General features: G+C 42.6%; 47 protein-coding genes and 1 tRNA gene (2 of these 48 cut by a window edge). 27 read left to right on the top strand and 21 right to left on the bottom strand.

Annotation, left to right across the window (positions count from 1 at the left end):
- On the bottom strand, window positions 1-369 hold the 5' portion of the coding sequence (locus tag FTU01_RS05015) for an adenine phosphoribosyltransferase (protein WP_004783009.1). Its footprint begins 174 nt before the window's first position; only the first 369 of its 543 coding nucleotides appear in the window; it begins with the start codon at window positions 367-369; its stop codon lies off the left edge, out of view.
- Between the two features lie 476 nt (window positions 370-845).
- Between FTU01_RS05015 and rubA the strand changes: the two genes are divergently transcribed.
- The 5 genes from rubA to FTU01_RS04990 all read left to right on the top strand — a co-directional run bounded on the left by rubA (window position 846) and on the right by FTU01_RS04990 (window position 5,022).
- Entirely contained in the window at window positions 846-1,010 is a 165-nt protein-coding gene (gene rubA, locus FTU01_RS05010) for a rubredoxin RubA (protein WP_004783011.1), read from the top strand.
- Between the two features lie 88 nt (window positions 1,011-1,098).
- A complete protein-coding gene (gene rubB, locus FTU01_RS05005; protein WP_180138397.1) occupies window positions 1,099-2,277 on the top strand; it encodes a rubredoxin reductase RubB in 1,179 nt (392 codons plus the stop codon).
- Window positions 2,278-2,334: 57 nt separating this feature from the next.
- Window positions 2,335-3,273, top strand: coding sequence for an esterase EstB (gene estB / locus FTU01_RS05000; protein WP_218945715.1), 939 nt, complete (start codon window positions 2,335-2,337; stop codon window positions 3,271-3,273).
- A gap of 13 nt (window positions 3,274-3,286) precedes the next feature.
- Window positions 3,287-4,195, top strand: a complete 909-nt coding sequence (gene oxyR / locus FTU01_RS04995; protein ID WP_005234587.1) for a LysR family transcriptional regulator OxyR — start codon at window positions 3,287-3,289, stop codon at window positions 4,193-4,195.
- Window positions 4,196-4,425: 230 nt separating this feature from the next.
- The gene (locus FTU01_RS04990) at window positions 4,426-5,022 is read left to right on the top strand and encodes a DNA-binding response regulator (protein ID WP_159122824.1); all 597 of its coding nucleotides are present in this window, start codon (window positions 4,426-4,428) and stop codon (window positions 5,020-5,022) included.
- Window positions 5,023-5,070: 48 nt separating this feature from the next.
- Here the strand turns inward: FTU01_RS04990 and ppk1 are convergent, their stop codons facing one another.
- Together ppk1 and mtgA are read right to left on the bottom strand one after the other, a co-directional pair.
- Window positions 5,071-7,152, bottom strand: a complete 2,082-nt coding sequence (gene ppk1 / locus FTU01_RS04985; RefSeq protein ID WP_034704182.1) for a polyphosphate kinase 1 — start codon at window positions 7,150-7,152, stop codon at window positions 5,071-5,073.
- Window positions 7,153-7,263: 111 nt separating this feature from the next.
- Window positions 7,264-7,938, bottom strand: coding sequence for a monofunctional biosynthetic peptidoglycan transglycosylase (gene mtgA, locus FTU01_RS04980; RefSeq protein ID WP_179992120.1), 675 nt, complete (start codon window positions 7,936-7,938; stop codon window positions 7,264-7,266).
- Window positions 7,939-8,015: 77 nt separating this feature from the next.
- Between mtgA and FTU01_RS04975 the strand changes: the two genes are divergently transcribed.
- The gene (locus FTU01_RS04975; protein ID WP_180010748.1) at window positions 8,016-8,846 is read left to right on the top strand and encodes a rhomboid family intramembrane serine protease; all 831 of its coding nucleotides are present in this window, start codon (window positions 8,016-8,018) and stop codon (window positions 8,844-8,846) included.
- Window positions 8,847-8,849: 3 nt separating this feature from the next.
- Here the strand turns inward: FTU01_RS04975 and FTU01_RS04970 are convergent, their stop codons facing one another.
- Together FTU01_RS04970 and FTU01_RS04965 are read right to left on the bottom strand one after the other, a co-directional pair.
- The gene (locus FTU01_RS04970) at window positions 8,850-11,345 is read right to left on the bottom strand and encodes an ABC transporter permease (protein WP_180138395.1); all 2,496 of its coding nucleotides are present in this window, start codon (window positions 11,343-11,345) and stop codon (window positions 8,850-8,852) included.
- Between the two features lies 1 nt (window position 11,346).
- Window positions 11,347-12,072, bottom strand: a complete 726-nt coding sequence (locus tag FTU01_RS04965; RefSeq protein ID WP_180138393.1) for an ABC transporter ATP-binding protein — start codon at window positions 12,070-12,072, stop codon at window positions 11,347-11,349.
- Between the two features lie 11 nt (window positions 12,073-12,083).
- On the opposite strand from FTU01_RS04965, the gene FTU01_RS04960 reads away from it, so the two are divergent.
- Window positions 12,084-12,713, top strand: a complete 630-nt coding sequence (locus FTU01_RS04960) for an arylesterase (RefSeq protein ID WP_175967046.1) — start codon at window positions 12,084-12,086, stop codon at window positions 12,711-12,713.
- A gap of 34 nt (window positions 12,714-12,747) precedes the next feature.
- Here FTU01_RS04960 and FTU01_RS04955 read toward each other — a convergent pair whose 3' ends face one another.
- Window positions 12,748-13,362 (bottom strand): carbonic anhydrase, encoded by a 615-nt coding sequence (locus FTU01_RS04955; protein WP_004783034.1) that lies wholly within the window; start codon window positions 13,360-13,362, stop codon window positions 12,748-12,750.
- Window positions 13,363-13,670: 308 nt separating this feature from the next.
- Here FTU01_RS04955 and FTU01_RS04950 point away from each other — a divergent pair, with 308 nt between their 5' ends.
- Both FTU01_RS04950 and FTU01_RS04945 read left to right on the top strand, forming a co-directional pair.
- A complete protein-coding gene (locus FTU01_RS04950) occupies window positions 13,671-14,708 on the top strand; it encodes an alpha/beta fold hydrolase (RefSeq protein WP_166137040.1) in 1,038 nt (345 codons plus the stop codon).
- 14 nt (window positions 14,709-14,722) lie between these two features.
- Window positions 14,723-15,730: a hypothetical protein gene (locus FTU01_RS04945; protein WP_180138391.1), complete on the top strand. Its 1,008-nt coding sequence runs from the start codon at window positions 14,723-14,725 to the stop codon at window positions 15,728-15,730.
- A gap of 38 nt (window positions 15,731-15,768) precedes the next feature.
- Here the strand turns inward: FTU01_RS04945 and FTU01_RS04940 are convergent, their stop codons facing one another.
- Both FTU01_RS04940 and nfuA read right to left on the bottom strand, forming a co-directional pair.
- Complete coding sequence (locus FTU01_RS04940) at window positions 15,769-17,838, bottom strand: TonB-dependent receptor domain-containing protein (RefSeq protein WP_034705131.1); 2,070 nt, start codon at window positions 17,836-17,838, stop codon at window positions 15,769-15,771.
- Between the two features lie 176 nt (window positions 17,839-18,014).
- Window positions 18,015-18,653: a Fe-S biogenesis protein NfuA gene (gene nfuA / locus FTU01_RS04935; protein ID WP_004783039.1), complete on the bottom strand. Its 639-nt coding sequence runs from the start codon at window positions 18,651-18,653 to the stop codon at window positions 18,015-18,017.
- Window positions 18,654-18,811: 158 nt separating this feature from the next.
- On the opposite strand from nfuA, the gene FTU01_RS04930 reads away from it, so the two are divergent.
- From FTU01_RS04930 to FTU01_RS04920, 3 genes are all read left to right on the top strand, one after another.
- Window positions 18,812-19,429, top strand: a complete 618-nt coding sequence (locus FTU01_RS04930) for a rhomboid family intramembrane serine protease (RefSeq protein ID WP_180138389.1) — start codon at window positions 18,812-18,814, stop codon at window positions 19,427-19,429.
- Window positions 19,430-19,542: 113 nt separating this feature from the next.
- Entirely contained in the window at window positions 19,543-20,487 is a 945-nt protein-coding gene (locus FTU01_RS04925; protein WP_180138387.1) for an ABC transporter substrate-binding protein, read from the top strand.
- Between the two features lie 167 nt (window positions 20,488-20,654).
- Entirely contained in the window at window positions 20,655-22,199 is a 1,545-nt protein-coding gene (locus FTU01_RS04920; protein WP_180138385.1) for a hypothetical protein, read from the top strand.
- 353 nt (window positions 22,200-22,552) lie between these two features.
- Here FTU01_RS04920 and FTU01_RS04915 read toward each other — a convergent pair whose 3' ends face one another.
- The gene (locus FTU01_RS04915) at window positions 22,553-24,172 is read right to left on the bottom strand and encodes an inorganic phosphate transporter (RefSeq protein WP_034589959.1); all 1,620 of its coding nucleotides are present in this window, start codon (window positions 24,170-24,172) and stop codon (window positions 22,553-22,555) included.
- 516 nt (window positions 24,173-24,688) lie between these two features.
- Between FTU01_RS04915 and metH the strand changes: the two genes are divergently transcribed.
- Entirely contained in the window at window positions 24,689-28,375 is a 3,687-nt protein-coding gene (metH, locus tag FTU01_RS04910) for a methionine synthase (protein ID WP_180138383.1), read from the top strand.
- 253 nt (window positions 28,376-28,628) lie between these two features.
- Window positions 28,629-29,459, top strand: a complete 831-nt coding sequence (locus tag FTU01_RS04905) for a TIGR02391 family protein (protein WP_166137052.1) — start codon at window positions 28,629-28,631, stop codon at window positions 29,457-29,459.
- A 93-nt stretch (window positions 29,460-29,552) separates the two neighbouring features.
- Here FTU01_RS04905 and FTU01_RS04900 read toward each other — a convergent pair whose 3' ends face one another.
- The gene (locus tag FTU01_RS04900) at window positions 29,553-29,927 is read right to left on the bottom strand and encodes an endonuclease domain-containing protein (protein ID WP_180138381.1); all 375 of its coding nucleotides are present in this window, start codon (window positions 29,925-29,927) and stop codon (window positions 29,553-29,555) included.
- A gap of 273 nt (window positions 29,928-30,200) precedes the next feature.
- Between FTU01_RS04900 and dhaK the strand changes: the two genes are divergently transcribed.
- On the top strand, window positions 30,201-31,931 hold the full coding sequence (dhaK, locus tag FTU01_RS04895; RefSeq protein WP_180138379.1) for a dihydroxyacetone kinase subunit DhaK: 1,731 nt from the start codon (window positions 30,201-30,203) through the stop codon (window positions 31,929-31,931).
- A 136-nt stretch (window positions 31,932-32,067) separates the two neighbouring features.
- Here dhaK and FTU01_RS04890 read toward each other — a convergent pair whose 3' ends face one another.
- From FTU01_RS04890 to FTU01_RS04880, 3 genes are all read right to left on the bottom strand, one after another.
- A complete protein-coding gene (locus FTU01_RS04890; protein WP_180053103.1) occupies window positions 32,068-33,342 on the bottom strand; it encodes a glutaminase in 1,275 nt (424 codons plus the stop codon).
- A 266-nt stretch (window positions 33,343-33,608) separates the two neighbouring features.
- Window positions 33,609-34,415, bottom strand: a complete 807-nt coding sequence (locus FTU01_RS04885) for an SDR family oxidoreductase (RefSeq protein WP_159122835.1) — start codon at window positions 34,413-34,415, stop codon at window positions 33,609-33,611.
- Window positions 34,415-35,110, bottom strand: a complete 696-nt coding sequence (locus tag FTU01_RS04880) for a hypothetical protein (RefSeq protein WP_159122836.1) — start codon at window positions 35,108-35,110, stop codon at window positions 34,415-34,417. The genes FTU01_RS04885 and FTU01_RS04880 overlap by 1 nt, the downstream gene beginning before the upstream one ends.
- 175 nt (window positions 35,111-35,285) lie before the next feature.
- On the opposite strand from FTU01_RS04880, the gene FTU01_RS04875 reads away from it, so the two are divergent.
- The 3 genes from FTU01_RS04875 (at window position 35,286) to FTU01_RS04865 (ending at window position 40,287) form a co-directional block, all read left to right on the top strand.
- The gene (locus tag FTU01_RS04875; protein ID WP_180138377.1) at window positions 35,286-38,180 is read left to right on the top strand and encodes a valine--tRNA ligase; all 2,895 of its coding nucleotides are present in this window, start codon (window positions 35,286-35,288) and stop codon (window positions 38,178-38,180) included.
- A 119-nt stretch (window positions 38,181-38,299) separates the two neighbouring features.
- Window positions 38,300-38,950 carry an SLATT domain-containing protein gene (locus FTU01_RS04870; RefSeq protein ID WP_180138367.1) on the top strand — a complete coding sequence of 217 codons (651 nt, stop codon included), beginning with the start codon at window positions 38,300-38,302 and terminating at the stop codon, window positions 38,948-38,950.
- A complete protein-coding gene (locus FTU01_RS04865) occupies window positions 38,947-40,287 on the top strand; it encodes a nucleotidyltransferase (RefSeq protein WP_180138365.1) in 1,341 nt (446 codons plus the stop codon). The genes FTU01_RS04870 and FTU01_RS04865 overlap by 4 nt, the downstream gene beginning before the upstream one ends.
- A gap of 100 nt (window positions 40,288-40,387) precedes the next feature.
- On the opposite strand, the gene FTU01_RS04860 is transcribed toward FTU01_RS04865, so the two are convergent.
- From FTU01_RS04860 to FTU01_RS04850, 3 genes are all read right to left on the bottom strand, one after another.
- A complete protein-coding gene (locus tag FTU01_RS04860; protein WP_180053680.1) occupies window positions 40,388-40,768 on the bottom strand; it encodes an endonuclease domain-containing protein in 381 nt (126 codons plus the stop codon).
- A 68-nt stretch (window positions 40,769-40,836) separates the two neighbouring features.
- On the bottom strand, window positions 40,837-41,880 hold the full coding sequence (locus FTU01_RS04855; RefSeq protein ID WP_180138407.1) for a molecular chaperone DnaJ: 1,044 nt from the start codon (window positions 41,878-41,880) through the stop codon (window positions 40,837-40,839).
- Window positions 41,881-42,023: 143 nt separating this feature from the next.
- Complete coding sequence (locus FTU01_RS04850; RefSeq protein WP_180138405.1) at window positions 42,024-42,710, bottom strand: carbonic anhydrase; 687 nt, start codon at window positions 42,708-42,710, stop codon at window positions 42,024-42,026.
- Between the two features lie 478 nt (window positions 42,711-43,188).
- On the opposite strand from FTU01_RS04850, the gene FTU01_RS04845 reads away from it, so the two are divergent.
- On the top strand, window positions 43,189-43,866 hold the full coding sequence (locus FTU01_RS04845) for a DUF421 domain-containing protein (protein ID WP_104426479.1): 678 nt from the start codon (window positions 43,189-43,191) through the stop codon (window positions 43,864-43,866).
- Here the strand turns inward: FTU01_RS04845 and FTU01_RS04840 are convergent.
- The 3 genes from FTU01_RS04840 to FTU01_RS04830 all read right to left on the bottom strand — a co-directional run bounded on the left by FTU01_RS04840 (window position 43,863) and on the right by FTU01_RS04830 (window position 47,703).
- On the bottom strand, window positions 43,863-44,564 hold the full coding sequence (locus FTU01_RS04840) for an HAD family hydrolase (protein WP_180138363.1): 702 nt from the start codon (window positions 44,562-44,564) through the stop codon (window positions 43,863-43,865). The two genes, FTU01_RS04845 and FTU01_RS04840, sit on opposite strands and share 4 nt — an antisense overlap.
- A 275-nt stretch (window positions 44,565-44,839) precedes the next feature.
- Window positions 44,840-46,102, bottom strand: a complete 1,263-nt coding sequence (locus FTU01_RS04835) for a DcaP family trimeric outer membrane transporter (RefSeq protein WP_180138361.1) — start codon at window positions 46,100-46,102, stop codon at window positions 44,840-44,842.
- Between the two features lie 359 nt (window positions 46,103-46,461).
- Complete coding sequence (locus tag FTU01_RS04830; RefSeq protein ID WP_180138359.1) at window positions 46,462-47,703, bottom strand: MFS transporter; 1,242 nt, start codon at window positions 47,701-47,703, stop codon at window positions 46,462-46,464.
- A gap of 133 nt (window positions 47,704-47,836) precedes the next feature.
- Here FTU01_RS04830 and FTU01_RS04825 point away from each other — a divergent pair, with 133 nt between their 5' ends.
- From FTU01_RS04825 to putP, 5 genes are all read left to right on the top strand, one after another.
- Window positions 47,837-48,466 (top strand): 1-acyl-sn-glycerol-3-phosphate acyltransferase, encoded by a 630-nt coding sequence (locus FTU01_RS04825; protein ID WP_159122843.1) that lies wholly within the window; start codon window positions 47,837-47,839, stop codon window positions 48,464-48,466.
- A gap of 65 nt (window positions 48,467-48,531) precedes the next feature.
- Entirely contained in the window at window positions 48,532-49,449 is a 918-nt protein-coding gene (locus FTU01_RS04820; protein WP_004783071.1) for a patatin-like phospholipase family protein, read from the top strand.
- Between the two features lie 101 nt (window positions 49,450-49,550).
- On the top strand, window positions 49,551-50,033 hold the full coding sequence (locus FTU01_RS04815; protein WP_004783073.1) for an NfeD family protein: 483 nt from the start codon (window positions 49,551-49,553) through the stop codon (window positions 50,031-50,033).
- Window positions 50,034-50,036: 3 nt separating this feature from the next.
- The gene (locus FTU01_RS04810; RefSeq protein ID WP_159122844.1) at window positions 50,037-50,888 is read left to right on the top strand and encodes an SPFH domain-containing protein; all 852 of its coding nucleotides are present in this window, start codon (window positions 50,037-50,039) and stop codon (window positions 50,886-50,888) included.
- 213 nt (window positions 50,889-51,101) lie between these two features.
- Window positions 51,102-52,613, top strand: coding sequence for a sodium/proline symporter PutP (gene putP, locus FTU01_RS04805; RefSeq protein ID WP_159122845.1), 1,512 nt, complete (start codon window positions 51,102-51,104; stop codon window positions 52,611-52,613).
- A gap of 83 nt (window positions 52,614-52,696) precedes the next feature.
- Here the strand turns inward: putP and FTU01_RS04800 are convergent, their stop codons facing one another.
- Entirely contained in the window at window positions 52,697-53,605 is a 909-nt protein-coding gene (locus FTU01_RS04800) for a polyprenyl synthetase family protein (protein ID WP_159122846.1), read from the bottom strand.
- Window positions 53,606-53,830: 225 nt separating this feature from the next.
- Window positions 53,831-55,021 carry a 2-methylaconitate cis-trans isomerase PrpF gene (prpF, locus tag FTU01_RS04795; protein WP_159122847.1) on the bottom strand — a complete coding sequence of 397 codons (1,191 nt, stop codon included), beginning with the start codon at window positions 55,019-55,021 and terminating at the stop codon, window positions 53,831-53,833.
- A 332-nt stretch (window positions 55,022-55,353) separates the two neighbouring features.
- Here prpF and FTU01_RS04790 point away from each other — a divergent pair, with 332 nt between their 5' ends.
- The 3 genes from FTU01_RS04790 to FTU01_RS04780 all read left to right on the top strand — a co-directional run.
- The gene (locus FTU01_RS04790) at window positions 55,354-56,706 is read left to right on the top strand and encodes an amino acid permease (protein WP_166139632.1); all 1,353 of its coding nucleotides are present in this window, start codon (window positions 55,354-55,356) and stop codon (window positions 56,704-56,706) included.
- An 89-nt stretch (window positions 56,707-56,795) separates the two neighbouring features.
- A tRNA-Arg gene (locus FTU01_RS04785) sits at window positions 56,796-56,871 on the top strand.
- Window positions 56,872-57,208: 337 nt separating this feature from the next.
- On the top strand, window positions 57,209-57,671 hold the beginning of the coding sequence (locus FTU01_RS04780; RefSeq protein ID WP_180053685.1) for an OmpP1/FadL family transporter. Its footprint extends 809 nt past the window's final position; 463 of the gene's 1,272 nt are visible here — the first part of the coding sequence; the start codon lies at window positions 57,209-57,211; its stop codon lies off the right edge, out of view.

Here is a 57,671-nt window from a genome sequence, read left to right as displayed (position 1 = left end):
ATCATCCACAATAATCACTTTTTGTCCCTGAACTTCTGCAGACATTTCCAGACGGTCCAGGCCATATTCAAGGCTATAACCTACACCTACCACTGGAGGCGGCAATTTACCTGCTTTACGAACCAGCAATAAGCCTTTGCCCGTACGCTGCGCCAACAGGCTTGCCAGCACAAAACCACGTGCTTCCACTGCCACAAAGCTGTCTACTTCAGCAAGCTTTTCTTCAGGAATGCTGGCAATCAGAGCATCAGTTAATGGACCCAGATTATTCATGAATAATGGAGTCAAATCGAAGAAACAAATGCCTGGTTTTGGGAAATTCTGGACAGTACGAATGTGAGACCACAGAGAAGTAGACAAATTGCTCATGGGAGATCTTTAAACAAGGAAAGGAATAGGTGAATTTTAAACTAAATTAACAATGTGTAACAACAACGACTGTGCAACATTAAAGCAGAAAATAATACTAACCAGCTGATTTAAATATATAAATTTATTTTAAAAAATATTTAATAAAGACTTTGCTGAGTCTAAGTTAACTGATTTTAATCATTTTTTCTGCCCGACTTTGGTCTACAGCTTAATCTAAGTCAGAAACGTGTTTTATGAAACTAAAAATACAACTCTTTGCCTAACCTTAAATATATTTCTAGTAGTGAAATATCTAGGGACTGACCTTTCTGCTGTTAATTTCACTGATTAAACTTTTATTCGCTTTACTTTATGAATAGAACTGCGTAAAAATTTAGCCAAATATGTTTACTATTAAAAGTCATATTCTTTAGGGTCTTGCCATTTGTGGATTTTAAGCTGACAGCTACAGTTGGTCAGTTTTGGAGAGTTATATGAAAAAATATCAATGCATCGTTTGTGGATGGATTTATGACGAGGCAGAAGGTTGGCCTCAGGACGGAATCGTTCCTGGAACCAAATGGGAAGATATTCCTGATGACTGGACTTGTCCGGATTGTGGTGTTTCTAAAGTCGATTTTGAAATGATTGAAATCTAATCATGTTCTTTTAAAGACCATATTGAATGGTCTTTTTTATGTCCTTTATACCTGAAAAAAACTAATTTAAAAAAGCATGGAGAATCGTATGCATCCTATCGTCATCATTGGTTCGGGCATGGCGGGTTATGCTGTTGCCCGTGAGTTTCGCAAACTCAACCCAGACCATGAACTTGTCATGATTTGTGCTGATGATGCGACTAATTATGCGAAACCTACGCTTTCAAATGCTTTAGCAGGAAACAAAGCGCCAGAACACATCCCTTTGGGTGATGCAGAAAAAATGTCAGCGCAGCTGAAAATGCGCATCGAAAAAAACACTTGGGTCAAAGCGATTCATCCTGAACAACATCAGCTGACTTTAGAAAAAGACGGTCAGGAAAGCACACAGGATTATTCTAAACTGGTACTGGCTGTAGGTGCCAATCCAGTACGCCTAGCCATTGCCGGTGATGCCAGCGATGACATTCATATGGTCAATAACCTGACCGACTATAAAGCTTTCCGTCATAATCTGGCAGCCCGTGAAGATAAACGCGTAGTAATTTTAGGTGCAGGCTTGATCGGTTGTGAATTTGCCAATGACTTGCAGCATACCAATCATCAGGTCACCGTGATTGATCTGGCACCCCAGCCTTTAGGTCGCTTATTACCAGCTCATGTCGCAGATGCTTTTCAGCAAAATCTTGAAGAGACGGGCATTCATTTTGTACTGGGGACAACAGTCGAAAAAGTCTCTAAAGTTGAAAATGGTGATTATCTGGTCACACTTGCCAATGGCCAGTCGGTAGTGGCTGATGTGGTGCTCTCTGCTGTGGGCTTACAACCGAATATTTCTGTCGCAAAAGAAGCCGATATTCATACCAGTCGCGGGATTCTGACCAATACAAAACTAGAAACCAATCAACCGGACATTTATGCAGTAGGCGACTGTGCGGAAGTAAATGGAATGCTTTTGCCATATGTCATGCCAATCATGCAGCAGGCCCGCGCCCTGTCTAAAACATTGAATGGCGAACATACTGCAGTCCATTATCCAGCAATGCCTGTTGCGGTAAAAACGCCAGCTGCGCCATTGACTGTCCTTCCTGCTCCGGTTGATGTCGAAGTAACTTGGGAAAATGAAGAGTTTGATGACGGTATGCTGGCCAAAGCCTTTGATGCCAGCGGTACTTTGCGTGGATTTGTCCTGCTTGGTGCCACTGCTGCCAAACAACGCCTGGCATTGACCAAGCAGGTTCCTGACTTGATTCCAGCTACAGTTTAGATGTTTAATACAAAGGACATTTTTTAAGCGAAATGTCCTTTAATCAGGAAATACATCATGCACAGTGCCCTGCAGTTCAATCATTCTCCGTATACAGCTTTCATGCGTGAAACCAAGGCCGATCTTGGCAATGGCATCGAATTGCACGTGGAAGTCGGAGGAAATCCTGAACACCCGACCATTCTGCTGATTATGGGACTTGGGGCACAGATGCTATACTGGCCCGATTTCTTCTGTAAATCACTCATTGATCAGGGCTATCATCTGGTGCGTTTTGACAACCGAGATATTGGTTTATCTTCCAAGATTCACCATAAAGGGCCTCGCTTAAACACCTTAAAAATGATGAGCCGTTTTGTACTGGGTTTAGGCAATCAGGGCGCGCCTTATACGCTGTACGATATGGCAGATGATGTACATCTTCTGATTGAAAAAATGGGACTGGGTCAGGTCTATGTGCTCGGTGCCTCTATGGGCGGCATGATTGCCCAGATTCTGGCCGCACGTTATCCTGACAAAGTTAAAAAAATGGGCTTACTGTTTACCAGTAATAACCAGCCACTGTTACCCCCGCCTTTTCCAAAGCAACTCTTTAGTTTAATTGACAAACCCGCTTCCACAGATGAAGATGGCATTGTCGATCATAGCTTGAAGCTGTTTAATATTATTGGCTCACCGGGTTATGTGAATCATCTGGAAGCGATTCAGACCGCCCGTAAGTTATATAAGCGAAGTTACCATCCAGCGGGTGTACTTCAACAGTTTTTAGCAATATTATGTACGGGTTCATTGCTGCAACTGGACAAGCAAATCCAACAAGAGACCCTGGTGGTTCATGGTGCTCGTGACAGATTGCTGCCTCCTAGTCATGGTAAGGCTGTTGCAAAAGCAATTTCAGGGGCTAAATTTGAATTAATTGATGGAATGGGGCATGATATCCCTCCGCATTTTATTCCATATCTTAGCGAATTATTTGCTGATCATTTTAAATCATAAACATTAGGACACTATGGCTGCATTACCATCCCTAAGACAGCTGTCATACCTCGTAACACTGTCTGAGACGCTGCATTTTACAGAAGCTGCTCGCCGCTCATTTGTTACCCAGTCAACTTTGTCTGGCGGTATTATGGAGCTGGAGCGTTTACTCGGTGGCGTTCTTGTTGAACGCGATCGCCAGAATGTACGTTTAACGCCGCTTGGTGAACAAGTGGTTGCACGTGCCCGTGTTCTACTGGCTGATGCTCAGGACTTAATGCGTTTAAGTCGTGAAATGAGTGAACCATTAACCGGTGATCTGCATCTTGGCGTTATTCCAACCATTGCCCCTTTCATCCTGTCGCAATTTCTGGATGAAGTGCATCAGCAGCTACCGAAAATTCAGCTACATTTACATGAAGCTCAAAGTGAGAAAATTGTAGAGAAACTGGAGCATGGTAATCTGGATATGGTGGTGCTAGCGCTGCCTTTCGATACCCGTAGCCTGAAAGTTGCTGAAATTGCCAAAGAGAATCTGTATCTGGTACATCACAAATCTGACCAGAATGCGGCTCAAGCCAAGTCTCTGGAAGATCTGGATCTGTCTCGCCTGATGCTGTTGGAAGAAGGCCATTGCTTGCGTGATCATGCATTGAGTGCCTGCCCGATTGGTGAGCGTAAAAATGATCATCGCCTGAAAGCAAGTTCATTACCGACGTTGATCGAAATGGTGTCTGCTGATCTTGGTTTTACCCTGTTGCCAGAAATTGCACTGCATACCAATATGATCAAAGCCAATCCGGATCTGCGCATCAATCCAATCAATGCTGCACCAAGCCGTACTCTGGCGCTGGTCACTCGTAAGAGCACACCGCTACAAAGCGAATTCGATGTGTTATTACAAATTTTGCAAAAAATTACTGCTCACGATGCAGCTTAATTAAGCCCTAATAAAAAAGGAGCACTTAGATTGCTCCTTTTTTATTGCCTACGTCTTCTGATAAATTTAATTTTTATAAATTCAGTCAATTAAAATGATTCAAAACCAATTTTTAAACTTTAACTATTTATAATATATAAAAATTAAATCCCTATTTCTTGGGATTGGCATTGATAATAATTTAAGCCAAAATACATCTGTATATTAATTACTCTCAGGATAAGATTTCTTTGGCCTCATTTTTGCCTGCACCCGTATTATTGGTGCAACCTTATCCACCCCCGCTCTCTTCCAATCTTGATCTTGCATTGCTACAGCTCGGTTATCAACCGGATATGCTGTCCTATACCGATCATCTGTCTGCTCAATCCCATATTGAACAGTATCTTCCCAATCTCGTGTTATATGAGATTCATGAGAAAGCACAACTTAAGAATCTTAATATAATTCAAGCACGAATCCAGATTCCTCATCTGATTGCAGTTTTAGCTGATGATTCACCTGAAATGATTAATTTATTCTTGTCATCTGGCGTGGATCGATATCTGATTGCATCGCATCCTGTTTCAAAAATAGTAGCGAGCCTGAAAATTATCCTACGCGGTGGTTCCGATTTACATCCTGAATTAGCCCGTTATTTAGTGAGTCAGGAAACAAAAATACATTTTTTAAATCAGACTGAAGTACAGATTTTAAAGTATTTCAGCCAAGACCTGACTTTGGCCGAAATTCAAAACAGATTAAGTCTGCACGATTACCAGATTTATGCTGCTATTCGCAAAATCTATCAAAAACTCGCGAATCCATTTATCCATTCTCAAAATTAACAAAATATAAAAAAGGCTGAATTATCAGCCTTTTTAGTTTGCATAGAGTTATTTAAAGGTTTCTAACAAGGTACGCTGTGCATTATGCGGTTGTTCACCTTCTGCAACTTGGGCACGCACCCAGGTTCCATCTCCTTGTAACAACCAGGCCTGCTGATTGTCTTTCAGGTAATTTAATAAACCTTGCTGGTAAATGCGTTTCTTTAATGCTTCGTCTTCAATCGGGAAACAAGCTTCTACACGATTAAACAGGTTGCGGTCCATCCAGTCTGCGCTTGAGCAATAAATGCGGGAATTGCCATTATTGCTAAAATAAAACACGCGTGTATGTTCAAGGAAACGGCCGACGATTGAACGTACCCGAATATTCTCTGAAAGTCCCGGCAAGCCTGGACGTAGACAACAAATTGAACGGATAATCAGATCAATCTGTACACCTGCTTGAGAAGCTTCATAAAGTTTATTGATCAGTTGCAGCTCAGTTAAAGCATTGACCTTCACGATAATCTGGGCTTTCTTGCCCGCTTTGGCATTGGCAATTTCATTATCAATATAGTTGATGAGCTGGGCATGCAAGGTAAATGGTGCATGGAGCAGCTTTTTCAGCTTGGCCATTTTCCCCATTCCGGTCAATTCCTGGAAGATACGATGCACATCTTCACACAGATCTTTGTCCGTGGTTAACAAACCATAGTCGGTATAAATCCGTGCATTGCCCGCATGATAGTTCCCGGTACCCAGATGTACATAACGCACCAACTTGTTATTTTCTCGGCGTACAACGAGAATCATTTTGGCATGGGTTTTATAGCCAACAATGCCATAGACCACGACAGCACCCGCTTCTTGCAGCACATTGGCAACTGCAATATTAGATTCTTCATCAAAACGTGCACGCAGCTCGATGACTGCAGTCACTTCCTTACCGTTACGGGCCGCTTCTGCCAGCACCTGCACGATCTCGGAATCTGGACCACTACGATACAATGTCTGCTTGATTGCCAGTACCTGAGGGTCACGTGCCGCTTCACGTAACAGCGTAATCACTGGTGCAAAAGATTCAAATGGATGATGTAGCAAAATATCCTGCTTCTGCATGGCACTGAAAACATTTTCAGATTTCTTCAGTACTTTAGGCAGAATTGGCGTATGTGAATCATAACGTAGATGTGGACGTTTGAAGTTGGACAGTAACCGCGCCAGATTAACCGGTCCTGCCACTTTATAGAGCTGTTCTTCATCCAGATCAAATTCTTCCAGCAGATATTCATAAATATGCTGCGGACAATTTTCAGTCACTTCCAGACGGACTGCACGACCAAAACGGCGCGAACTTAGCTCGCCTTTTAAGGCTTTGGCTAGGTCTTCAACATCTTCATTTAAGGCCAGATCGGCATTCCGGGTAACACGGAACTGATAGCAGCCAGTCGCGGTCATGCCCGGGAACAGGTCAGACACATGTTCATGAATGATGGCGGATAACATCACATGATGTTCTTTACCATCAGTCAGTTCATCCGGTAAACGCACAACACGTGGCAATGAACGTGGCGCAGGAACAACCGCAAGATCAATCTGACGGCCAAAGGCATCTTTCCCTTCGAGCGTCACAATAAAATTCAGGGATTTATTCACCAGACGTGGGAATGGATGTGCCGGATCAAGGCTAATAGGCGTAAGAACTGGAGCAACCTGTTCCTGAAAATATTTTTTCACCCAGGCCGATTGTGCCGGTGTTAGCTCTCCACGGCGCAAGAAGCAGATATCTTCCTCACGCAGTTTAGGCAAAATCTCTTCATTTAAAATACGGTACTGACGTTCAATGGCGGCATGTGCAGTTTCGGCAATCTGCTCTAATACTTGTTTTGGCGTCAAACCATCTGGACTGCGGCTTTCATTGCCCAAATCCAGTTGTTCCATGACGCCAGCCACACGAATTTCAAAAAACTCATCCAGATTACGTGAAAAGATCAGTAGAAAATTCATGCGTTCCAGCAAAGGATGCAGAGGATCAACCGCCTGTTCCAGCACTCGCAAATGGAAATCCAGAATAGACAGTTCACGATTAATGTAACGATCATTATAAGTATATTCGGTTGGTGCCGAAGTCGTACTGGCTGCCGTATTCATATCAAACCTACGCTATTTTCAAGTCTTGCTTATTGCTTTTAGTATGCTTCAAATTAATGACATTTTCATAAAAAAAGCCCAAATATTTGGGCTTTATCTTGATATTTTTATTTAAGGGATTTCAGCATAGCGCATATAACGCTGAATCATACGTTTACGTGCTTTTAGGGCTGATGCATTACGATGATCTTCAAAATATTTTGGATTGGTGAGAATCGCTGCCAGGAAGATGGCCTGATCACGAGTCAGGCTCTCTGCAGTCTTACCAAAATAATGTTTGGCTGCCGCTTCTGCTCCATAGATATTGTCTCCAAACTCAATCGAATTTAAATACACTTCCAGAATACGCTCTTTAGACCACATGCGTTCCATCATCCAGGTCGCGACAGCTTCCTGACCTTTACGCAGGAATGAACGCTTGTTGACGAGGAACAGGTTTTTAGCCAGCTGCTGGGAAATGGTTGACCCTCCTGCCACAACACGGCCTTCATTCTTGTTACGGCTGAGTGCAGTCTGAATACCATCCCAGTCAAAGCCATGATGGTGCATGAATTTTCCATCTTCTGCCGTCACTACCGCCTGCTTGAGATTGGTACTGATTTCATCATAAGGGCGCCACTGATGTTGAATGGGCTTGGAGGGTTCAGTCCAATAATCGATCCGCATCATCATGGTGGTATTCACTGGATTGGTTCGCCACCAGGCTAAACTTGCAAAAATCCACAGTTGAACAAGTAGAATCACACTGACAATCACGAGAAGGGTGCGGGTCAGAAAGGCTTTCATGTCAGTGCGTTACTCCTGAAAATTCAATTTTTCGTGTTAAGCTTATTCGAAATATACAATCACAGCAAAAAAATAGCATGCCTGAATATTCTCCCCCAACAACACATCGCAAACTGGAAATGCAGCTCTGGTGGATGACCGCACTCCTGATCTGTATCAATGTCGGCCTGTTTGGCTGGCAGGTTCTGAATGGAATGGACATCACACAGCCAAGTTCTCCAGATGCCATTCGCTGGGGAGCAGATTATGCACCTTTAACGTATTTAGCGGAACCCATACGCCTGTTTAGTAGCATGTTTTTTCATTTTGGCTTAATTCACCTGATGTTGAATATGTGGGCACTGTATATTTTTGGTAGTGTCGCTGAACAAATTTTTGGCCGGGTCTATTTTACAGGTCTTTATATTTGTGCCGGCCTGATGGGCAGTTTACTCAGTGGCTATATGAGTATCCAGGACAGTTATGCCTTAATCGAAGGCGGTGTAGCCAATCCTGGCTTATTGCCGGGTGTTAGTGCGGGTGCTTCGGGTGCAGTCATGGGTCTCGGTGCCTCCCTGACTGTTCTATCTTTACTGCCAATGTTGCCCCGTCAGCCTTTTATTCTGGATAAAAAGACACTGGTAATGATCATGGGTCTTAACCTGGCGATGGGCTTTATGATCAGCGGAATTAACAATGCCGCACATATTGGCGGCATGATCATGGGGGCCGGACTAACAGCGCTCTGGTATCTTGGTCAGAAAATGCAGCGTGGCCGTTTGGTCAGTCTGGTTGCCTTACTGCTCGGCGTCGCTGCCTGTATCGTGCTGTATCAATATAATCTGGCTTTGCTTGAACCGATCCGCCCACTCTGGCAAGAGATTTTACAAATGCTACAACAGCAGTTGGCCGATCAACCTGCGAAATGAATCTTATTGATTCATCTCACGCAGGCTTTGTAAAGGTGGAATCTCGGAAAGATAACTCAGACGATAACGCCCGATCAGGGTACATAATACAGTCATAAACACAGGCAGGATAATCCAGATTTCCCAATGAGGCTGGATGATCAGATCCATTTTGTAGCTGGCAATGGCGCTGATCACTTCCGCAAACAGACATGAAACAATCCCTGCGAATAGTCCGATAAAACCAATTTCCAGACTCATCATGGTTTTCAGCTTCTGTTTGGAACTACCAAAAGACCGGAGCAAAGCCACTTCACGTTTACGTTCATCCATGAGCAGGTTTAGACAGGCCATCAGTACCAGAAAACCGGATACACTGACCAGCACAGCCAGAATGGTAATGATCTGTACCAGCACATTCACAATTCGTTTGATTTCTTCCAGAATCAGGCTGACATCAATAAATACCGTATTCGAAAAACGCTGAACCAGATTCACCAGTTTATCTTTGTCTGTTTCCGGTACATAGAAGCTGCCCAGATAACTGCCCGCATTGGCATCCATAGTATTCGGTGCAAAGATAAAGAAGAAGTTTGGACTAAAACTCTCCCACTCTACCGTTCTGAGATTCACCACTTTGGCTTCGAGTATGCCTTCAGGCAGGCTAAAGCTGAGCTTATCTCCCAGTTTGATGCCCAGCTCTTGTGCAGTATTGGCTTCGACCGAAACCTCACCCAGCTGTTTCAATCCTGCCTCCCCCTGAACAATCACATTATCCTGAGGATAGCGATCCGACTGGGTCAGATTCAGTTCACGTCTTAAGGTATTACTCTTTTTGACCAGTTCAGCAGCAAAAGGATGATCATTTTTCGCTACCAGGCGCCCGCGAATATTGGGATAAAGCGGCGTGCTTTTCCAGCCATTCTGTTCTAACTGAGCTTTTAAGTCAGGCATATCAAAAGGCGGCAGACCATAGACAAACTGGTTGGGTGTCCCTTCCGGCAACTGTTGCTGCCATCGATCAAGTAAATCTGTACGCAGTACAGCCAGCACACTAATCAAACTGAGTCCTAAAGCTAAGGCAGTAATCTGTAAAGCGGTCTGATACGGTGTCCGTACATAGGCAGACAGATTGAATTTCAGATTACGCAGCAGTTTTAAAATACTCCAGACCGTAAAATACAGAACAGCACAAAGCAGAATAATGGCCCCAATCACCCAAGCTGTCAGCACGATATTTTCCGTTAAAATCACACTGAAAATAATCAGACTTAAGGTTCCGGTCAGTAACATCCACAACATCGAATGGACGGATTTTTCCTGCTGACGAATGACCCGAATCGGAGGAGTATTTAAGAGTTGAAACAGACTCGGCATGACAAAGCCCAGTAACACCACTGCACTGGTCAGCATGGCAATTGGCAAGGGCCCCAGCAGCATCGCCGTAGCAGAGAACTCAAGCTGCAAGTTTGGAATAAGCTGTAGCATGAGCTGCAGCAAGCCATAACCCAATGCAACACCTATCACGCTACCAATCAACATGGCGATTAAAAGCACTAAACCCAGCAAAGCCAGATAAGCGGCTAGAATCTGATTTTTGGTCGCGCCAATACAACGCATGAGGGCGATATGATCCTGGTTCTGCTGTACATAACGTTGTGCGGTTAAAGCAATGGCAATCCCGCATAATAAAATGGTGAGAATATTCGCCAGTTGCAGAAAAGTATCCAGATTGGCAATTGGTTTCATTAAACGGGTATTGCCTTCGCTGGCATTACGCAAGCGTAGACTGCCCTGCTGTTCCAGTTCTTGTCCCTCAACCTCAGCATCTGCTTCATCTGAAGTCCCATTTTCAGATTTTATCTTCTGCTTGAACCAGGTTTCATATTGCCGGGTATCGGCTGGATTGCCTGCCATTAATAAACGGTAATCAATCCGGCTACCGACCTGAATCGCATTGGTGCGCGCCACTTCTGACTGAGCAATAATCACAGTCGGCGAAAAGCCAGAAAAACCCAGCTCCTGATTAGAATCCTGCTCAATTTTTGCAGTAACCTTAAATTTGGCATCGGCGATATTCAGTTCATCACCCAGTTTGACCTTGAGTAGATCCATGGCCCGTGAACTCAGCCAGATTTCCCCCGCTTGGATTTTGTCTGCTGCAGGTTGAACCTGTAGCTCTCCTCGTAAAGGAAAAGCCTGATCAATAGCCTTAACATTGACCATGACAAACTGATCATTGGTATAAGCCATCGTACTGAAAAATGTGACTTCAGACTGCTGTAAATCGAGCTGCCTGGCCTGATCACGCCATTCCTGAGCTAGCGGCTCATTATCAGAAAGCACCAGATCCCCCGCCAGCATTTCAGCTGCCTGTAAAGCAACCGCGTTCTGAATCTGCTCATTACTGAACTTGAGTGCCGTTGTGGCACTAATGGCTAAGGTCAATGCGATGATTAGCAGATAAATCCCTGTCGTATTAAAACTTTGTCTGAGTAAAGGACGAAACAGATGCTGCATATCAGCCTCCACTCGCATGTTCAATCAGCTGACCATTGACCAGTTCAAAATGACGCTGGCATTGTTGGGCTAGATCAGGATCATGGGTAACCAGAACCAGCGTGGTGCCTAATTCGCGATTTAACTGAAAGAGCAGCTGTTCAATTTCCTGAGCGGTTTCCCCATCCAGATTACCTGTCGGTTCATCAGCAAAAATGATTTTGGGCTCACTGACCAGTGCGCGGGCAATGGCGACACGTTGCTGCTCCCCACCCGACAGTACTTTCGGTGTTTGCTGAGCTTGACGGTCTAATCCGACCTTTTGTAGCAATGCCAGCGCCTTTTGTTCGGCATGGCTATATTTAAAATATGGCTGTAAACGCAAAGGCAGCATGACATTTTCAAGTGCCGTAAGATGAGGCAAAAGTTGGAAAGACTGAAACACAAAGCCAATATTTTTTAGCCGGACTAAAGCGCGCTGTTCTTCATTCAAGCTCGATACCAGCTCCCCACAGACCTTTAACTGCCCGGCACTGGCCTGATCCAAAGTGGCCAAAATGCCCAGTAAAGTCGACTTTCCTGAACCGGAACGTCCGGTAATGGCGACCTGTTCTCCAGTCAAAATTTCCAGCGAAAGATCTTCAAAAATAGTCAGTTGTTTTTGTGAAAGTTGTATCTTTTGTGTCAATTTCTGGGCAGAAATAATCGCTTGTGGCATGATGGTCGAATCGTTGCTGCTTTGAATCATACGTGTCCTATATGAAAGATCTAAATCAGAAAAATCGTGTATTGCCTTGCCTGGTATTCTTTGGACTGTGCCTGATTCCTTTTAGTCTGTCGGCAAAGACCATTATGATTGTGGGTGACAGTATAAGTGCTGGTTATGGCATGCAACCACAGCAAGGTTGGGTACATTTATTACAAAAGCGTTTGGACCAACACTATCCGAAACAGCATAAAGTGGTCAATGCAAGTGTGAGCGGTGAAACCACCAGTGGTGCCCTGGCGAGATTACCAAAACTATTGCAGACTCACCGTCCAGATGTTGTGGTGATTGAGCTTGGCGGGAATGATGGCCTGCGTGGGCAGCCACCCCAAATGATTCAAAAAAATTTAGCAGCTCTGGTACAGCAGAGCCAGAAAGCCAAGGCGAATGTCATTGTTTTTGGAATGAAAATGCCACCAAATTATGGTCAGGCATATAGCAAGGCTTTTGAAAATAACTATAAGGTGGTCAGTCAGCAGTATAAGGTCAAATTACTACCCTTCTTTATGCAAGGTGTCGCTGGCAATAAAGGCCTAATGCAACAGGATCAGATTCACCCCAATGCCAAAGCCCAAACTATTTTATTAAATAATGCTTATCCTTATATTAAAGGCGCCCTCTAAGGCGCCTTTAACTGGATCAAATCTTAAAATTTTCTTAGAAGTCAAAGAAAGTTACTTCACCGGTTTCAAGTGAATATTCTGCACCAATCACCTGTAACTTACCTTTAGCAATCAGGCTTTCCAGAACTGCAGAACCATGACGTAATTGATTTACTGAAGCAAATACATTGGAACGGACTGCATGTTTAGACAGTTTATTCAGGTCATCTTTCAGTTCAGTCTGCATTAGAATTTCAACTGATGGGCGTACACGGTTCACGATCGACATCAGATTTGCAGATGGCGGCGTTGCTGGATTGGTTAATGCTTCAATTGTTGAATGAATAGCGCCACAATGTGTATGACCCAAGACAATTACAATCGGACAGCCAAAACTTTCTGCTGCGAATTCGACACTGCCGACTTGAGACGGTGCAACAATATTACCTGCTACCCGAATGACAAACAGATCACCTAACCCTTGGTCAAAGACCATTTCTGCGGGTACACGTGAATCTGAACATCCTAAAACAATAGCAAATGGTTCCTGACTTTCTGCCATTTCAGCACGTTGCTGATGCGATAATAATTTTAAATGCTGCGTTTCACCATTGACAAAGCGCTGGTTACCCTTTTTAAGACGATCTATAGCTTCCTGAGCTGTGAGCATTCTTTTTTACCATCGATGTTTTTAGTGGGAATATCTTACTGCTAGATTTTTTGAATGTCACTTGCAAAAAAAATTAGCTGTAAAATTTTTAGCGCTTTGATGATTTCTTGTTCTGATAATTTTTCTGTGAAGTTCATCACGTTTTTTGGACAGTTTTTCTGCTTCAGCTAATAATTAACAGATGTACAATATTAAGGAATGCTTTAAAATAAGTGAAAGATTACGATTTGATTCATCTATAAATTGCAAATCGATAACACGGAAGTATTTTGAGCGTTTTTGCTCAGTTTTTTCAGGGGACAGTGCTAATGAAGAAAATAATAAAATTGCGCTCAAAAATTATCTATTCCACTTTAGTCGCTCTGGGTCTTAGTCTATCTAGCCTGAGCCATAGCCAATATCTGTTTACGCCGCCGAAAGCCAAGTCTGCCGAAGTTTTACAGCTGTATCTGAGCCAGCAACGCATCCAGGCGGGTCTACAATCCAAAACCTTAAAAATCGGTGATGTGACTTGGAGTTATAGCGAAGGCGGTGCAAAAAACAAACCCTCGATTATCCTCATTCATGGTCTGGCAGGCACACGCGACAACTGGAATCGTGTCGCCCAGTTTTTGACACCTTATTATCATGTCATCATTCCGGATTTGCCGAGCAATGGCGATACCCGGGTTCCAGCAGATTTTGATTTGTCTGTACCCAATGTCACTTCGCAATTACGTACTTTTGTCGAAACCTTGAAGATTGAAAAAAATCTGCATGTCGCTGGCCATTCTCTAGGCGGTTCAATTGCGACAGTTTATGCATCCCAATACCCTTTCGATACCCAAAGCCTGTTTCTAGTAAATAGTGCCGGCATCTATAAAATGGGCAATACGCCTTATACCAAAGACCCACATGCGCTCAAAGATCTGATTGTCAGTAAACCGGGCGATCTGGAAGATGTCTCCAAACAGCTGATGCAGAATCCGCCAGCATTGCCTTACCAGCTTAGACATGCACAAGAAAAATTGCTGATTGCCCGTTCTGAGCAAACTAGCAAATCGATTGATCAAGTAGTAATGCTTAACCGGCTGTATACTCCTGATACCTTTGCCCGTCTGACCCGTACAGTGGAAGCCCCGACTTTAATTTTATGGGGAAAACAGGACCGGATTATTAATGTCGAAGTGGTAAAAGAGCTTTATTCTCTGCTGAAACGTGCTGAAACTCCGGTGATTTTAAATAATGTTGGTCATATGCCGATTCTGGAAGCAGAAAAACAGGTTGCCCAACATTATTTGCCTTTCCTGGCCAAGACTCAGACCCTAAAAAATCCACTAGCTGATAAACTCATTCCTTTCAATTAAGTTTCAGAGAAGTTATGCAGAAACACCCGATGATTGAGCAGTTGATTGATGCTCAACTTGATTTTCTTAATCAGGTATTTTCTCAATCTGAAACCATTCAAAGCGAGTTTCATGAGTTTTATCTCTGGTTGCGCAAGCAGTCGCTTAAAGATCTGTGGAGCTGTGAACTGATCAATCAGCTACTACAAAAGCAGATTCTGGATACTGCTGCCAGTTCTTTTCTGATTGAGCAGATTGCCGAACATATCCGGTTCGCATTGGTTCATCCAGCCAATGATACAACCAAAATTGCAGATGTCATTCCGGTACTGACCATTGATAAAATTGCACAATATGTGGCCAGCAAAAGTGGTCATCGTCAGCGCCTAATCAAAGCGGTGGTGAATAACCCTGCTTTCTCGGCCATGATTACGCAACTGATCCAGCATTCGATTCAGGATTATCTGGATAATTCTGTGATTGCCAAGAGTGTGCCGGGTGTTTCCCGTTTTATGAAAATGGGCAAATCTGTTCTAAAAAATGTCACGGATTCCAGTCTGGACAACACGGTCTCCCGTTATCTGCAAAAAAATATTTTAAAACTCAGCCAGATGAGTGAGCATGTCCTGAACCAGCACTTTGATGATGACAAGCTGTACCATTTTCAGGCCAATCTTTGGCATAAGATCAAAGACATGCCGCTTTCCGTACTCAAGAACTATATTGAAACCCAGGATCTGAACCAGACGGTGAGTTTAGGGCACGAGATCTGGGATCATATGCGCCAGACAGAATATATGCAGCAGCAACTGCATGACGGGATTTATACCTGGTATGTACGCAATCAGGAACATACCTTTGACCAGTTATTGCGTGATCTAAATATTGATGAAGCATTGATTCAACATGAATTGAATGAATTGCTGACACCGATTATTCAGCAGATGATTCATCAGGGCTATTTGCGTGAACGTGCCCGTGCCTATCTGGAAAAATTCTATTATGCTGAAAATACCTTAAAAATTTTAAAGGTTGCAGAATAAAAAAAGCCGCTTTAAAGCGGCTTTTTCATATCTATGAATTAGAATTTGATATTCATACCCACGGTGTATCTACGACCATCAAGCACAATGTCATAATCGCCATTGGTAATTTCTTTATTTGCAATGTTATAAATACCAGCAGTCAAACTTAAGTTATCTGTCGCTTTAAAGACTGCACCGGCATCAAAAGTACCATATCCCGGTGTCCCATTATCCATAGAAGTACGGCTTAAATAATCACTGGTTTTGCCACGGTAATTATAGTCCATCCAGGTCGTCCAGGTATCTGAAACATCATAATCCAGACCGACATTCAGCATATGTTTTGGCATTTTATTCAAAGGCTGGCCTTTAAATTCGCCACTTTTTTGCTCAGTTTTTGTATAAGTATAACTTGTACTCGCGTGAAGATTATCCAGTACATCATAGTCTAATGTGAATTCAGCACCTTTCATTTCTGCATCGGAAACGTTTTTCATTTGGCTAACAAATCGATATGGCTTGCCATTTGCCGAACATTTCCATTCTTCTACAGGAGAACTATTTGTTGTTCCTGGCGTGTCACATAAACGATCTTCAACAATTTTATCTTTAAAATCAGATTTAAAGACCATTAAACTGCTTGTTAAACCAAGTTCAGGAGCCGAATAGTTAAATCCGAATTCATAGCTCGTGCTTTTTTCTGGAGACAAATCAGGGTTACCAATGATGACAGCACTGCCTTTTCCTGTTCTGCTACCAAAACCTTCTGAAATTTGGCTAATCGTTGGTTGTTTATAGCCTGTACTTACACCACCTTTCAAAGTTAAAGCATCAGTTAAATGATAAACACCATAGACACGCGGTGTAATTTCACCACCAAAGTATTCATCTTTATTGTATCGGGCGCCCACAGTTAAAGCGAAATCATCGGTAATGCTCCACTCATTTTCTGCATATAAAGCAAATAACCAACGGTCGAGTGAAGTGACCCCAGTAATATCGGCTAGACCATTTGTGGTATCAGTGATTTTTTCTTTTTGATATTGACCACCCACTGTTAATGCATGGTTACCCAAAAAGAATGAGCCTTGTGTATTAAAGACTTTTAATTCTTCATTTTTTTCGTCAGCAACGACACCACTATAAACTTTTTTAGTTGTTTCATCTTGATAGTATGAATCAAGGGTAAAATTATCGTAACGTGCTTTATGCGTTAAGGTATATAGATTTTTCTCATTTTCATTGATAGAGGCTTGAGTGGCAACATCCACACTTTTACCCAGTGTTGTAGTGTACTGCTGCCCTGTAAAATCATATCTCAAACCAATATCGTTATGTTCATCGACATTCCAAACCAGTTCAGTACCGAGCTTTCTCACTTTCTTCTCAGACTCACTTGAACCAGATTTTTGCCCTTCTCCACCGACAAAGTCACTTTCGTCATTCCCCTGGAAGTTACCATCTATACTTAAAGATAATTTATCTTGAATTAATGGGCCTGTGACATACATGCTGACGCCATAACTATCATTTGCATAATCATTATCAGACTTCGTATATTCAGGAGAAATACTTCCATACCAATTACTAGCAGACGCTTTTTTAGTAATAATATTAATTACACCACCCATAGCATCTGAACCATAAAGTGATGACATTGGACCACGTACGACTTCGATACGTTCAATCATGTTAATTGGTGGTAAATATGCACCAATTTTCCCACCGTCTGTACCATTACCATTCACTGCCCTACCGGCGCTAATTGGTCTGCCATCAACAAGGTATTTCGTATAGGTTGCACCCATACCTCGGATTGTAATCTCTTTATTATTGCCGCCACCTTGCACAGAGACGCCTGGCATATTTTTTACAGCATCAATTACATCTGTATATGATTTTTTTTGTAATTCTTCCGCGGTAATGACTGAAATAGAAGCGGGTGCATCTGCAATATTTTGTTCAAAACCGCCCGCTGTGGTTACCACAATGGTCTGCAATTTAGTAGTTTCAGTCTGTAATGTTGCTTTTTGTTCTTCAGTTACCTGGTCTTGTGCTTGTACTGAAACAGCTAATGCTGAAAGCACTGCAAAGGCCAAAGTCGATTTCATAAACGGCTTACTCATATTCGAAGGTGCCCCAAAAGTTGATTTATGAAGAAATATTGCTGGAATTGTGACGCATTGTATCAAATGTAACTATAAATACAATTAGTATTGATAATTATTATCATTATTAAATCTAGATAAAAAAATACCCCGAGCATTCGAGGTATTTCTTACAAGCTAATTTTATTAGAGACTTATTTGAAATAAGCACCTTCAGCTTGGGTATGGTCAGTTTGGTCAACCACACGTGCCAATTCAGGAATATGCTGTTTCAAGGTTGTTTCAACGCCTTGTTTTAAAGTCACATCAATTGCTGAACAGCCCTGGCAACCACCACCAAACTTAAGAACTGCAGTTAAGCCATGCTCAGGATCTTCAACCACTTCGACCAGTGCACAGTTACCACCATGACCTGCAAGACCCGGGTTAATTTCTGACTGAAGCACGTATGTAATACGCTCTTCTACAGAGGCATCAGGACCGACACGTGGCACTTTAGAGTTTGGTGCACGGAAAGTCAGCTGACCACCAAAACGGTCTTTATTGTAGTCAATAACTGCATCTAGCAAGTATGGAATTGACGGAGAGTCAATATAGGCCGGAAAATCTGGATATTCCTGCTTATAGTCTGTAGGTACAACCTCATCAGGTGCACTATAAGCCATGCAACATTCAGCGCGCGGTGTACCCGGATTTTCTACAAACACACGTACGCCAATACCTGGTGTATTCTGTTTGTCCAATAGATCCTTTAAATACTCTTGTGCTGTCGGTGTAATCAAAAGATTTGGAATTTCTTCTGCAACCGGAGTGTTGCTGTTCTCAGTCGACATAACAATAATTTCCTCAAGCTGAAGCTGCTATTTTAACTGAAGATGCGGGGTAATTATAAAAATTCAACCAAAATTGTCGGATTTATTATAAAAGTCGCACTTTAGATTTGTTTTAATGGCATGATCATTGTCAAATAGATAGAACCAGAATTACTTATATGCTTGATTTACCTTTTAATCATACCGTCACTATTATTCTGATCACCTGTATTGTTTCTTTTATTGCTTTTTCAAAAGAAACGGTAATGAATCGTCTGATTTTCTGGCCGCCTGCCATGCAACGTGGTCAATATGACCGTTTCATTACCCATGGTTTTATCCATGCAGATGGCACGCATTTACTATTCAATATGATCACGCTGTTCTTTTTCGGCAGCATTATTGAAAGTTTTTATCGCCAGTATTTATATGATCTGGGCTTTATCCTGTTTTATCTAGGTGGTCTGGTTGCAGCGATTCTGCCAAGTTATCTGAAACATAAAAATGATGCGCGCTGGGCCAGCTTGGGTGCTTCCGGTGCAGTATCCGCGGTTCTGTTCGCTTATATTCTGTTTGAACCATGGAAGCTGATTTTCGTATTCTTTATTCCCGTACCTGCGATTATTTTTGCTGTTTTATATGTGGCCTATAGCATTTGGTCGGGCAAACGTGGCAACAGCAATATTAATCACAGTGCCCATCTTTGGGGTGCAGCTTATGGTGTGATGATGACGATTATTCTGGAGCCACGACTTATTCCGCATTTCCTGAATAAATTGACTCAAATCCCCTTCTAAAGTTTTGAATGATTAAGGGATAGCAAATATCCCTTTTTTAATCATTCATATATGTAAATGATTTTCATTTCTACCAATTATGCTAATCTTGTCGCGAATTTAGAGGAATAAACATGAAATTTAAGACTTTAGCATTTGCCACAATATTAGGACTGACGTCTTCCTTTACAGTTTCTGCACAGGTCACTTTCGACTATAAAGACCAAAATATTCAACTCAAAAAAAACCCGAAAAAGATCGCAGTATATGACCTTTCGGCACTGGATATCTTGAATACACTAGGGCCTGAAGCTCAGCTGGTGCCTTCTGCAAGCTTTGCAGGCAACTTAAGCAAATACCAGCAGGACAAATTCACCAAAGCTGGTTCTCTGTTTGAACCGGATCTCAATGTACTAAAAGCTGCTAAACCCGACCTGATTATTGTCGGTGGCCGTTCGGCTTCTAAAGCCGAGGCTGTTAAAGGCATTGCTCCGACTTTAGACCTTTCTCCAGATACTAGCCAATATATTGTCGATCTGACGGAACGTACCCATGTCTTGGCTCGTGCATTTGGTAAAGAGAAAATTGCTACTGAAAAGCTCGGTAAAATCGCAACGCTGCAGCAACAGCTTAAAAAGCAGACTGAAGGCAAAACTGCACTGATGCTGTTTGCGGTCGGTGAAAATTTTATGCCACATGCAGAAAATGACCGTTTTGGCTTTGTCTATGAATTAGCAGGTTTTAAACCGGTATTGGATCCCTCTGAACAGTCGGATGTACCCCGTCCAGAAGCCGGCTCTCCGGAAGCATTGAAAGCAACGGAGAAAAATGTTCAGCGTATTACAGCAGCCGTTGAGAAGAATCCGGATTACATCATTATCCTGGATCGTGGTGCAGTGAATACCCAGAAATATACCGCTCAGGATAATATTCAGAAACACCTTGCCCTAAAAAATGCCAAAGCCTTGGCAGAGAAAAAAGTGATCTATGTGAATGCTGATGCCTGGTACATCACTGGTGCAGGTTTGGACAATACCGCTTTCATGCTGGAAGAACTCATTAAAGGCACAGCGAATTAATTTTTAACCCATTACTAAAAAGGAAGCTTCAAGCTTCCTTTTTATTTGAAACATCTAGTAATAAATTAAGACCCAAGACTGGAATTTAATGCCAACTCAGGAAGCAACTTAGCAGCGATAATGTATACATCTGTATATTAATTGCTGTAAATCGCGAGATATTTTGCATGTCCACTTCCCTAGACGGTCTTCAATTTCCCATTTCTGCTTCACAACAAAAACCAAGCACATCGAAAATCGGCCGTAATATTATTTCTGAAGCCTTAGGCGCAGTCGATCCTGTACATGCTACCGCAGCACAGCAGGAAAAGAACTGGCGTAAGCAATATCCGCTGCACTTTAAACATCTGGTTGAAGATGGATTACGCTCTGCGGGTGCAGCACTGAGTATTGCCAAGCAAGGTCTGGAAACTGCACATGCCAGCTTTGAATTTTATCGTGATGGTCAGAAGCATCTACTAAAAGATGTGATGTCTCTGCCTGCGCAGAACCTGAATACTTTCCAGCTGAAAGGCCAGTCTGAAAAAGCCCCAGAATGGTATGTGCCCTATCATGGCAAAAAACTGCAAGGACAAGCATTACTGGATCAGATCCAGTCTTGGGAAGAGCATGGTATCGTCGAACCGAGTCATGCCAATGCACTGCGTGAATGTATTGCCCATCCGGAATGGTTTGACCTATCCGATCGTACCACTGTTCTATTTGGAGCCGCTTCTGAAGCAGGTCCACTAACCTGGTTGTCGAAATGGAAAGCCAATATTGTCGCGATTGACCTGCCGAATACTCGTGTCTGGGGCAAAATTCTGGATACAGTAAGTCAAGGCAACGCCACTTTATATGCACCATCAGTTGAAGCGCTTCCTGCTGATACTTCACTGGACATTTTAAAAGAAAAACTGGGGGCTAACCTGCTCACTCAGATTCCTGAAATTGCCCAATGGCTGATTCAGTTCAAACAGGATCTGGATCTCGCGGCGATTGCTTATCTGGACGGTGAAAAGCACGTACGTGTTTCCATGGCGATGGATGCCATTATGAAATATGTTAGCAAGCAGAAAGCCAATACCAGCCTGATGTATATGTGCACCCCGACGGATGTATATGCAGTTCCAGAAGAAGTCGTTCAGGCTTCACAAAGCAAATATCAGCAATTATCTAAGCTAGAAAGCACTTTAACCAAAGGCATTTCACTGATTTCACGCAAGCATTTTTTCCAGAAAAATAAGCAGGATCTGTTTAAGGTTGGCGATAAGTCTTATGGTGTTTGTGACTGTCTGGTCATTGAGCAAGGTCCGAACTATGCACTGGCTAAACGCATCCAGCAATGGCGTGCAACATTGGCACGTGCTAACGGGCAGCAAGTGAGCATCAATATCGCTCCTTCAACAACGACTTATTCTGTGACCAAGAATCCACTGCTGAAAGCTGCATTTAACGGTGCCAGCCTATTTGATGTAGAAGCATTCGCTCCTGAAACCACCAATGCGATTATGGCGGCATTGTGGATTCACGACCTACGTAATCCTGAATCTGTGGCCAATCCTGATATACAACTCAACCATCCACTTGAGTTGATGATGTCAGGCGCAAATCATGGCGGTTTATGGCGTGTGGCTTATCTGGCACGTACTGCTCTGCCTTTTGCTGCGCTGTATGGTTTTGCAACGGATAAATTACCAAAGGGATTATTGGGTAAGAAGTTGAAGAAGTAATTCTTCTTAAATAGATAGATCTCTCTCCAGAGCAAGTTTTAAGGTAATACTCAAATATGGGTTAGTGAAAAAGTATTTTTACTTTACCCTCACCCCCTTGCGTAGCAATGTTACTCATCCCATAGGGAGAGGGTGTTTTCTTTGTGAAATTAATACTTCTTTTGGATCTTCAAGAAGATTCCCTCTCCTGAGCAAGCTTTAAAGCGCAGCGCAAGTGAGGGTTAGGGAGGGTCATCTTTTATTTAAATCCCTCATCTCTTGCAGAAGAGGAGTACTCCTATCTTCCACAAGGAAATATAAAAATCACCCATAAAAAAACGCTGCCTAAGCAGCGTTTTTTACATCGAATCTTCTTAGAAAACTTTCAGAAGAATCCAGTACAAACCACCTGATAAACAGATCGTTGCTGGCAGTGTAAATACCCAGGCAGACAGAATTGATTTGACCATTTTAAAGTTTAGGCCCGACTTGTTCGCCACCATGGTACCTGCAACTGCAGAGTTCAGGACATGAGTGGTAGATACTGGCATACCAAAGCCATCAGCAGCAGCGATCGTAGACATGGCTACCAGTTCGGCAGACATCCCCTGACCATAAGTCATGTGCTCTTTACCGATCCGCTCACCGACAGTTACGACAATTCGTTTCCAACCCACCATGGTACCTAAACCCAATGCCAAGGCTGTTGCCACTTTCACCCAGGTCGGAATGTATTGCAGGAATGAATCCAAGTTGTCTCGATACTCATCAACGGTTTTTTCCTGAGCCTCGCTCATTGCCGGTAAAGCTTCTGCTTTGTCCAGACGTTTAAATGCTGTGGTGCTCAGGTACATGTCGTTACGGAATTCTGAAACTTGTGTTTCTGGGACATCTTTAATATTGCTGTAGCTACCGACTTTATCACCCAAATGATCTGTCAGGCTTGCCAGTGCAGGAACAACCTCAGCATTCAATTCTTTGGTTTGAATGTAGGTCGTGATGATGGCACGTGCTTTTTCGTCCGGAATATCTTCATGCTGCGGATAAATCGCATCAGCCGTTTGCGCAGACAACTGACCAAAAGACTGGATATGTGCTGCATCCAGATTTTTGTTTAATGAATATGCCAAAGGTACACAACCGATCAGGATCAGCATGATCAGACCCATACCTTTTTGACCGTCATTTGAACCATGCGCGAAGCTCACACCTGTACAGGTAAAGATCAGAATGGCACGAATCAGCGGTGGTGGTGGCTTATTGCCTTCAGGTGGCTTAAACAGTTCAAGTTGCTTTCTGAAGATCTTCTTCACCAACAGGAATAGTACCCCAGCAAAAGCAAAACCGATCAGAGGTGAAAACAGCAATGCTTTACCAACTTTCAGCACCTGTTCCATATCCACACCAGAAGCACCACCACCTGAATTCAACAGGTAGTTCATGATACCTACCCCCAGAATCGAACCGATCAGGGTATGTGAACTGGAAGCGGGAATGCCAAGGAACCAGGTACCCAAATTCCAGAGAATCGCGGCAATCAGCATGGCAAAAACCATAGCGAAACCGGCACCTGTGCCGACATTCATAATCAGCTCGACAGGCAATAATGCAATGATCCCATATGCAACAGCACCACTGGCCACCATTACCCCAAGGAAATTACAAAAACCTGCCCACATGACTGCAACCGGTGCAGACAATGCATTGGTATAAATCACGGTCGCAACCGCATTGGCCGTGTCGTGGAAACCGTTGACGAATTCGAAGCCCAGCGCAATGAATAACGCCGTGCCTAAAAGAAGCATTGAATACAGACCGATCGGTGGGACATGAGCTAAATCTGAAGTCAATTGGAAGCCGATATAGATCAGCGTGGAGATAATTAGAGTCAGAAACACCGGCATAAAAAATTTCGGTGTGGGCACATGAACATTGGCCGGCTTATCAGAAGGCGACTGTTGTGCTGAACCTAAGGGAGTTTGATTAGAATTCATGCAAGCAGGAATAGAGGATTCAAGAATCCCCATATTGTTCAGTTAAATTGTGACAATTATATGACAAAGTGCTGTCATATAAACCAGTTTTTTAGACTTTCTCGTTGCCGTTTATCCTGTAACCACATGCTCTAAATTTTAAAAATATACAAATATAATCAATTATTTATTAAAAATAAAACGCTTGAATCGCCCAGCTTTATTCATGTTTTGCAATATATCTGATCATTCCTACCCGGCTGTCATATTTCCGAGCCTGTCATATTTGGCTAAAGATTAGCTTTGTAATATGACACTCTGATGAAAGCTGCTTACATTTTATTTTCCAGTCGTACCCTTTTATCAAAAACTTTAATTTCCAGATTTCCATCTGTTTTCAGCTTTCTATACCGGCTTGAGTTTCTTTATCAAATTTTCATATCAAGCATATCCAGCATTCTGTATAAGCGTTACAGAAAACTGCGCACTAATCTGTTAAGATTATTGCCGTTTTTGATGCTTACTGAGAAAGTTTGAATGTCCACACTTGCCACCCTAAAAGAACTTCTTGCCAAGAGAATTTTAATTATCGATGGTGCGATGGGTACCATGATCCAACGCCATAAATTGGAAGAAGCCGATTATCGTGGTGAGCGTTTTGCTGATTGGGCATACGACCTTAAAGGCAATAACGACTTACTTGTGCTGACTCAGCCACAGATTATTCAAGGCATTCACGAAGCGTATCTTGAAGCCGGTGCCGATATTATTGAAACCAATACCTTTAACGGCACCCGTGTTTCAATGTCTGACTATCACATGGAAGATCTGGTTCCTGAGATCAACCGTGAAGCGGCGCGTCTTGCCAAAGAAGCCTGTGCAAAATACTCAACGCCTGAAAAACCACGTTTTGTGGCAGGTGTGATTGGGCCGACATCACGTACTACGTCGATTTCACCAAATGTAAATGACCCTGCTTTCCGTAATATCACTTTTGACGAATTGAAAGTGAATTACATCGAATCAACCAAGGCCTTGATTGAAGGTGGTGTTGATATCATCCTGATCGAAACCGTATTCGATACTTTAAACGCCAAAGCTGCCATCTTTGCAGTGAAAGAAGTGTTTAAAGAACTGGGCACTGAATTGCCAATCATGATCTCAGGTACGATTACTGATGCGTCTGGCCGTACCTTGACTGGTCAAACTGCGGAAGCGTTCTGGAACTCAATGCGTCATGCAGAACCGATCTCGATTGGTTTCAACTGTGCACTGGGTGCAGATGCCATGCGTCCACACGTAAAAACTGTGTCTGATGTGGCGGATACTTTTGTGTCTGCGCATCCTAATGCCGGCTTGCCAAATGCCTTCGGTGGTTATGATGAAACTCCAGAAGAAACTGCAGCTTTCATTAAAGAATTTGCTGAAAGTGGTCTAATCAACATCACCGGTGGTTGTTGTGGTACCACTCCCGATCACATCCGCGCGATTGCTCAAGCAGTTGAGGGTATTGCTCCGCGTCAGGTCCCTGAAATTGAACCAGCATGTCGCCTTAGTGGTTTAGAGCCATTTAACATCACCAAAGATTCATTGTTCGTGAACGTCGGTGAACGTACCAACGTCACCGGTTCGAAAAAATTCCTGCGTCTGATCAAAGAAGAAAACTTCGCTGAAGCACTAGATGTTGCCCGTCAACAGGTTGAAGCCGGTGCACAGATCATCGACATCAACATGGATGAAGGCATGCTCGATTCAGAAGGTGCGATGGTGCATTTCCTGAATCTGGTCGCATCTGAACCTGATATTTCACGTGTGCCAATCATGATTGACTCATCAAAATGGGAAATTATTGAAGCCGGTCTGAAATGCGTCCAAGGTAAAGCGGTTGTTAACTCGATTTCTTTGAAAGAAGGTTATGACGAGTTTGTAGAACGTGCCCGCCTCTGCCGTCAGTACGGTGCAGCTGTGATCGTCATGGCATTTGATGAAAATGGTCAGGCAGATACAGCTGAACGTAAAAAACAAATCTGTAAGCGTTCTTATGACGTGCTGGTGAATGAAGTTGGCTTCCCGTCTGAAGACATTATCTTTGACCCGAACGTATTCGCTGTTGCAACCGGTATCGAAGAACACAACAACTATGCAGTAGATTTCATCGAAGCGACTGGCTGGATTAAACAGAACCTGCCAAATGCGATGATCTCTGGTGGTATCTCGAATGTATCTTTCTCATTCCGTGGTAATGAGCCGGTACGTGAAGCGATCCATGCAGTATTCCTGTACTACGGTATCCAGCAAGGTCTGACTATGGGTATCGTAAATGCCGGTCAGTTGGCGATTTACGATGACATCGACAAAGACCTGAAAGATGCAGTTGAAGATGTGATCCTGAATCGTAACCAAGGTGAAAGCGGCAATGAAGCCACTGAAAAACTGCTTGAAATTGCTGAAAAATACCGTGGTCAAGGTGGCGCTCAAAAAGCGGAAGAAAACCTTGAATGGCGTAATGAACCCGTTGAAAAGCGTCTTGAATATGCGCTGGTCAAAGGTATCACTACCTACATCGATCAGGATACTGAAGAAGCTCGCCTGAAAGCTGTTCGTCCACTCGACGTAATCGAAGGCCCATTAATGGCCGGTATGAACGTAGTCGGTGACCTGTTCGGTGCCGGTAAGATGTTCCTGCCACAGGTAGTGAAATCTGCACGTGTCATGAAACAGGCCGTAGCTTGGTTGAACCCGTACATCGAAGCAGAAAAAACCCAAGGCGAAGCCAAAGGTAAAATCCTGATGGCGACCGTAAAAGGCGACGTACATGACATCGGTAAGAATATCGTAGGCGTAGTACTGGGCTGTAACGGTTATGACGTGGTCGATCTTGGTGTCATGGTGCCATGTGAAAAGATTCTGCAAACTGCGATTGACGAAAAAGTTGATATCATCGGTTTATCTGGTCTGATCACACCGTCTCTAGATGAAATGGTTTTCGTTGCCAAAGAAATGCAGCGTAAAGGCTTTAATATTCCATTGATGATTGGTGGTGCGACGACTTCTAAAGCGCATACTGCTGTGAAGATTGCCCCTCAATACCAGAATGATGGCGTGTATTACACAGCTGATGCGTCTCGTGCCGTCGGTGTAGCGACTCAATTGCTTTCTGCCGAGATGAAGCCAAAACTGGCAGCAGACTATGCAGCGGATTATGAAAAAATTCGTATCCGTCTTGCCAACAAGCAGCCGAAAGCAGCGAAACTGTCTTATGCTGAATCGGTTGAAAATGGTTTTAAAATCGACTTCGATAAGAATGCACCATTTAAACCAAACTTCATCGGTTCACAAACTTTCACCAACTATCCTTTAGAAACCTTGGTGGAATACTTTGACTGGACACCGTTCTTTATTTCTTGGAGTCTTGCGGGCAAATTCCCGAAAATCCTTGAAGATGAAGTCGTGGGTGAAGCCGCACGTGACCTGTATGCACAAGCGCAAGCGATGTTGAAAGACATCATCGAAAATAAACGTTTCGATGCGCGTGCAACGTTCAGCATCTACCCTGCGAATCGTACCGGTTCAGATACGGTTGCGGTGACTGATGAAGCTGGCAATATCACACATACATTCGAGCACTTGCGTCAGCAGTCTGACAAAGTAACCGGTAAGGCTAACTACTCATTGGCTGACTTTATTGCGCCTAAAGATGTGGCTCAGGATTACTTGGGTGGCTTTACCGTTTCGATCTTCGGTGCGGAAGAGTTGTCTCAGGAATATAAAGCCAAAGGTGATGACTATAATGCAATTATGGTTCAGGCCTTGGGTGACCGTTTTGCGGAAGCGTTCGCAGAGCATCTGCACCAGCGGATCCGTAAAGAGTTCTGGGGCTATCAGGCAGACGAAACGCTGGACAATGATGAATTGATTAAAGAGAAGTATGTCGGCATCCGCCCTGCACCGGGCTACCCTGCTTGTCCTGAACATTCTGAAAAAGCGCCATTGTTTGACTGGTTAGGTACGACTGAGAAGATGGGTACTTACCTGACTTCTAGCTTTGCAATGTGGCCACCTTCATCAGTAAGCGGTTTCTACTATGCGAACCCTGAAACTGAATACTTTAACGTGGGCAAAATCTCTGGCGATCAGCTGGAAGATTATGCGAAACGTAAAGGCTGGACACTGGATGAAGCGAAACGCTGGTTAGCGCCAAATCTGGATGATTCAGTGGTTTAATCCCCCTCGATCCCCCTTTGATAAAGGGGGAAGAATCCATTCTTATCGAATATAAAAAATCCCCTCGAGTGAGGGGATTTTTTTGTTTTTAATCTCCCCTAACCCCTCTTTTTTCAAAGAGGGGAATTTCACGTATTAATTTAATTACATAACAGCTCCTCCCTTTTTAAAGGGAGATTGGAAGAGATTAAATTGCTATAAATAAAATGAATATTTAGAATGCTTAAATCCATGAAAAATTTAAGATTGACAAATGGCAATAATAAAAAGTTTAGATCTTGGAAGCTTAGAGAGCATCTGTAAAACTTTAGGTGAAACTAATAATGGGCTTTCAGGAACAGAAATTACCAAGTATCTGGCTGAATGTAATATCAAAGATCTTCAATTAAATTCAACAAAATGGAAACGCTTATATGATGCTCTATACTCAAAACAAACTGAAGATCGCTGTTCCAATAATGTCTTAGCTTTTATTAAGTATGTTATGCGTCCTTCACGACATATCCATAGAAAAGAATGGTTTGAAAATATACGAACTGAATTGAATTATGTATTGTCATTTGAAGGTTTTGAACTCAATGAAAGTGGCGAACTCAAGCAAGCAGACAAAGTTCAAACTTTTGATGAAGCTGAAGCACGAGCACAAAATTTAAGAAAAACTTTATTAGATAGAAAAATACATCCTGATGTTTTAGCCTTCTGTAGAGCAGAACTACTTGTAGATAATTATTTTCATGCGGTTTTTGAAGCCACTAAAAGTATTGCTGAGAAAATTAGAATCAAAACAAAACTAACAAGTGATGGTTCTGAATTAGTAGATCAAGCTTTTGCATATAAAAATAAAGTTCCTTATTTAGCCTTAAATAGTTTAGCTACACCAAGTCATCAGAGTGAACAAAACGGTTTTATGCATTTACTTAAAGGGATATTTGGAACATTTAGAAATACTACAGCTCATGCCCCTAAAATCACATGGAATATAGATGAACAAGATGCTTTAGATATTTTATCAACTGTGTCCTTAATTCATAGAAAATTAGACAAAGTAGTTGAAGCTAAAAAAATGTATGAAGGTAAAATGTAATCCCTCTTAACCTCCCTTTGAAAAAGGGAGGAACTACATGATTTCATAACCGCCATCAAATTCGTTTGAAGTCCCCCTTTGCAAAAGGGGGATTTAGGGGGATTCTTTAGAAAGCTCATTCAAACAATATTTATAAATTACATTTGCTACATCATCAATCCGCCCCATCACCTGCCCATTATCAAACCTCAATACTTTCAACCCAAATTGAGCCAAAGCTTCATCTCGAATTCGATCTGCTTCCAATCCTTCATCCGTAAAGTGCTGGCTGCCATCACACTCAATAATCAAATTAGCAGCGGGACAGTAAAAATCCACAATGTAATTTAAAATTGGCTTCTGTCTATAAAACTGCGAACCTAAAATTTGCTTATTCCGAAGTCGTGACCATAATAACTTTTCAGCATCGGTCAAGTTGTTACGTAAGTCACGTGAGGCTTGTTTTAAGTTTTTATTATAGGGTTTCATTTTTATTCTCTATTTTTAATCTCCCCTAACCCTGAGCCATATATGGCGCAAGAACAAAGAGGGGGACTCCACATATCAGATGAATTGCGTGACATCCCCTCCCTTTATTAAAGGGAGGTTGGGAGGGATTTAATTTATCAAATATGCGCCCCTTTTCTAACCCATCAATCCCAAACTATTCATTTTTACACTTTTAAGTCTGCAAGAATCATCACTTTCATGAATAATAGGCCAATAAATTTATCTCCCAAATCAATGACTCTTGGTATTCCAATGAAAAAACTCATGAACGGTGCTGAAAACATCGTTATCGAAATGTGCAAAGGCTTTGTCCTGGCACATCCAGAACTGGCATTTAATGAAGCTTATAAAATTATTTCCAGAAAAGAAAAACACCAAAATGTCGCCCTGATCAGTGGGGGTGGTAGCGGTCATGAACCTGCTCATGCGGGCTTTGTCGGCCAAGGCATGCTGGACGCTGCCGTATGTGGTGACGTGTTTGCCTCACCTTCACAGATTCAGGTTTATAAAGCCTTGCAGCAAGTGGCGACTGACAAAGGCGTGTTGATGATCATCAAAAACTATTCTGGCGATATGATGAATTTTCAAAATGCCGCTGTATTAGCCACTGAAGATGGCATCAAGGTTGATTACGTAAAAGTCGCAGATGACATCGCAGTAAAAGACAGTCTATATACAGTTGGCCGTCGTGGCGTTGCCGGTACGGTCTTCGTCCATAAGATTGCCGGTGCTGCCGCATCAAAAGGTTATGAACTTGCACGTGTGAAAGAGCTTGCGCAAAAAGCAGCTGACAATGTGACTAGCCTTGGTTTTGCCTATACCTCTTGTACCGTCCCCGCCAAAGGCACACCAACCTTCACTTTAGCTGATGATGAAATGGAATACGGCGTAGGCATCCACGGTGAACCGGGCATCCGTCGTGAAAAGATTCTGCCGTCTAAAGAACTGGCACAACGTATTGTTGATGACTTGTTTCTGGATCGTCCAAACCTGACTGAAGTGGCTGTTCTAGTAAATGGCTTTGGCACAACGCCACTGCAAGAGTTGTATGTGTTTAATAATGATGTATGTGAACATCTGGCAAGCAAAGGCATCAAGATTTACCGTACCTTTGTCGGCAACTACATGACCAGTATCGACATGGCAGGTGCATCTGTTTCCTTGTTGGCGGTGGATGATGAATTGAAAACTTATTTGGATGCAGAAGCCAATACTCCTGCATTTAAAATAGATGGTTCAACTGCACTGCCATTTGAGTTTGCGGCCAAAGACGAAGCTGCTGTACGCACAGTAAATACAGATGTTGAAACGCATCCTGAACATGCTGTGATTGCCAATGAACAATTCACCATTGAAAACATGCGCTATGTGGTCGATGTGATGAGTGCCTGCATCATTAAAAATGAAGTACCTTTCTGTGAGTTAGATGCTCATGCTGGTGATGGCGACTTCGGAATGAGTGTGGCCAAAGGTTTTAAACAACTTAAACGCCAATGGCATGAACTGGTTCAAGCTGAACAGATGGATGATTTTCTGCTGAACTGTTCAATGATCATCATGGAACATTGTGGCGGTGCATCTGGTCCAATCTGGGGTTCTGCTTTCCGTGCAGCCAGCAAATCCATTAAAGGTAAAACCACATTAACTGTGGCGGATTTTGCAGAGATGCTACAAGCTGCGGTAAAAGGTATTCAAACGACTGGTGAACGTTCATTTGGCCGTGGTGCCGTTGTAGGTGACAAAACCCTGATTGATGCTTTGGTGCCGTGCGCAGATTCGTGGTCTGCCAATATCGACAAGACCTTCAAAGAGAACTTTGTTCTAGGCGCTCAAGCAGCAGTTCAAGGTGCGGAATCCACTAAAGAGATCGTCGCACGTATGGGTCGTGCCGGGACTGTAGGTGATCGAAGTCTGGGATATCCAGATGCTGGTGCGCATGGTTTAGGTGTGATCTTTACTGATATTGCTGAGCATATTAAGTAATTTTTTGACTTATCCCTCATCCCATCCCTCTCCCACAGGGAGAGGGTGTCTCATTTAATTAAATAGAGGGTTAGATTTCACAGTGAAATTCCCTCTCCTTTTAGGAGATGAGCAGCACTGCTGCGCAAGGGAGAGGTTATTTATACTTTTCCAAAAACTTCTCCAACTCCTCCGTCACCACCACCCTTTTTCTACCCTTCAACTGGTCCTTATCCAGCAAACCTTCTGAATCTACGACTAGTACTTTATGTCCATCCTGTTTTAAACGATCTACACCTTCAAACAGCATTCGGGCACCGACATCATGCATCAAAGTGAGATTAGTCAAATCGAGAATAATAGTGCTTTTACCTTCAGGTTCATCCTGCAAAATGCGTAGCAGCATTTCAGACTCAGTAAATTGCAGCACTCCACGCAGTTCATAAACCACGACGTTATTCTTTTTACCCACCGTATAACGGCTTTGCAGAATGGTCTGTGCTGACGGCGTACCTTCCATAAGGTGCAGCCCCATATCGTGCGACAGATTTTCAAAGATTCTGACACCACGCACACTGTTACCATGCTCATCAATTTTTGGAGAAAATACCGCAATCCCAACTTGCCCTGGCAGCACTCCAATAATGCCACCTGCCACGCCGCTCTTGGCAGGAATACCCACTGTGGTCAGCCAGTCCCCAGCAGCATCGTACATACCGCAGGTCAGCATGACACTGAGCAATTGCCGGACTAAGGCCCGATCCAGCATGCGCTTACCCGTCTTGGGATGCACACCACCATTGGCCAATATACTAGTGATCACCGCTAGGTCTTTGACTGTGACCTTAATTGCGCACTGCTTGATATAGCCATGCACGATTTCTTTAGGATCTTCATCCAGCACACCGACGGTACGTAGCATGTAGCCAATCGACATATTCCGAAAAGCCGTTTTAATCTCAGAGTTATACACCTGCTCATCAAAGGACAATTCACGTCCAGCCAGTCCACTTAAAAAACGGCGTAACTGTTCAGCACGTGATACCGTTTTCTTGGCAGGAATCAGAGAATGCGTGGTAATCGCACCAGAATTAATCATCGGGTTTTTTGGAATATTGCGTTCTTTTTCCAACGAAATCTGGTTAAAGGCCTCTCCCGAAGGTTCTACACCCACTTTTTCCAGTACCTGTTTTAGCCCTAGTTCCTTGATTGCTAGCGCATAGGCAAAAGGCTTGGAAAGAGACTGCATGGTAAATTCAACGTCATCATCCCCGGCAGAATAGATGGTTCCATCTACTGTCGATAGTGCAAGTCCGAGCTTGTCAGGATCAACCGCAGCAAGTTCAGGAATGTAATCTGCCAGCGCGCCTTTTTTATTATCATGGCAAGCAGAAAGCACATGATTCAAGTAATCCGGTACCGGCGTTTTCATGGCAAATGCTCCCATCTCAATCTTTTATATCATTTTTATTAAAACTGAATACTGAAGACGGTTTTGCTACTTTTATGCAGTTTTATGTTGTGAAAATGGGATATGGACAAAAGAGATAGAGGAAATAAATGAATTCATTGGACAAGATCAGGAAGCTTAAAATAGATAAATTATAAAGATGAGCATACTATTTTCAGATTACAGGTCTATTTCTATCGAGCAATAAACCTGTAACCGATGACAACCAGCTTGATCTTGCAAACAGATTATTTCACCTTAGTTTTGCGAATCATCTTATACAATACTTTTGGCGATAGACGTGACACTAGAACACCCAGTTTTTCTTTAGAGCCCCCCACCACGATATATTCTTCACCACGTTTCAACGCTTCTACAGTCTGACGGGCAAAATCAGCCGGTTCCAGGCCATTTTCAATCGCTTCATCCTGCTTGGCCTGAGGTTTGCCTTCCCCATTTAAGGCATTAAAAGACACATTAGTTTTAATAAAGCCCGGAAAAATCACGGATACCTGAATACCCTGATCTGCCATTTCAGCGCGCAGGCTATTCGCCCACATATGAATCGCGCCTTTGGCTGCTGAATAAGACGCCCGATATTGAGTTCCAAGCAGGCCGGCCACACTGGAAATAAAAGCAATCCGGCCAGATTTCTGTTTTAAAAATGTCGGTAAAACTGTTTTGGTGAAAAACACCTGAGAGAAATAATCGACTTCCATAATGGCGCGTTCAGTCTGCATGGTGGTTTCCTGAATCAGGGCACGCTGGCTGAGTCCGGCATTATTGATTAGCCAATCAATGCGGCCTTTCTCACTCAGCACCTGTTCATAAGCCGTGCGTACCTGACTTTCATCAGTAATATCGGCCACGACTGAGATGTGTTGATCAGGATTCACCAGTCCTGAACGGACTTTTTCCAGTTCTTCCAAACGTCGTGCAGTCAATACTATCTGTGCACCTTGGGCAGCACATTCTTCAGCCAGTGCCTTACCAATTCCTGAAGATGCTCCGGTAATCCAGACTACTTTTCCCTGTAAATTTTCTAGTTTTGCCATTAAATCCTGTCACCCTCTTTATATGAATGTGTTCCTGGCGGCATTTCATCTTCCAGAAATGCCAGCAACTGCTCAAAATAATAACTCATGGTATCCGCATCATAGAGGCTACCGAGTTTATCAAAACGTTTATAACCCAGTTGTGTGGTCAGGTGAATCACACCATTCAATGTTTTATCCACCACCACATTAAATTTCAGCATCTTTTTTGGTTCACGCACCAGATGCGTCACACCCTGATCCACCACCTGAATAAAAGCTTTCAATGCCGGTGAGACATACTGGTTATTGCCACTTTTCATCTGCTCCACGCAGCCCAGCAGTTCCATGATCAGCATGCGCTCTACCGGATAGCGAACAAAGTATCCATCTTCATTTTCATGGGTCATCTTGTACAGATAGTTCACCATAGGAATCAGCCGATCATTACCAAAGAAAGAAACCGACCATGGCATATATTTGCGAGTCGTTTCTAAAATCTGTTGAATGACTTTTTCGGATTCCTGATCTGGGGAGCTAGAGAGCTGCACCACACGACCAAAAATCTGGTCAATAATTTCACAGGCAATATCGGCCAGATTTTCACCGAGCAGTTTGGCCAGGCTTTCCTGCTCACCGGCATTAAATCGGGAATGCAGGTCTTTAAAGCGTTGATGGGTATCGGGGTGAATCTTGAGAGAAATGCTATAGCTCATCTTGTTATCCTTTTTTTAATCGTCTGCGATGAGTCGCGTTTTTATCAATCTATCATACGTTGAGTTCAGGCAACTGCCAATTGGCGAAAGTTTGCTTTTGGTTAAGCTGCCGCATGCCTTGATTTTTTTGCTACAATAGATGCAATTTTTTATCCACTTTTGATCTGTTTAGACTATGACTGATTCAGCGCAAAATATTGCTACGACCTACGATCCGACCGAGATCGAGAAAAAATGGTACCAAACCTGGGAAGAGCGCGGTTACTTCAAGCCGTCTCAAAAAGGTGAATCATTCTGTATCATGATTCCGCCGCCAAACGTCACTGGTAGCTTGCACATGGGTCATGGTTTTAACAATGCCATCATGGATGCCTTGACTCGTTATAACCGTATGTCAGGCAAAAATACCTTATGGCAGCCAGGTACTGACCATGCGGGGATCGCAACTCAGATGGTTGTTGAGCGTCAGTTAGGTGCTCAAGGCGTAAGTCGTCATGATCTGGGCCGTGAAAAGTTCATCGAAAAAGTCTGGGAATGGAAAGAACAGTCTGGCGGTAACATTACCCGTCAAATCCGTCGTTTGGGTTCTTCAGTAGACTGGTCACGTGAACGCTTCACCATGGATGAAGGTTTATCCAACGCGGTTAAAGAAGTATTCGTGAAACTGCATGAAGAAGGCCTGATTTACCGCGGCAAACGTCTGGTGAACTGGGACCCTAAACTGCAAACCGCCCTGTCTGACCTTGAAGTAGAATCTGATAAAGAAGAACAAAGCTCATTGTGGCACTTCAAATATTTCTTTGAAGATAAATCGCTTCGCACTCAAGATGGCAAAGACCATATTGTCGTTGCAACCACTCGTCCAGAAACATTACTCGGTGATACTGCGGTTGCGGTCAACCCTGAAGATGAGCGTTATGCACATCTTGTCGGTAAAAATATCGTATTGCCTATTACTGGCCGTACCGTTGCCATTGTTGCTGACGAATATGTTGAAAAAGAATTCGGTACAGGCTGTGTAAAAATTACACCTGCACACGACTTCAATGACTATGAAGTGGGTAAACGCTGTGGTCTGGCACTGATCAATATCTTCAACAAAAATGCCGAAGTTCTGGCTGAGTTTGAATACATCGCGAAAGCGGGCGAACAGATTTCTAAAACCATCCCTGCGCCTGCAGACTACATTGGTTTAGAGCGTTTTGAAGCACGTAAAAAACTGGTTGAGCAAGCAGAAGCTGAAGGCTGGTTAGACCAAATCCAACCTTACACACTAAAACCACCTCGCGGTGACCGCTCAGGTGTGATCGTTGAGCCATTACTGACAGACCAATGGTATGTAAAAATTGCGCCACTGGCTGAACCTGCAATTGAAGCGGTTCAAGATGGCCGTATCAAGTTCGTTCCTGAGCAGTACAGCAACATGTACATGTCATGGATGAATAACATTCAAGACTGGTGTATTTCACGTCAATTATGGTGGGGTCACCGTATTCCGGCCTGGTACGATGCTGAAGGCAATGTATTTGTCGGTCGTAACGAAGAAGAAGTTCGTGCGAAACACGGTATTGCACCTGAAGTTGAATTGAAACAGGACGAAGATGTACTGGATACCTGGTTCTCTTCTGGTTTGTGGACATTCTCAACTTTAGGCTGGACTGGCGACGAAGCGAAAGATAAAGAAAACTATTTCTTGAATACTTTCCACCCGACTGATGTTCTTGTCACTGGTTTCGACATCATTTTCTTCTGGGTTGCCCGTATGATCATGATGACCATGCACTTCATGAAAAATGAAGATGGCACACCACAAGTACCATTCAAAACTGTGTATGTACATGGTCTAGTACGTGATGGCGAAGGTCAGAAGATGTCTAAATCTAAGGGTAACGTGCTTGACCCATTAGACCTGATTGACGGTGTTGATCTGGAAACCTTGGTACAAAAACGTACTTTCGGCCTGATGAACCCTAAACAGGCTGCGAAGATTGAAAAATCTACCCGTAAAGAATTCCCAGAAGGTATTCAGGCTTACGGTACGGATGCAGTTCGTTTCACATTCTGTGCGCTTGCCAATACTGGCCGTGACATCAAATTCGACATGAAACGTGTGGAAGGTTACCGTAACTTCGCCAACAAAATCTGGAACGGTACCCGTTTCGTGATGATGAACGTCGAAGCTCAAACCGTTGGTCAAACTGCTCGTCCTGATCTTTGGGAATTGCCTGAACAATGGATCGTAAGCCGTCTGCAAAAAGCGGAACAAGCAGTTCAGCAAGCATTCGCGACTTACCGTTTAGACTTGGCTGCACAAGCGATCTACGAGTTCATCTGGAATGAATACTGTGACTGGTATGTCGAGCTGACTAAACCGGTTCTGAATGATGAAAACGTGTCTGAAGAGCGTAAAGCCGAAGTGCGTCGTGTGTTACTGGCTGTGATGGAAGCATCTTTACGTCTTGCGCATCCAATCATGCCGTATCTGACTGAAGAAATCTGGCAAACGCTTGCGCCTAAACTGGGGATCTCTGGCGAGACCATCATGCTGGCTCAGTACCCTGTTGCTGACGAAGCGAAGATCAACGAACAAGCTGAAGCAGATATGCAATGGCTGCAAGGTTTGATTGGTGCGGTGCGTAACATCCGTGGTGAAATGGGCTTGGGTAATGCTCGCTTGTTACCAGTTCTTCTTCAGAACACGACTGAAGCTGAAAAAGCACAGATCACACGTATTGAAGCCTTGTTTAAGGCATTGGCGAAAGTTGAAAGCATCACTTTCCTTGCTGATGGCGAACAACCACCATTGTCTTCTTCATCTGTTGTTGGTCATGTGTCTGTATTCGTTCCAATGAAAGGTCTGATTGATCCTAAAGCTGAATTGGGTCGTCTGCAAAAAGACCTAGATAAAGTTCAAAAACAGCATGACCAAATTGCCAACAAACTTTCGAATGAAGGTTTCGTTGCGAAAGCACCTGCTGCTGTGGTTGAAGGCGAGAAAGTAAAACTTGCTGAATTTGCTGACCAGTTAGCGAAGATTAAAGCAAATATGGAGCAGATTGCGGCGCTTTAATGTGTTGTTAGTTTGATTCACAAAAAAACCCTCTTTGTGAGGGTTTTTTGTAATAATTAGTATTGAAATTGTAGAATTAATCACCATAAAACGTGTAACACAATAAATACCTGAATTACATGACAAAAGACGAGCTATTACACGAAATTGCAACCTATGCTTATGCTACAAGTTATGGCAAAGATAAATGCTTTTCTACCTACGACATTGCTACTAAAACAAGTACAAGACTGACTGTGGGTGGTGTTATTTTGGGCATCTTATTATTAGCATACCAAAACCTTAATGCTATTACCGCGCTCGTAGTGACTGGAATAATAGCAGGTGTAATTTGTGTATATATTTCAAAATATGACGATAAAAATTACTTAGATGGAGCTTTAGCTCTTCAAGAAGTTGAAAAAAAATTTAAAAGTCTTTATTTTGCAGTAAAAGCATCTAATAACAATCAGTTAGATTCCTATATAGATCAAATGCATCAGCTTAATGATGAACAACAAAAATTAGCTTTTGAAAAGCATATTTTTGGTAGTGATTGGTACGCTCATATTAAAATGTTTTGGACAAAAAAAATTAATACTCAATGGTTTACAGAAGAATTAAAACTAAAATTTTTCTTTGATAAATTACCTTTTTCATTTTTTGTTCTTTGTGTTGCGATTTGCTTGCTAATTCTTTTGCTAATCATTGGTTTTTATATAGCTAATCATTTAATAGCTAATGGTCTTGCTCAAACATATTTACAATTTTTTGAAGGAATCTGCAAATGACAACGGCGTCTTTATTCAAAAAATTTATTGAAAACATACGTATTCAAAATGCAGGTGAAATTTCAGAAAATTACAACAAAGTTACTAAAGCTTTAAATGAATACTACTATGAGTCTGAGAGCACCTCTACTCATTGTCGTCAAATTGGGTCTTATGGACGAAAAACTGGTATCAATGGTATCAGCGATCTTGATATGGCATTTGAGCTACCAAAAGCAACTTACGATAAGTTCAATGCATACTCAACTGGTGAACAGAGTGCTTTATTACAAGATGTTAAAAAAGCTATTCAAACTGTCTATAACAATGAACAAGTCAAAGCAGATGGTCAAATCGTAGGAATCGATTTAGACGGATTTCGAATCGAAGTTTTACCGACTTTCTATTTAGATAAAAATGAAGATGGAAGCTTAGATCTCAATGTGTATACATTTCCTGATACTAATAATGGGGGGCGTTGGCGAAAAACAAAACCTAAGCTTGAAATAGAAGCCACTCGTACACTAAATTTAGAATACGGAAATGATACTTACCGTCATTTATGTCGGATGGTGCGCTCTTGGAAAAACCATGTTGGTGCCAAGTGTTCAGGTCTTTGGATTGATACTTTAGTTTTTAACTTTCTTACACAAACTGAAGAATATAAAGATATTAGTTATAAGAAGTATGGTGAGTTAGTAAAAGACTTTTTTAAATATTTATTTGACCAATACGAGCTTTCACCTGATCAAAAAATTTGGAAAGCACCAGGTAGTAAGCAAAATGTACATGGTTCGTGGCAAAATCATAGAAAAATCAAAAAAGCTTATCAATTATGCCTTGAAGCTTTAGAAGATGAATCTCTTGCTAATGAAAAATGGTCAAAAGTATTTGGGGTGAACTTCCCAGAAGAAGAATTAGAGCAACTTCACGAGAGTTTCCTTGTTCGTAAGAAAGCTCCTAACGAACAATTTATTGAATATGCTTATAATGGAAAAGTTGATATTAGAAATTATCTATCTATTGATTACTCTATTAGTCAGGAATCAAGAACTTGGAAAATGCTTAAGAAAGCTTTGTCTAATTATAAAGTTCCTATAAGTAGAAATTTGGAGTTCCACATCAGGGATACAGATGTAGAACCACCATATCAAGTCAAGTGGAAGGTACGTAATATTGGTCCTGCTGCCGTAGCAAAAAATCAAGAACGTGGTGCATTACAAGATAGTACTTTCGGAAAGCACAAAGATTCTCGCCTTCAGGAAAAGTCTAGTTTCTGTGGTGAACATTGGGTTGAATGCTACATTATAAAAAATGGAGTATGTGTCGCTCGTGATCATGTAAGTGTCCATATCTAGTACCCTCACCCCAGCCCTCTCCCATAGGGAGAGGGAGCGTCATTTGAATTAATGCTTGCATGGATTTAGTAATGAAATTCCCTCTCCTTTTAGGAGAGGGTTAGGGAGAGGTGTTTTTACTTTTAAGCCCTAAACACACTTTCCATAAATCATCTAATACATCATCAGTTTCTAACAACACTTCATTATTCCAATACCTCACAACTCTCAAACCCAAAGCCTCCAAAAACTTGGTTCTTTCAGCATCATATTCCATAGCATCATCCGTTCCATGCTGACTGCCATCCAACTCAATCACCAAACCAATTTCATGACAGTAAAAATCCACAATATAAGGCTCAATCACATGCTGACGACGAAATTTAAGATTCATAAAACGTTTGGCACGAAGGATTTGCCACATGAGGTGCTCAGCATCGGTGGCAGTGTGGCGCATGAATTTGGCGAAAATTAAAAGTTGAGGAGAAAGCTTTTTGTTCATGGTATTTTTTATTTTTTGTGAGATTAGCAGATTTTATAACCTCTCCCCAAGGAAGAGGTAGAAAAACCTTAAAGCATCCCATGCCTTAAAAACATCTCTAATCCTTTCACCTTTTTGATATACATCAGGCGTTCTTTTTCGACTTTAATCTGCTGCTTGATAGTAGAAGTATCTTCATCAATCTGCTTATATAGATCAGCAATCTGAACCTTGCCCTTCGCTTTTTTGACTGCAATTCTGGTTTTCGATGACCAGACCAATCTATTGATCAATACATCGATCTGCTTTTGTAACTTCTGGCTCTGCGCATCCAAAGCCAGTTGATATAGCTTTACTTGCTCTGCACTTAAACTCTTTTGCGAAGGATCTCGATCTTGCTCAATCTGAAGCTGCATTTTTAGTAAGGCAAACAAATCCTGTTCTGCATAGGCTTCGTTGGCACGCTGCAATAATTCAGTTTTTTTAATCTTTTTTACATCATTCGCTTCACGATCCGGATGAATCGCTGCAGCAATCTTTAAATATACAGATTTCACTGACTGCTCTGCCATCGCAGCTGCCTGTCCCTGCTTTTCCTGCTGGCGTTTTAATTTGGCCTGCTTGCGGATTTGCTGAAAATGATCAGAGGCCCATTCTTCAAATCCCTCAGCATCAGCCGGATCTGGGACATTTTCATTCTTAAAAAACCTTTCCAGTTCATTGATCTTTTTTTGGCTTTTTCTGAATTGAGCATGTTCAGCGCGTTGCTGATAATAGATGAAGATTTCATTGACCTTATTGGCTTCTTGCGCTGACATCGCCTGAGAATCTTGCAGATAATCTGCCAGGTATTGAATCTTCTCATCCAGTACTACCAACTCGACCTTGGTAAAATCTGTTTCCTGCAAGTGCTTCCAGAGCTGTTCGAGCTGCTCAAACAGCACACCATGTAATTCATGATAGACCGGCATGAAAGTTTTATGCGTATATTGCTGTAGGTCTTCTTCAGCCTGTTGCCATTGTTTTAACTCCAACTTCTGCTGTTCGATTTTATCAATCAGACGATCCAGCTTCTTCTGCTGTGGCGAAAGCGCTGTGAATGGCTGGATCATGGTTTTTAAGTCAAAGAGCATGGCAGCAGAAAGACCCAAGGAAATCTTATCTATATTAATTCTTTCAGCATTCGCCACAAAGTTCTTTTCACCTTAGGCTATTGAAATTTGTATCAGAATTAAAAAAAGCAGAACTGTGTCTGCTTTTTCCATGCTGCTGTTTATTATTCCAGTACCACACGGCCATTTAAGGGCTGTACCGGACGGTTATTTGAATGTCCCATTAGCTTGGAAAATTCTGAAATCTGTTGCTTTGAGGCCTGCTGGATCTCTTTCAGAATTAACCAGCGCACACCTTCGGAACATGGTGGTGTGGTCAGCGAACCACTAAAGCGGTAATAATCCAGATTCTTAGGCAACATCTCATTTACAGGTTGCGGTTTCTTCAAGACGACTTTTTCACCTTGCTTTTTCGGCAAGCGATTCCACATACGTTTAAGCATCGGATTTTCTGTACCCTGCTCAAACATCATCGCCACTACAGCAAGTTCCCCTTGAGCATTGGCATGGACAAAATGAATCTCTAGAGGATAGCTCTTGCCCTTAATCAGGTTCTCACTTGGGCTATGCAGATGAAACTGTTTCAGCACAAAAGTTTCATCATCCAGCTGCAATTCTCCGCCTTGGGCAAAGTCTACCTGAACGGTATGACCTTTATTTTCAATTGCGTGAATCATGGTATTATAGCTAAACTTGAGCGGTTCCAGTTCGGCTTTGACTGTTCGCTCGATATTGATTGGTGACTGGTTCAGTCCATTACAGGCTGAATATTTCTGGTTTAGAGTCGACCACTGTTCAGGCTGATCATAGTTCCAGTCTGCATCTGCAAATACCGCTGTACTTAAGCCCATAACCGTTAAAAGCGTGAATATCTTTTTCACAATACATCCTTTCTTGGAAGTCAAAATCAATATTTTTAATTTAAAAAACAGATTTTTAGTTTGATCTAATCGCTATATTTTTCAGGGCACAACATACAGAAATTTATAATTATCAAGTTATTTGATTACAAATCATTAAATAGTTCTCATTATTCCTAGGAAATTACTCAGATTTTATCTTGATATATTTCAGTAGGATATTATTTGTACTGATTAAAAATCATACAGAGTAAAATGTGAACTGGTTCAAATTTAATCTGTTGAATAATCAATCAATATTTACATGAAATATCTATCTTATTTTCTTAAAATCGCTATATCTTTTACTTATAGCAATCACATTCAAAAAACATAATTTATTTTTATTCAAAAACTTACACAATTACAGCAGCAAACTAACAGCCGAGATTGATAGACTCGTAACAAAGAGTGATCTGGAATAATAACAATGGACTGGGCCACCATATTTATAAATGATACGACCTGGGAATTTGCCACAGAAATTTTGCTGCGCTGTGTAGTGATGTACGCGATGATTATCCTGTTTCTGCGGCTGACAGGTAAACGTGGGGTACGACAACTTTCGATCTTTGAAGTCACCATCATTCTTGCTTTGGGTTCCATTGCTGGCGATCCGATGTTTACAGAAGATCTCCCCTTGATCCAGGCAGCGCTGATCATGTCGGTGATCATTTTTCTGTATCGCCTCACCACCTGGCTCATGATGAAATTTCAATGGTTTGAAGACCTGCTCGAAGGCAAACCGATTCATATTGTGGAAGATGGTTTACTGGTCATTGATGAAATTAAAAAAGGCAAAATGTCTCATGATGAATTCTTTGCTGAAATGCGTCAGCAAGGCATTGAACATTTGGGTCAGGTGCGTTTAGGTTTACTGGAAACTGACGGTAAATTCAGCATTTTGTATTTCCATCCAGATGATGTTCGGCATGGACTCCCGCTTTTCCCGAAATCCTGCTGCATAGTCAAAGAAGTCAAGCCAGAAGAGCTTTATGCTTGTATTTATTGCGGTCAAGTCCAGCATTTAAAAGAAGCGGAACAAACTTGTCCACGCTGTCATTCTCACCAATGGGCAAAAGCCATGAATAGTCACCGGATTACTTAAAGCTGCTTAAGCCGCTGCAAATGATCAAAGATTTCTGGTAATTGCTGAATCTTATATTGAATATGTCCGGCATCCGGATGGAAACCTTGCATCCACAAAGCATGCATACCTACGGCTGTTGCGCCTTGAATATCATTGACAGGATGATCACCAATATATAGACACTTCTCTGGCTGCACGCCTAAACGCTCTGCGGTAATCTGGAAAATTTCCGGTTGCGGTTTATTAAAGCCGACCAATCCTGAACTGACAATCTCATCAAAATACTCTGCAATACCTAAACCGCGAATGGTATTTAATCGGGTCTCATGTCCGCCATTGGATACAATGGCCAAGCGATAACCTTCAGTTTTAAGCTGTTTTAATACTTGCCCTGCTTGCGGCATCTCTACGGCGAAACGTCCAAACTCGCTGAACCAGAACTGCGCTAGCTCCTCTAGATCTGGTGGAGTTAACCAGGATAATTCCTGCAACAATGCATATGCAGCTGAAGCGCCAATACTGCCATGAGTCAGCAATTCCTTTTTCGGATAACCGCCATTGTCTATGCGTCGCACAATCTCAATAATTTTCTCAAGTTCAATCTGTGCTAGTGCCGAAGCATAATACTCCGCCAGATAACGGCTATAGGCCTGTGTCGTCAGATCACGATGGGTCAAGGTATTGTCAAGATCGAATAAAACAGCTTGAATAGGCATAATTTTCAAAACGAAATGCTGAAACTTTCAATCATGTTAACAGTCCGAAACTTGTTAGATCAGACATAAAATTGCTAAGTTTTGTTGTTTTGAGCATAAAAAGTGATGCTGAAGTACCGCTTTTTGATAGGAAAATAAAACTCTGGGTTAGAATTTGTATTTTAAGCATGTACAAAATCCCTATGCTTTAATTAAAAACAACCTTCTCCCAAGGTATTGATAAAAAAAATCCCACCAAGTGGTGGGATTTTTTTTATTTAGCTTCACATCATCAATTAGAAGCTATATTTACTCATTAAACCAATACGGTTATCTTTGAATTTTTCATTATTAAAGGTTTTACGCTCACCGTTGACATACTCAATACCAAACTCAAGCGGTTTAACTGGTGAATACACCAAGTTTAACCATGCTTGTTGTACCTCTTTGTTTGCAGCCTCATTGAGGTCTGCATAGTCTGAGTCTTTATCAGCAAATAATGCACCATAACCAAGTGAGGTTTTTAAGTTAGATAAAATGCTGTACGTTAAGCCCGTTTGTACCGCCCAAATTTCATTTTGTTCAATATTACGGTTACCTTCATCATCTACGAATGCAGCATTGGCATTGGTACCATACAAAATACCGTTTACACCTTTGGTATAGCTGACATCTAGCGTCGCTTTTAAAGGATCAAGTACTTGATACGTTGTACCTGCTGCTAGGCCCCAACCTGCTTTACGCTTGTTGACGTCTTCATCTTTATAAACTTCAACTAAAGCACGCGCAGACGCATTACCTTTTTTGTCATCAAAGTTGTGTGCCAATTTAGCGGTCAATGTTGGTACGCTTGATTTGATGTCTTCAGCACTTGAGTTTGGCTTTTCTGCCGCCAAGAACAATTGCGTTGCTGGTGTCAAATCAAAACCATAACGAACCATTGGTAGACGGGTAGTACCACCACCAACGTTGGTGCTAAAGTCAATCATAAACGGTGCATGATTTGACAAGAAGTTAGATTGGGTTTGACCAATCAACCAATTTTCATAGGTTAAATATGCTTGACGTATACGGAATGAATCGTTAGTACCTGCGAAATCACTTTCAAGTTTACCGCCAACCTCTGCACCGTTAACACTGGTTTTAAAATCTAAACCCAATCGTGTTGTTTTTGCTGTTGCAACTAACTTGTCTCTGGTTTGACCATTGGTTTTAGCAACGTCAGAGAAGTCACCTGCTGAACCTTCAATGATATAGTTCGCATCACCACGAACGAAACCATATAGCTTCACTTCAGTATCTGATTTTGTACTTAGTGCTTTCGGTGCAGCTGCTGATGGTTGTGGTGCTGCTTTAACTTGTTCAATCTGCACGGCTTGATTATGCTGAACTTGTTGCTGCTGTGTTACTAATGCTTTTAGTGCTTCAACTTCTTGACGCAGCTGCTTAATTTCTTTTTGCTCTTGTGTTTCAGCATGTGCAACCGTCCCCATCATCAAGGTTGTTACTGCAACTGCTAATCCCTTAGCTAAAAACTTTCGTGTTAAAACTTGATTCATTAAATTCTCCATATTGAACAAACGTTCATTGGCTTTGAAAGCTCACTGATTCCCACTAAAATCTAAAGCGTGTGGAATATCTATAATTATAAATTGACTTATTTTATTATTTCGTAAGATCACTCACGAACAATGTGCATAGTTAAAAACCATCCTTATCATGTTACATGATTTTACTGGATTTATGTTTTTTAACTATACCTACATAATAAGCCGTATAAAAACATCAGAAATTTAACAATTTTAGACTCAGTTTGAAATCATTTTTATCTCATACTTTTAGCTAAAATATGTATTAACGACACTTTTAAAATAATTTGATTGTTTTTAATACGGCTTTAATTGATGCGTTGCAATGATCAGGAGTCTTGCTGTGTTCTACCCCAAAATACAATAGGCCATAATAAAAACACGCTGATCCATACAATATATGTTAAATACTGTGCATACCCCCAATAATCCCCTAGTAGCCCGCTCAGGCTATAAAGTCCCCCGCTTACAGTAGCCATCAAGGCGACCTGAAAAGTGAAATCAGTTCCTGCCAGATGCTTGCGGCTGTATTGCATCACCAAGGTCAACATAACGACTAAGAGCATGGCCGATATCATATCCTCGGCAGCATTAATGAGATAAATGATCCAGTTTGCCACTTTGTTTTGGGCTTCATATTGTGCAGCCAGCCAGGCATAAGCGATTAGACTGAGTATTTTCAGAATAGAGAAAATCATTAAACTCCAGCTGCGCGACCAGTATTTCAAACACCAGCCTGCTAGCCCTGCGCCAATTAATGCTGCAAAAGCACCAAGCATGGTGACATAAATACCAATCTGACTAAAACTCAGTCCCAAATCGACCATCAAAGGTTTTAATAAGGGCCCAGACAGACCATCTGCCACTTTAAAGGTCAGTAAAACCAGCAGCCATGTCGCCAAGGTAGAATCAGCTAAAAAATATTGAAAATAAGCTTTGATTCTAGTCCGAGCAGGTAATTTTTCAGATGATGAAGAAATCATCTTTTGGTGATCCGGCTCTTTAAACCATAACACCGGTAAAGTATTCAGAAAGACCAGAGCTGCCAGCAGTAAAAAGGTCATCTGCCAATGCAAAAAATCGAGTAACCATAGGACTGCTCCGCCTCCAACAATAAAGCCCAAGCGGGAGCCAATCACCTGAAAGGTATTACCCCAGTGCTGTTGTTCATTTTTTAGAATATTGACTGCCAGTCCATCGGTAGCAATATCCTGAGTAGCGCCGATCCCATTCATCACTAACAACGTGATAAAAAAGGTCAGCAGAAACAGGGGCTGGTTTAAGGCTTGGATCGGCAAAAAGGACAGCCCAATCAGTACAGCGACAGAAAGCCATTGCAAAGGAATAATCCAGCTTCGATAATGACCTCTAGCTTTTGATCCATGGCGATCAACTAAAGGTGCCCAGAAGATTTTTATCGACCATGGCAGCATGAGCAGGCCAAAGCCACCAATATGTGCCAGAGATACGCCTTCAGCTCGCAGAATGACCGGCAAGGCATGGGTCATAAACCCGACCGGAAGCCCCTGTGCCCAATATAGGGAAAACAATAAAATATAAGTATTCCGCATATTCAGCGCAGGTCCTTAAGGTAAAAATGCTAAAAGCATCCATCATCGCTATACATTTTGCCAATGATCCAGATTTTACAACAGTCTAATATGATCAAAAATAAAGAAAAATACGTTTCAGGATGAGACATCGATGAGTACAACACGCTTTCCCAAACTCCCTCCATTGGTTCCCTCCCGCGGAGGTAAACTGAGCCAAACCCTGTTTAAACAGCTATTTTTGGCTCAGGGCTGGCAGCTCAAAGGTGAGTTCCCTAACCTGCCTAAAGCAGTAGCGATTATTTCCCCGCATACCTCGAATATCGATGCCTGGCTAGGTTTTAATGCTCTACTCGGTCTGGGTATTCAGATTACGATTTTTGGCAAGGACAGTTTATTCCGCACACCACTTAAACCGATCCTGGAATGGATTGGTGTGGTTCCGGTTGTACGTGATACCCCTCAAGGACATACCCGACAGATTGTTGATGTCATTAATAAGACTGATCGGATCTGGGTAGGTATGGCACCGGAAGGTTCTCGCAAGGCGCCAGAAAAAATCCGCAGTGGTTTTTATCATATTGCCAAGGCAGCCCATTTGCCGATTGTGATGTTTTCCTTTGACTATGACATCAAGACCGTTCATATCCTCGGTGTATATCACCTGACAGGTGATTATGAATATGATCTGGAACAGATCTATAAGCATTATGAAGGTAAATTTTCGGCCAAAAATCCGGATTGGGTCGCCAAGCCGTTACAAAAGCTTTTGAAAAAAGACTAGGCAAAACTGGCTTTTTTTGATGTGATAGCCTGAATTTTGTTGATTTAATCGCCAGTTTTTTTATAATGAAATTAACCCGTTATGCTCTGATTGGCTGCTTGGGTTTAAGCCTTGCAGCATGTGATAAAGCTACTAAAACCCCAACAACCTCTACTCCTCTTCAGGCTCGTGAACCTGTGGTGGCTATTGCGCTCGGTGGTGGCGGTGCCAAAGGCTTTGCCCATATCGGGGTACTCAAAGTCCTCGAATCGCACGGCATCAAACCGAAGATTGTTACTGGAACTAGTGCCGGAAGCTTCGTGGGCAGTCTATATGCCAGCGGCAAATCTCCTTATCAGTTGCAGCAAATCGCCTTGAACTTTAAAGAATCCGATATTCGTGATTTAACCCTGAACCGCCAAGGGATTATTGCCGGACAGAAACTGCAGGATTTCGTCAATAAAAATGTGGCGAATAAACCGATTGAACAGTTCCCGATTCGCTTCGCGGCAGTGGCAACCCGCCTAGACAATGGCCGTAAAGCTGACTTTATCAAAGGCAATGCCGGACAAGCCGTGCGTGCCTCTTGCAGTATTCCGAATGTCTTTGTGCCCGCTGTAATTGGCGGTACAAAATATGTCGATGGCGGTCTGGTTAGTCCAATTCCAGTAAAAACGGCCAAAGATATGGGAGCAGATATTGTTATTGCCGTAGATATATCTGCACGTCCGGACAGCAATAAAGCACTCAACATGTGGGGCGTACTGGACCAGACTATTAATATTATGGGTCAGCAAAGTATCAATGAAGAACTCAGGCAAGCTAATATCGTGATCCAGCCTAAAGTAGGTCATATTGGTACGCTGGATTTAAAAGCCAGCAATGAGACCATTCTTGAAGGTGAAAAAGCCGCGCAACTGAAAATCCGTTCAATTGAAAAAGCCATCAGTGATTTTAGGCAGTCTCCGGCTGCATTCAAGCCTGCACGACCGGCAAAATTTTAATCAGAAATTTTTTATATTCATCTGCTGCAGCATCTGCTACATTGGAAGTAAATCATATAAAGATGATGATTAATTAAATACTTAGCAATATAGGTCACGATATGGAATTAGTTCTTGAACCTTGGCACTGGTTTGTATTGGGAATACTTCTTATTCTGTCAGAATTACTCCTGCCCGCTTTTGCTGCCCTCTGGTTCGGGATTGGTGCCATTATGGTCGGCATTCTGTACTGGATGTTCCCGATGATGGGACTGACCACCCAGATCCTGACCTGGATCATCCTGTCTGTTCTTTGTACCTTGCTCTGGTTCAAGTTTATCAAGCCGCTTTCTATCGACAAGACCAAAGCCGGCTTGTCGCGTGAGGCCACTATTGGCCAAATTGGCATGGTGATTCAGACCGATCTTGAACAGGATCAGATCCGGGTCCGTTTTCCGCTGCCAGTTTTAGGCTCGGATGAATGGGATTGCCGTGCTCTGGATAAAGTTCAGGTTGGGGATCGTGTCCGTGTTGTCGATATTCTGGGAAATGACCTGGTTGTACAGCCCCACAGCACTCAATATCAAAACGAAAAAGGTGAATAAATTATGTCTCCTGGCACTATCATTGTTATTGCGTTCTTGGCCTTTGTTGCGATTACCATTTTTAAAGGTGTACGGATTGTTCCACAAGGCTATAAATGGATTGTGCAACGTCTGGGTAAATACCACACCACACTTAATCCTGGCCTGAATTTTGTGATTCCTTATGTAGATGAAGTGGCTTATAAAGTCACTACCAAAGATATCGTTCTGGATATTCCTTCGCAGGAAGTAATTACCCGTGATAACGCCGTCTTGCTGATGAATGCGGTGGCTTATATCAACCTGACAACTCCTGAAAAAGCGGTATACGGGATTGAGAACTACTCCTGGGCAATTCAGAACCTGGTACAAACTTCGCTACGTTCAATCGTGGGTGAAATGGATCTGGATGATGCCTTATCTTCACGTGATCATATCAAGGCGCGTTTAAAGTCCAGCATTTCTGATGATATTTCAGACTGGGGAATCACTTTAAAGACAGTTGAAATCCAGGATATTAAACCTTCTGTGACTATGCAGACGGCGATGGAAGAACAGGCAGCGGCAGAGCGTCAACGTCGTGCAACCGTCACTAAAGCGGATGGTGAAAAACAGGCCGCCATTCTGGAAGCTGATGGTCGTCTGGAAGCGTCACGTCGTGATGCAGAAGCACAAGTCGTACTGGCAGAATCTTCACAGCGTGCGATTGATATGGTGAGTCAGGCAATTGGCGATAAGGAAATTCCTGTGGCTTATCTGTTGGGTGAACAATATGTCAAAGCCATGCAGGATATGGCCAAGTCTCCAAATGCCAAGACTGTGGTCTTGCCTGCCGATGTGCTGAATACCATTCGCGGTGTGATGGGACGTCACTAAGTTTCAGAGATACTTCACAATAGGCAGCCAATTGGTTGCCTATTTTCTTTCAAAATAAGAAAATCTCAGCAAAGATTGTGAATTTATGGTTAAATTTCGCGTTTATTTTTGAAATCCTCTGGATTCGATGTTGCCTGGCTTTCGGATTAAAGTCTTTCGCATCTGTCATAATCCTTGTTTCGATCTACTGTCCAACTTAAAAATGGATACCGTATGAGCTCCCTAAATCCAACCTTAATTACCTTTCTTTTTTATATTGTCGGCATGGTCGTAATTGGCCTGATGGCATACCGCGCGACAAACAACTTTTCTGATTACATCTTAGGGGGCCGACGTTTAGGTAGTTTCGTAACTGCACTTTCTGCAGGGGCTTCCGACATGAGTGGCTGGCTGCTGATGGGCTTGCCAGGCGCAATTTATCTTTCTGGCCTGTCTGAAATGTGGATTGCGATTGGTCTGATTATCGGTGCATGGCTGAACTGGCTGCTGGTTGCGGGCCGTTTACGGGTCCATACCGAAGTCCAGCACAATGCCCTGACCCTGCCGGACTATTTCTCGAACCGTTTTAACGATCAGAAAAAAGTGCTGCGTGTGGTTTCTGCATTTGTCATTCTGATTTTCTTTGCAATTTACTGTGCTTCAGGCATGGTGGCAGGTGCACGTCTGTTCGAAAGCATGTTCGACATGTCTTATAGCACAGCGCTCTGGATCAGTGCGATTGCAACCATCAGTTATGTGTTTATTGGCGGTTTCCTGGCAGTCAGCTGGACCGATACCATTCAGGCAACCCTGATGATCTTCGCCCTGCTTCTTACGCCAATCGTAACCATCCTGACTTTTTCAGATATGTCGCAAGTTACGCTCGCTTTGGAAGCCGCACGTCCACAGGCCATGAACTTGGTCGGTGATCTGAGTACCATCGCGATCCTGTCATTAATGGCATGGGGTTTGGGTTATTTTGGTCAGCCGCATATTTTAGTGCGTTTCATGGCCGCCGATTCAGTGAAGTCGATTCCAAATGCACGCCGTATCGGGATGACCTGGATGACGCTTTGTTTGGGTGGTGCAGTGGCCGCAGGTTTCTTTGGTATTGCCTATTTCCAGCAACATCCGGAACTCGCTGCTGTGGTGAATGCCAATCCTGAAACCGTGTTTATGGAACTGACTAAAATCCTGTTCAATCCATGGATTGCCGGTGTGGTTCTGGCGGCAATTTTGGCCGCGGTGATGAGTACGCTTAGCTGTCAGTTACTGGTTTGTTCAAGTACCCTGACTGAAGACTTCTATAAATCATTCCTACGTAAAAATGCCTCACAAAAAGAACTGGTTTGGGTCGGTCGTTTGATGGTGCTTCTCATTGCTTTATTGGCAATCTGGATGGCTGGTAATCCTGAATCTAAAGTCTTGGGTCTGGTGGCGTATGCCTGGGCAGGTTTTGGCGCTGCTTTTGGTCCACTGATTATTCTGTCTTTGTTCTGGAAGCGCATGACCTTGAATGGCGCCTTGGCAGGCATGATCGTTGGCGCATGTATGGTGATTCTGTGGAAGAATACTGTTGGTGGAACAGGTCTTGGTTTTATTCCAGCCGGCATCTATGAAATTATTCCAGGCTTTATCTGTTCTTGGATTGCGATTGTAGTTGTAAGTCTCTTAGGCAAAGCACCAACAGCTGAAATTACAACACGCTTTGAACAGGCAGAACGTCTGTATAACGAAAGCAAGTAATTCAATATAAAAGAAAAGAGGACTTTAAGTCCTCTTTTTTATGCTCGTTTTAAGCTAATTTCAGGAAGATTAGTTTATTTAAATCAGCTCTTACGTGTTAGCAGGAACTGGGTAATCTGCATCAGTTCATCAGCTTGACCTTCAAAATGATTCAGTGCAGTCATCGCCTGATCATGTAACTGCTGTGCATAGGCCTGGGCTTTCTCTAAACCCATTAATGCTGGATAAGTTGACTTCTCCACCTGTTCATCCTTGCCCGCGGTTTTACCCAGCACTTCTGTATCAGAAATAATATCCAGAATATCGTCCTGCACCTGGAAAGCCAGACCAATCGCTTGCCCGAATTCACGCAGTTTTGGAATGGCCACATCAGTCCCTTCAAAGATCGTCACCGCTGCCATCATAATCGCTGCACTGATCAAGGCACCGGTTTTATTTCGGTGAATCGTCTCCAGTGCTTCCTGATCAATTTTTTTGCCTTCGGCCTGTAAATCCAGTACCTGACCATTGACCATTTTCGAGGAAGCAGTCGCCAGAATCTGCATCTGCTTCAAGACAATCGCAGGTTCTACTGCAGGCCCCTGATCAAACAGACGACTACCCAGAATTTCAAACGCCATAGATTGCAAAATATCACCCGCCAAAAGAGCCGTATCTTCACCAAAAGCAGCATGACAGGTTGGCTGACCACGACGTAACAAGTCATTGTCCATACATGGCAGATCATCATGTGCCAGTGAATAGCAATGAATAAACTCGATCGCAACTGCGGCACGGCGTACCGCAGCACTATTCTGATTCGGCTTTAATGCAGCAGTGGCATAACAGAGCGCTGGACGTACCCGCTTTCCTCCTAGCATTACGGCATGATGTACTGCCGACTTTAACGGTTCTGGAATGGAAAAGGCTTCCAAAGCAGTCATTAAATCGTGTTGAATCCGTTGTTGTGCTTGAGTTAGTGCATGGGTTGATACGTCAGTGATAGATGACACATTCGCCTCGAATACGTAGCCAGAATAATAAAATGACAAGTTTATAAGTGCCTGTCTGTTATCAGGTATTGTACCTAGAATTGCTTTGAATTTTCAGTCTTAAATCCAAATGTTGTTTCATAATTCTGTATTGAGACTGAAAATTTGAGGTAGAAAATCTGCATCAATAAAAAACCACCAGAGAACTGATGGTTTTACTTAGGCTAATTTTCTCAAGGAATAATTTTAAGAGAGAACATCTTCAGGGACACGCACCCAACCTTCCATTAGCACACGCGCACTACGACTCATAATGGCTTTTTTCACTTTCCATTCCCCATTTTCCTGCACTGCTTGCGCACCCACTCTTAAGGTACCGGAAGGATGACCAAAGCGGACTGATTCACGCTCCCCGCCACCTGCAACACGATTAACCAAGGTTCCCGGAATCGCTGCCGCTGTTCCAATCGCTACAGCGGCTGTTCCCATCATGGCATGATGCAACTTACCCATCGATAAGGCACGGACCAGAATATCGCTATCTGCTTCAGTGACTTCCTTACCACTAGAGGACGTATAAGTCTTTGGTGGAGCCACAAAAGCGATCTTTGGCGTATGCTGACGTGTAACAGCTTCACTAATATCCTGAATCAGCCCCATCTGTTGAGCAGCATAGGCTCGGATGGTTTCAAACTTCACCAAGGCAGTTGCATCATTATTGATATGGTCCTGTAACTCGGTACCGTTATAGCCCAGATCTTCTGCCTTTAAGAAAACTGTCGGGATCCCGGCATTAATCATCGTCACTTCAAAGCTGCCAATATTCGGTACTTCCAGCATATCGGTTAAATTTCCGGTCGGAAACATTGAACCGCCCTCAGCATCATCATCGGCTGGATCCAGAAATTCAATCTGTACTTCAGCTGCTGGGAAAGTTACGCCATCCAGCTCAAAATCGCCTAGTTCCTGAACCTGACCATTCTGCATCGGTACATGGGCAATAATGGTTTTCTGAATATTCGCCTGCCAGATTCGCACCGTACACAGCCCATTTTCAGGAATACGTGCAGGATCGACTAGACCATTGGAGATCGCAAATGCCCCAACTGCTGCAGTCAGATTGCCACAATTACCACTCCAGTCCACAAAAGGTCGATCAATCGATACCTGACCAAACAGATAATCCACATCATGATTTTCTTGCTGACTTTTAGACAGAATCACAGTTTTGCTGGTACTTGAACTGGCACCGCCCATCCCATCAATCTGCTTGCCATATGGATCCGGGCTGCCGATCACTCTTAATAATAACTGGTCCCGAATTCGGCCTGCCTGTTGTGCAGCAGCAGGTAAATCGTCCAGTTTAAAGAACACCCCTTTACTGGTGCCTCCGCGCATGTAAGTGGCCGGGATTTTGATTTGGGCAGCGAAACTCATGAATACTTTCTTCCTCTGGCTTGTCTTTATTCTGATCAAAATTATTGAATATTTCTGAGACGAGTATAATCGGTTTAAAGCCAAGTAGCTGCCTTGCCCGACCTAAGTATAAAAAAACAGCATTTGTGTCGAGTTAAAAAAACAGCAAACTCATCAGTTACATTTTCAATAAAATTAATATATTGATTCACATATCTTTTATTTTATTTATTTTTATAATTTTTTTTTATAAATACGATAATAATATTTCATCCAGACGGGTGCTCTAGGCTTCTTATCTTTGTTCCATTACAATCTTTATACCTATTTCTTACATTGTCGGGCTGAACACTTTGAATAACGAGTCTTCACAACTTCAGCGTGGCTTAAAGAACCGTCATATTCAGTTGATCGCCATGGGCGGTGCAATTGGCACAGGCTTATTCTTAGGTTCCGCACAGGTGATCCAATCTGCGGGTCCTTCTATTATTCTTGGCTATGCCATTGGTGGCTTAATTGCATTCTTAATCATGCGTCAATTGGGTGAGATGATTGTTCATGAACCTGTAGCAGGTTCATTCAGCCATTTTGCTTATAAATACTGGGGCAAATTCCCTGGTTTCCTTGCGGGTTGGAACTACTGGATCTTATATATCCTGGTGGCTATGACCGAGCTCACCGCCGTTGCAAAATATATTAATTACTGGTGGCCTCATATTCCTGCTTGGACCTCAGTCCTGTTTTTCTTCATCGTAATTACGCTGGTCAATCTCGGCAATGTGAAATTCTACGGTGAATCAGAATTCTGGCTGTCTATTGTGAAAGTGACTGCGGTCGTTTCCATGATTGTCTTTGGTCTCTATCTGATCCTGACTGCTGATGCCTCTTCAGGTGCTTCTTTCAGCAACCTTTGGACAGCAGGCGGTTTCTTCCCGAATGGTTTTGAAGGCTTATTCTATATGCTGGCCTTCCTGATGTTTGCCTTCGGTGGGATTGAACTGATCGGGATGGCGGCAGCAGAAGCTGAAAATCCAGAAAAAACCATTCCAAAAGCGATTAATCAGGTCGTATTCCGTATTCTGGTATTCTATGTAGGTGCATTGACCATTCTATTGTCTTTAGTACCTTGGAATCAGTTAGAGCTTGGCGGCCTAGATAAAAGCCCGTTTGTGATGATCTTCAGCCAACTAGGCATTGACTGGGCAGCACATTTACTGAACTTCATCATTCTGACAGCGGCACTCTCTGTTTATAACAGTGGTATGTATGCCAATAGCCGTATGCTTTATGGTCTGGCACAGCAAGGTAATGCCCCTAAAATCTTCAAGACTGTGAACAAACAAGGGGTTCCTATTCCTGCAGTACTGTTCTCTGCCCTGCTGATTTTCGGCTGTGTACTCCTAAACTACTTTGTTCCTGAAGATGCCTTAAGTCACCTGATTTATGTGGTGGTAGGTGCATTGGTACTGAACTGGGCCATGATTAGCCTGACTCACTTCAAGTTTATGCAAAGCATGAAGCAGTTAGGACAAAAGACCAGTTTCCCTGCATTGTGGTCACCTGCAAGTAATATTCTGGTTTTAGCTTTCATTGCGACCATTCTTTACATCATGTGGACACAAGGTTTTAAAGAATCAGTGCTGATGCTTCCGATCTGGGTCGTGATCATGTTTATTCTGTTTAAGGCACTGCGCCCTAAGAATTAATCAAAAAATCTTTTAATCGATGATTTTTAAAGTTATTGTTTCGGCAATAACTTTTTTTTGCATTTTTACAGTACAATAGCCTTCTTTTTGCGCCCTTAGCTTAACTGGATAGAGCAGTTGCCTCCTAAGCGACCGACGTGGGTTCGAGTCCCGCAGGGCGCACCATCCTTTCAAAATGTAATCTATACTTCAAAAAATTAGCGTTAATCTTCATATTTTTAGAATATTTTTTATACAAAAAATCATTTTTTCTCCATTATTTTATTTACTTTACTTTCAAATACTTATTTCAAAATAAGGCTATTTTTTGGTGCAAAAACTCTATTTTGGTGCTTTTTTAGACTAATTAGTTTTTTCTAGAGCATTTACTCTTATTTTAATTGTGCTATTTTTGTCACATGGAGTAACAAATGATTGCGGATAAATACCCGAAATCTCCAAGAATTTAATAAGTGCAAACAACAACGCTAGATATAAATTTGTACCTCAAGGAAAGACGTAAATGAAATTAAAAACATTAACTACTGCAATGATTCTTGCAACTGTACCTATGACAGGCGCGTTTGCAGCGGCGATGGACCGTTCAGGCCAATCTATCGCAGCGTTTTTACAACCAGGTAATTATGCTGAAGCAGGCATTTCAGTCCTAGATCCTTCTGTTTCTGGTGTTACATCTGCAGGATTAGGCGGACAATCTACTGGTGATATGGCTAGTGATTATTACTTCCCATCTGCTGCTTTAAAACTTCAAGTAACAGATAATTTCTCTTTCGGTCTTCTTTATGATCAACCTTTTGGTGCTGAAGCTGAATATAAAGCTCAATCTGCTGCATTTAATCCTACTGGAACAGATGGTACAGAAGCTGAAGTACATACCGAAAATTTAACATTCTTATTTGGTTTCCAGCCTAATGAAAACTGGAACTTCTATGCAGGTCCTGTATATCAGAATGCTAAAGGTGAAG

The organism is Acinetobacter sp. YH12043, from assembly GCF_013419915.1.
Taxonomy (GTDB): Bacteria; Pseudomonadota; Gammaproteobacteria; order Pseudomonadales; family Moraxellaceae; genus Acinetobacter.
Note: the sequence above shows the minus strand (reverse complement) of the source record. Positions and strands in the feature narration are given on the sequence as shown.

What these genes read in the sequence shown, in the direction of transcription:
- rubA (WP_004783011.1), top strand. Translation starts at nt 846, where the DNA reads ATGAAAAAATATCAATGCATCGTTTGTGGATGGATTTATGACGAGGCA.
- rubB (WP_180138397.1), top strand. Translation starts at nt 1,099, where the DNA reads ATGCATCCTATCGTCATCATTGGTTCGGGCATGGCGGGTTATGCTGTT.
- estB (WP_218945715.1), top strand. Translation starts at nt 2,335, where the DNA reads ATGCACAGTGCCCTGCAGTTCAATCATTCTCCGTATACAGCTTTCATG.
- oxyR (WP_005234587.1), top strand. Translation starts at nt 3,287, where the DNA reads ATGGCTGCATTACCATCCCTAAGACAGCTGTCATACCTCGTAACACTG.
- ppk1 (WP_034704182.1), bottom strand. Translation starts at nt 7,152, where the DNA reads ATGAATACGGCAGCCAGTACGACTTCGGCACCAACCGAATATACTTAT.
- mtgA (WP_179992120.1), bottom strand. Translation starts at nt 7,938, where the DNA reads ATGAAAGCCTTTCTGACCCGCACCCTTCTCGTGATTGTCAGTGTGATT.
- FTU01_RS04975 (WP_180010748.1), top strand. Translation starts at nt 8,016, where the DNA reads ATGCCTGAATATTCTCCCCCAACAACACATCGCAAACTGGAAATGCAG.
- FTU01_RS04970 (WP_180138395.1), bottom strand. Translation starts at nt 11,345, where the DNA reads ATGCAGCATCTGTTTCGTCCTTTACTCAGACAAAGTTTTAATACGACA.
- FTU01_RS04965 (WP_180138393.1), bottom strand. Translation starts at nt 12,072, where the DNA reads ATGATTCAAAGCAGCAACGATTCGACCATCATGCCACAAGCGATTATT.
- FTU01_RS04960 (WP_175967046.1), top strand. Translation starts at nt 12,084, where the DNA reads ATGAAAGATCTAAATCAGAAAAATCGTGTATTGCCTTGCCTGGTATTC.
- FTU01_RS04955 (WP_004783034.1), bottom strand. Translation starts at nt 13,362, where the DNA reads ATGCTCACAGCTCAGGAAGCTATAGATCGTCTTAAAAAGGGTAACCAG.
- FTU01_RS04950 (WP_166137040.1), top strand. Translation starts at nt 13,671, where the DNA reads ATGAAGAAAATAATAAAATTGCGCTCAAAAATTATCTATTCCACTTTA.
- FTU01_RS04945 (WP_180138391.1), top strand. Translation starts at nt 14,723, where the DNA reads ATGCAGAAACACCCGATGATTGAGCAGTTGATTGATGCTCAACTTGAT.
- FTU01_RS04940 (WP_034705131.1), bottom strand. Translation starts at nt 17,838, where the DNA reads ATGAGTAAGCCGTTTATGAAATCGACTTTGGCCTTTGCAGTGCTTTCA.
- nfuA (WP_004783039.1), bottom strand. Translation starts at nt 18,653, where the DNA reads ATGTCGACTGAGAACAGCAACACTCCGGTTGCAGAAGAAATTCCAAAT.
- FTU01_RS04930 (WP_180138389.1), top strand. Translation starts at nt 18,812, where the DNA reads ATGCTTGATTTACCTTTTAATCATACCGTCACTATTATTCTGATCACC.
- FTU01_RS04925 (WP_180138387.1), top strand. Translation starts at nt 19,543, where the DNA reads ATGAAATTTAAGACTTTAGCATTTGCCACAATATTAGGACTGACGTCT.
- FTU01_RS04920 (WP_180138385.1), top strand. Translation starts at nt 20,655, where the DNA reads ATGTCCACTTCCCTAGACGGTCTTCAATTTCCCATTTCTGCTTCACAA.
- FTU01_RS04915 (WP_034589959.1), bottom strand. Translation starts at nt 24,172, where the DNA reads ATGAATTCTAATCAAACTCCCTTAGGTTCAGCACAACAGTCGCCTTCT.
- metH (WP_180138383.1), top strand. Translation starts at nt 24,689, where the DNA reads ATGTCCACACTTGCCACCCTAAAAGAACTTCTTGCCAAGAGAATTTTA.
- FTU01_RS04905 (WP_166137052.1), top strand. Translation starts at nt 28,629, where the DNA reads ATGGCAATAATAAAAAGTTTAGATCTTGGAAGCTTAGAGAGCATCTGT.
- FTU01_RS04900 (WP_180138381.1), bottom strand. Translation starts at nt 29,927, where the DNA reads ATGAAACCCTATAATAAAAACTTAAAACAAGCCTCACGTGACTTACGT.
- dhaK (WP_180138379.1), top strand. Translation starts at nt 30,201, where the DNA reads ATGAAAAAACTCATGAACGGTGCTGAAAACATCGTTATCGAAATGTGC.
- FTU01_RS04890 (WP_180053103.1), bottom strand. Translation starts at nt 33,342, where the DNA reads ATGAAAACGCCGGTACCGGATTACTTGAATCATGTGCTTTCTGCTTGC.
- FTU01_RS04885 (WP_159122835.1), bottom strand. Translation starts at nt 34,415, where the DNA reads ATGGCAAAACTAGAAAATTTACAGGGAAAAGTAGTCTGGATTACCGGA.
- FTU01_RS04880 (WP_159122836.1), bottom strand. Translation starts at nt 35,110, where the DNA reads ATGAGCTATAGCATTTCTCTCAAGATTCACCCCGATACCCATCAACGC.
- FTU01_RS04875 (WP_180138377.1), top strand. Translation starts at nt 35,286, where the DNA reads ATGACTGATTCAGCGCAAAATATTGCTACGACCTACGATCCGACCGAG.
- FTU01_RS04870 (WP_180138367.1), top strand. Translation starts at nt 38,300, where the DNA reads ATGACAAAAGACGAGCTATTACACGAAATTGCAACCTATGCTTATGCT.
- FTU01_RS04865 (WP_180138365.1), top strand. Translation starts at nt 38,947, where the DNA reads ATGACAACGGCGTCTTTATTCAAAAAATTTATTGAAAACATACGTATT.
- FTU01_RS04860 (WP_180053680.1), bottom strand. Translation starts at nt 40,768, where the DNA reads ATGAACAAAAAGCTTTCTCCTCAACTTTTAATTTTCGCCAAATTCATG.
- FTU01_RS04855 (WP_180138407.1), bottom strand. Translation starts at nt 41,880, where the DNA reads ATGCTCTTTGACTTAAAAACCATGATCCAGCCATTCACAGCGCTTTCG.
- FTU01_RS04850 (WP_180138405.1), bottom strand. Translation starts at nt 42,710, where the DNA reads ATGGGCTTAAGTACAGCGGTATTTGCAGATGCAGACTGGAACTATGAT.
- FTU01_RS04845 (WP_104426479.1), top strand. Translation starts at nt 43,189, where the DNA reads ATGGACTGGGCCACCATATTTATAAATGATACGACCTGGGAATTTGCC.
- FTU01_RS04840 (WP_180138363.1), bottom strand. Translation starts at nt 44,564, where the DNA reads ATGCCTATTCAAGCTGTTTTATTCGATCTTGACAATACCTTGACCCAT.
- FTU01_RS04835 (WP_180138361.1), bottom strand. Translation starts at nt 46,102, where the DNA reads ATGAATCAAGTTTTAACACGAAAGTTTTTAGCTAAGGGATTAGCAGTT.
- FTU01_RS04830 (WP_180138359.1), bottom strand. Translation starts at nt 47,703, where the DNA reads ATGCGGAATACTTATATTTTATTGTTTTCCCTATATTGGGCACAGGGG.
- FTU01_RS04825 (WP_159122843.1), top strand. Translation starts at nt 47,837, where the DNA reads ATGAGTACAACACGCTTTCCCAAACTCCCTCCATTGGTTCCCTCCCGC.
- FTU01_RS04820 (WP_004783071.1), top strand. Translation starts at nt 48,532, where the DNA reads ATGAAATTAACCCGTTATGCTCTGATTGGCTGCTTGGGTTTAAGCCTT.
- FTU01_RS04815 (WP_004783073.1), top strand. Translation starts at nt 49,551, where the DNA reads ATGGAATTAGTTCTTGAACCTTGGCACTGGTTTGTATTGGGAATACTT.
- FTU01_RS04810 (WP_159122844.1), top strand. Translation starts at nt 50,037, where the DNA reads ATGTCTCCTGGCACTATCATTGTTATTGCGTTCTTGGCCTTTGTTGCG.
- putP (WP_159122845.1), top strand. Translation starts at nt 51,102, where the DNA reads ATGAGCTCCCTAAATCCAACCTTAATTACCTTTCTTTTTTATATTGTC.
- prpF (WP_159122847.1), bottom strand. Translation starts at nt 55,021, where the DNA reads ATGAGTTTCGCTGCCCAAATCAAAATCCCGGCCACTTACATGCGCGGA.